We start from the raw sequence: 57,671 nt of genomic DNA, 5'->3' as shown, positions 1-57,671 counted from the left end.
ACGACCCCGTTAGCCGCACAACAACCACTGAATTTTACCGTCAAGGCCAATGAAATAAAGGCGAAGGTATCGCCTCATATGTGGGGCATCTTCTTTGAAGATATCAACCTCAGTGCAGATGGTGGTATTTACGCTGAATTGGTAAAGAATCGTTCTTTTGAATTTAGCTCCCCGCTGATGGGTTGGAGTATTCCGAAAGAAGTGGCCGGCAATGGGCAGGTACTGATCATCAATCGCCAGGCCGATCATCCGGCCAATCCGCGTTTCGCCAGGATAACGGTGCCGGATACACGCAGCTTTGCATTGGTCAATGAGGGCTTTCGGGGCATGGGCATTAAAGCAGGAGAGCAGTATAATTTCTCCCTGTATGCCCGGCAGCAGGGAAGCACTGCCGTGAAACTAACCGCCACATTGTTGGATGAAAACGGGAACGCTATTGGCAGCACCACGCTTACGCCGGAGGGAAATAACTGGCAGCAGTATAAAGGCAGTTTCACGGCCACTGCTACCGTTCCTAAAGCAAAGTTGCAGGTGCTATTCAGCGGCCCGGGCACCATGGATGCAGACATGATTTCCCTGTTTCCACAACACACCTGGAAAGAGCGCCCCAACGGCCTGCGCGCCGACCTGGTGCAACTGCTGGCGGATCTTCATCCGGGATTCCTCCGTTTTCCCGGTGGCTGCATTGTAGAAGGGAAGGAGCTGAGCAATCGTTACCAGTGGAAGAAAACGGTCGGTGATGTCAATGAACGGACCCTGATCATGAACCGCTGGAACAACGAGTTTGCCCATCGTGCTACACCGGATTACTTCCAGTCGTTCGGACTCGGCTTCTTTGAATACTTCCAGCTGGCAGAAGATATCGGCGCCACACCGCTACCGATTCTCAATTGCGGCATGGCTTGTCAGTATAATAGCGGCGAAGTGGTGGCCGTGAATGAACTGGACCCTTATATCCAGGATGCGTTGGACCTCATAGAATTTGCCAATGGAGATGTTCACACTACCTGGGGCGCCCTGCGCGCCAAAATGGGGCATCCGGCGCCTTTTAACCTGCAGATGCTGGGCGTAGGCAATGAACAATGGGGCCCGCAGTATGTAGAACGATACACCATTTTTGCCAAAGCTATCAAGGCGCGGTATCCGGCCATGCAGCTGGTCAACAGCCTGGGCCCCGGACCGGATGGAGATAAGTTCACTTTCCTTAACGACACGCTGCGGAAACTGCACGCGGATATCCTGGATGAACACTATTACAGTGCGCCGGATTGGTTCCTGCAAAATGCAGCCCGCTATGATACCTACGATCGCCACGGTCCTAAAATATTCGCCGGCGAATATGCCGCCCATGCCAAAGGGGTGGGGAGTGGCGATAATAAAAATACCTGGCAATGCGCCCTGGCGGAAGCGGCATTCATGACCGGGCTGGAACGCAATGCGGATGTAGTCGCCATGGCATCGTATGCGCCGCTGCTGGCGCATGTTGACGGTTGGCAATGGACGCCGGACCTGATCTGGTTCGACAATCTCCGTGCCTATGGCACCCCTAACTACTATGTACAAAAGCTATATGCCAATAACAAAGGCAGCGCCGTGGTACCCATCCTGAAAGATCATCGCATCATCAGCGGGCAGGACAGCGTATATGCGTCTGCGGTACTTGATCAGGCTACGGGCGAGCTGGTAATAAAACTGGTGAATGCTGCCGCTACTGCTGCGCCTGTCAGGTTAACCGTGGAGGGCGCGAAATTGGCGGCTACCGGCCGTTTAACCACGCTGCAACACAACAACCTGCAGGGCCTCAACTCATTGGAGGAGCCCACACATATTTCGCCGGTGGAACAAAGTATTAACATAAAAGGAACGACCATACCCACCCAAATGGCTCCCTTGTCTTTTTATGTGATCCGGGTAAAGACAAAGTAATCACCTGGCGAAAGCCATTTCGTATAGTGTAAACCGTTGACGCGCAGCGCGCTGTCAGCGGTTTTTTATTTTAACAGGAGATTAATTTTCAGTGACGGCATAGTACCTTTTCAGGGGAATGGGCGTATAGTAAAAAGAGGTTTTGGGCGAAGCGCTTTTTAGTTGTTCCCACGACACTAAAAAAGAAACAAAATTGTTTGACTTTCACCGGATAATCCCGATATTTAGAAACTCTTTTCACTTAACTATCAAAATACGTTATGGACATGAATTTAAAGGCTATGACTGCTCTATTGATTTCCGGTGGTACCCTGCTGGCTTCCTGTAATAACAATGCTGCTAAGAATGAAGAAGGTAAGGACTCCACAGCAGTGTCTACTACACCCGCAACTGGTGCCGTTAACTTCGGTCAGGCAGATGGCCAGGAAGTGTTGCAATATACCCTGAAAAATGCCAATGGCATGGAAGTGAAGATCCTGAATTATGGTGGTACCATTACAGATATCATCACCGCTGATAAACAAGGACAAAAAGGAAACGTGGTGTTATCCTACGACTCCCTGTCCGGCTACCAGCAAAAAGGACAACCTTACTTTGGTGCACTGATTGGTCGCTACGCCAACAGAATTGCCAATGCGAAATTTAAAGTGGATGGCAAAGAATATACCCTGGCGCCCAATAACAATGGAAATAGTCTCCATGGTGGTTTGAAGGGCTTTGATAAAGTAGTATGGGCTGCCACACCTGCCGGCGACAGCAGTCTGCAGCTGGTATATAACAGTAAAGATGGGGAAGAAGGATATCCCGGTAACTTACAGGCAACCATCGTGTATACGCTTACTCCAGACAATGCGCTGCAGATTACCTACAAAGCTACTACCGATAAGGCTACTCCGGTAAACCTCACCAATCACGCTTATTTTAATCTTTCTGCGGGTAAAGACAGCACCATCCTGGGGCATGAGTTATCGCTGAAAGCTAATCAGTATACGCCCGTAAGTGATAAGCTGATTCCTACCGGTAAACTGGAAGCCGTGAAAGGAACGCCAATGGATTTTACTTCACCCAAGAAAATTGGTGCAGATATCGACAAGGTAAAAGGTGGGTATGACCACAACTGGGTATTGGATAAGAAAGACGGCGCCCTGGAAACGGTGGCTACCCTGTATGATCCTACCAGCGGACGCTTTATGGAAGTGGCTACCACCCAACCCGGGATGCAGTTTTATACCGGTAACTTCCTGGATGGTAAGCTCACGAATACACGTAATGGTCAGAAATATGTGCAACATGCGGCGCTCTGCCTCGAAACACAGCATTTCCCTGATTCACCTAATCAGCCATCTTTCCCTAATGTAATCCTGAAACCAGGTGAAACGTTTGCGCAGACTACGGTGTATAAATTCTCCACTAAATAGCAGAAAGCAGAAAGCTTAAAGCAAAAAGCTATTAAGGCGATTGATCAAAGCGTATATAATATTCGCAATGATCAATCGCCTTAATAGCTTTTTGCTTTAAGCTTTCTGCTTTAAGCTTACTTAAAATTCGGATTCTGTATCAGTAAGCCCTGGCTTCTGTCTATTTCCTGCTGAGGCATTGGGAAGTAGTAGTTCTTCGGACGTGCAAACGTTCTTGGAGCACCACCATTGATAATTTGTGTATTATCATACGCCAGTTTAGGTTGTTTGTATATGGACACAATATCCACCAGTTTCGCTTTGTCCCAACGGATTAAGTCCTGATGGCGTTCGTTTTCACCACATAATTCTACCCGGCGCTCATGCATCAGCTCTTTCATACCACCGTTAGTAACTGGTTTTAAGGCAGCAGACGCACGTTTACGTACCGCATTGATTTCGGCATCACCGGCGCCCGCGCCATTCAGGCGGATCTTGGCTTCTGCCACCAGGAGGTAGATATCTGAAGCGCGCATTAATGGCGTTTTCAGCGAGTAATCCAATCCGCCGGAAGGTTTCCAGGCGCAGAATTTTTTATAGTGATAACCACTCCAGGAGGCATCTGCATTGTAGGTAGCAATACCGGTACCGATATTTACTTTATCGCCTGGTTGCATGATGCAGATGTTTTTGCGTGGATCACCTGCTTCAAATTCATCTACCAGTCCTTTGGTAGGGTAGAAGAAGCTCCATCCATTCCAGTTACGGGGGGCATGGTAAGTGATGAAGTCGGAGTAGCCGTTACCATCCACGGTTTGAACCGCCATTAACATTTCAGAGTTGTTGCCGGTAGCTACGCTGAAGTTATCTGCATAGTTAGGTGCCAACGCATAGTTTGAGTTGCTAACTACTTTGCTGCCCACTTGAATTGCTTTATCCAGCTTACCCCAGTCCATATACAGTTTGCACAACAGACCCCAGGCGGTACCTTTGCTTACACGGCCTTTGTCGGCGTCACCATAAGATTCAGGAAGTTGATCCGCCGCTGCCAGCAGATCTGTTTCAATCTGTGCACGCAGTTCGTCAGCACCTACTTTAGGTTTTTTGTAGTTGGATTTCAGTACATCATCTTCTGTTACCATAGGCGCATCTCCGTAGATGAGCAGCAAACGCCAGTAGGCAAAGGCACGGAAGAAATGTGCTTCACCAAGACAACGGGCCTGGATAGCCGGGTCCATGCCCGTGATTTTAGGAACATAGATCAGCACGTTGTTAGCGCGGTTAATGGTTTCATATTTCCATCTCCAGCCTACCCTTACGCTATAAGTAGTAGCATCGTAAGAGAAATCTTCAATAGCACCATCATAACCGTGGTCACCACCGCGTACCTGGTCGTCGGAGCAGTTATCGAATACAAACTCGTTAAAGCCGGTATAATCTTCTTCCAACAGTACATTATACATACCGGTAACGCCATCTAAGGCATCACTCTGGTTACGCCAGTAGTTACCGGTGGTGTAGTTACCTTTGGGCTGTACATCCAGCACACTCTTACAACTTGCCAGCAGCAAGGCACTCGCTAAAAATATATGTTTCATCCGTTGCATAGTCATTTGATTTAAAGTTCCCGTGAATTAAAAGTTAAGGGTAGCACCGAAAGTATAAGTCCGTGCCTGTGGATATGCGGCTACGTCTACACCACGTTGTCTGTTACCATCTTGTGTACCATTGTATCCCAGCTGCGGAGTCAGACCGGTATATGGCGTCAGGATAAACAGGTTCTGCGCGGCTACATATACATGGATATCAGAGATACCGCTGCGGCCCCATAATTTAGAAGGAATAGTATATCCCAGGGAAACGTTTTTCAGCGAGAAGTAACTACCATTTTCTACAAAGCGGTCAGATACGCGGGCGTTGCCGTTGTCGTCGTTTTTAGACATACGTGGTACGCTGTTGCTGGTACCTGCACCATGCCAGCGGTTTAACGCTTCTGCATACATGTTGTAGGAATAGGTAGGGTCCATGCCTTGCATTTTGTCGGCATTGTACAGTTTAACACCGCTTACACCGGCAAAGGAGAGGCTGAGGTCAAAGCCTTTGTAGCTGCCGCTGGCCTGGATACCGTATACCATTTTAGGATTCGGACTGCCCAGGTTTACACGGTCTTTGTCATCTACAATACCATCGCCATTGATGTCGAGGAAGCGAACATCGCCTGGTTTGATTTTATCCCTGTTAGGATCATGTGCTACGTTCGCATCGTTCTTGATGTCGTCGACAGTTTGATAGATACCGTTGGTTTTCCAGCCATAGTAAGATGCCAGCGGCTGACCTACATAAGTACGGGAAATTTCCACTCCTTGTCTGCCATACGGTGTAGAGCCGATGTAAGAAGATGGGTCGTATAATTTGGTGACTTCATTTTTGATGAAGGAAGCGTTGGCGCTCACATTGTAACGGAAACCGTGGTTGCCGCCCTGGTAGCCAACTTCTACTTCCCAGCCTTTATTGTTCAGCTGGCCGATGTTACGATCGGGGATAGTAGCGGTACCGTGGAGATCCATTTCCGGTGCAGGTACCAGCATGTCGCGGGTATTCTTGTTAAACCAGGTAATGGTGGTATTCAGTTTGTTGTCGAAGAAACCAGCCTCCACGCTGATATTGGTCATCGCCGCTTTTTCCCAGGTGATGTTAGGGTTAGCGAGACTGGCATTCCAGATACCGGTGTATGGCATATCGCCGAAGTTATAGCGTCTGTCTTTGAGAACAGGTGCGAGGTATTGGAAGTCGGTAACGTTCTGGTTACCCAGCTGTCCCCAGCCACCGGTGATTTTCAGGTTGCTGACAACTTTCACGTTTTCTTTAAAGAACGCTTCGTCTGAAACGCGCCATCCTGCAGAGAAGGCAGGGAAGTAACCCCAGCGCTGATCAGGTGCGAATTTAGAGGAGCCATCTGCACGGAAGGTAACGGTCAGCAGGTATTTTTCTTTATAGCCATAGAAGCCTCTTACAAAGCCGGAAGCAATGGCGTTGGCAGGTTTGAAGTTACCCTGTGCATCATGGATATCGTTACCATTGCTCAGTACACGTTGATCAGGCGACTCGTCGTTGAAACCCCAGCGGTCAGCACGGAAGAAAGAACCGTTGTAGGTTTGCTGAGAATAACCGCCGGTAACAGTCACGTGATGTACCTGGTTAAAGAACTTGTTATACGTCATGAAAATTTCGCTCAGCTGGTTGTTTTCCGTGGTGCTGCGGTTGAATAATTCCGCATGATCGCGGGCACGGGTTTGATCCAGTACTTTAGGAGCGAAGTTATATTCGTTGTAGATGTTACCATCGAAGCCGTAGTTGGCGCGGAGGGTAAGACCATCCGTAATTTCCAGTTCGCCGTATACGCTGGCCAGCATGCGGTAGGTTTTACCCCATTGGTCGGTAGTTTCAGCGGTATACACCGGGTTGTTGATATCGCCCAGCTCATTGCTGGCTTTGGAGCTACCCCAGCTGCCATCAGGATTGTGCACAGGAATAGCAGGGTTGAAGCGGAGTGCGCTGAAGATAAGACCTGTCTGGGAGGAGTAAGTATCCGGACCAGAGTTTTGTTTATACGTCAGCTGCATGTTTTCACCTACTTTGAAACGTTTGCCCAGCTTGTGTTCTGAGTTGATGCGAACGGAATAGCGTTTGAAGTAAGAGTTGACAATGAGACCGTTTTCATCATAGTAGCCTGCACTCAGCATGTAGTTGGAGCTGGCATTACCGCCGCGTAAGTTAACGTCTGCATTGGTGACGTTACCGGAGCGCAGCAGGGCGCGTTGCCAGTCGGTGCGTTGTGTGGCGTAGTAAGGATCTTTCCAGATGGGATCTACGGCGCCGCCGTCGTTGGTAGCACGTTCCTGTTTCAGCATGGCCAGGTCAGGAGCGGTGAGCAGTGGAATATAGCGGATGGTGTTGGAAATACCGCGGTATACGTTCACAGATGCTTTCAGTTTCTCACCGTAGCTACCTTTTTTAGTGGTGATGATGACCACACCATTGGCGGCACGGGTGCCATATATAGCCGAGGAGGACGCATCTTTCAGGATTTCCATGGAGGCAATGTCGTTAGGATTTACATCACTCAGGTTGACAGCAGGGATACCATCGATAATGATGAGTGGATCGGCGTTGTTGATGGTACCGGTACCGCGTATACGAATAGACGGGGTGCTGCCGGGTGCGCCATCAGAGCGAACGATGTCCACACCGGTTACGCGGCCCTGTATGGCAGAAGCGGCGTCTGGTACCGGCAGGTTTTTGATATCGGAACCTTTTACGGAGGCGATGGTACCGGTAACGTCGCGGCGGGTTTGTGTACCATAACCTACCACTACTACTTCTCCCAATCCTTTGGTGGTAGCGTTCAGTGATACGTTAATAACGTTCTTGTCGCCGACCGTGATTGTTTGCGGTTCATAGCCGATAAACGAGAACAAAACCGATTTAGCACCCGAAGGTAAAGAAAGGCTATAGTTCCCTTTTGTATCTGTACTGGTGCCATTGCTGGTGCCCGGCACTAATACATTTACACCAGGCAGACCTGCGCCGTCTGCCGCTCCGGTAACTTTTCCGGTAATGGTCTTCTGTGCTATTGCAGCGCTGGTGGCCGCCAATAGGAAGATCATTAGAAAGCATAATTTTCCAGTGAATGAATACCTCATAATTTGATGAATAAAGAAGTGAATTTTTGATAAACGTGATTCGTACAGATTACGGCCTGTCTGTTTTAACGGAATTACTGGTTTTGGTTGTGAATGAATAATTGTTGCTAAATCGTTTTTTCACTATTGCCTGTTGTAGGTTTGTTTTTTAGTTTTTCACTGGGCTGCAAAAATGATGATGAAAAAATGGTTGGCACTACACACACGACTACATACACGAGACTCGGCCAGAAAGGTAATGAATTTTACAAATGTAACAGTATAGTTTTTTAACTGGTACTGATAGTGGATTAAATATGTATTAACAGTTAAGAAAGGGTATGGCAGACACTTACAAGGAGATAAATAAAAAAAAGGACTGATATTTCAGTCCTTTAAAAACGTTTACAGCAAGGTGAGTAGCGGTTGTTTTTTCCCTCCGGGAGATAGAAAGCGCCTGTTTCCAAAGCCATCACTCACGCGGTGAAAGTGCCGGTACATGAAGCTAAACAGGCAATAACGTTACTAGGCAGATTTTATGGGCGCACCATCGCCCGTGTTATCTAGTTGCTCATATTCACGCAAATAACTACGGGGCGATTTGCCGGTAATACTCTTAAATACCCGGTTGAAATTGGCAATACTGTTAAACCCGCAATTATAAGCTACGGTAGCAATGCTATCGAATGAGCCACCCGCCAGCTTTTTGCAGGCCTCATTGATACGTACTTCATTTAAAAAGGATACAAACGTTAGCCGCGTATGTTTCTTGAAGTACCGGCAAAATGCCTGTGGCGTCATATGCGCCTCCCGGGCTATATCTTCCAGCTTTATCTCCGTATCATAATGCTGCATAATGTAGTTATAGATATACCCGATACGGATACCTTCCTGCTCATTTACCGCTGATAGGCGCGAACCGGTAATTAACGGCTCCAGGTTTTTAATGGTCAGGAAGAAATTCATTAGCTCCACAAAGGCCAGGAACTGCGCAATGCCCTGCGATTGGTGAATTTTCAGCATACGGCTGGAAATATCCAGTACATGGGCCTCCGGGATCTTGAACCCATTGCGCGATTGTTCCACAAACGTCCGGATCTTCTTAAACTCCGGCAAATCAAACAACGGCGCTAGTTTACCTTCAGGGTTAAAAAATACCGTCAGCGCCTGTACGTTCTTTTTGTTCTTACTGCCAAAGGGCAATTCCTCACTTTTTAGCACATGAGGTTGATTGCTCCCTATCCAGTAAATTTCATTCGACCAGAAAGCATGCATGTTGTTCTCCACAATCAGCGTACCATGGCCATGCTGAATCCAGGTGAGCTGAATTTCTTCATGACGATGGAGATGTGGATAGAAGGCCGGCAGCGAATCTTTTTGCGTGATAATGGTCTTGTCGTGCGCTACAGGAATAGTAAACTGTAATACTTTCATTTACTTGTATTATTCTTTTTTTAACACCTTAAACTACTTTACAGACAAATTTAGGTGAAGATATGAGAACAAGTTATTAAAAATCGTTCAAAAACTACGCGCAACCGGTAGTACTTTTAACAAATAAATTACAAGCGACTTTATAGGGATAAGTGGCCTGTTTTTCCATGTATATACTATCGATTCACATTATTTATGAAGTACCTGAAATGCCTTCTTTTCCTGGTATTGCCAGCCCTGATATCCACCGGATTAAAGGCACAGCAAAGCCAGCTAACGCCCTACCTGCCCGGACATGCGGAAATATTGCAGCGCTATCGTAACATGATGCGATTGGATACCGCCACCCGGAAGACAGTTTTCAGACATAATGTTGAAGCCAACTGGCTACCCGGTGGAACCGAGTTCTGGTATAAGGAAGCGGACAAAGACAGCAGTACCACTTATTACCTTGTGAACGCCCTTACCGGCAAAAAAGCCGTATTTACGGATACTGCAAAAATTGCAAAATTTAACGCTACACCTGCAGGTAACCAGCCGTTTCAACATCCGGAACCCCATCGCTGGGAAAGTTTCGCTACCGATAGTATTTCCCCCAACAAACAATGGGTAGCCACCAGCACTAACGGAAACGTCTATATTCGTTCCCTGCTGGATGGCACTGTCAGCCGCTTTACCCACGATGGCGATACCACAAAAGATTATTATGGCTCCCTGGCCTGGGCGCCCGATAGTAAGCACCTGGTCGGCTACCGCATTCATCCCGTGGAAGATTCCGCCGTGTATTACGTGCTCACCAGCCAGCCCGGCACCACCCGCGGCCAGCTGCGCTCTCAGCCCTATAAGCAACCCGGAGATCCTTTCACTACCTATGAAATGTATGTGTTTGATCCGGCAGCTAAAACCACCACCAAAGTAAATACCCCCCTCCTGGATTTCTTTGACGCGCCCGTATTACACTGGCGCGAACCAGATAACCGCCATTTTCTATACGAAAAAGCAGACCGCGGTCACCAGCGCTTCCGCATCATAGAAGTAGACGTAACTAACGGCAACACCCGTACGATACTGGAGGAAAACACCGCTACCTTTATTTATGAATCAAGAATATATACCCACTATCTGCCGGAAACAAACGAACTGCTGTGGACTTCCGAAAAAGACGGCTGGCAGCATCTTTATCTGGTAAACACCCTTACCGGTGAAGTAAAAAATGAAGTCACCAAAGGCGATTGGATCGTTCGCGAAATAGATAGCGTAGATGCTAAGAAAAGAGAAATATGGTTCCGTGGCAGTGGCAGAAACGCCGGTGAAGATCCCTACTTTATTCACTACTATCGTATAGGCTTCGACGGTAGTAAGCTACTGGATTTAACACCAGGTACCGGTAACCACGTCGCTTTCTTTTCTCCCGATAAAAAATTTTATATAGATAAATACTCACAGGTAAATGTACCGCCGGTAAATGAATTACGCCGTACCGCCGATGGTAAACTTATTACCGTATTAGAAAGAGCGGATGTTAGCGCCTGGCAGGCCCTGGGCGTACCTTTCCCTACACCATTTACCGCAAAAGGCCGCGATGGTAAAACAGATATCTGGGGTATCATGTGCCGCCCTTCCAACTTCGATTCCACCAAACGTTATCCCATCGTGGAAAACATTTATGCCGGTCCGCAGGATGCTTATGTTCCCAAAAGTTTCATGAGCTACTATTCCGATATGCAGGCACTGGCCGACCTGGGCTTTATTGTGGTGCAGATAGACGGTATGGGCACCGCCAACCGCTCCAAAGCTTTCCATGATGTATGCTGGAAAAACCTTGTGGACGCTGGTTTCCCGGATCGTATGTTGTGGATCAAAGCACTGGCCCGGCAGTATCCTTTCGCGGATACCAGCAGGGTAGGACTGTACGGCACTTCCGCCGGCGGACAAAATGCCCTCGGCGGTCTGCTCTTTCATCCGGAGTTTTACAAGGCTGCGGTGGCCTCCTGCGGCTGCCATGATAACCGGGTAGACAAGCAATGGTGGAATGAGCAATGGATGGGATACCCTATTGGCAAGCATTACGAAGAGCAGTCAAACGTAACCAATGCCGGTAAGCTGCAGGGAGATCTGCTCCTCATCGTGGGAGAAGCCGATACCAATGTGCCTCCGGAATCTACTTATCGTGTGGTGGATGCCCTCATTAAAAAAGGCAAAACCTTCGATTTCCTGCCCATACCCGGTATGGGACATAGCGATGGTGGCCCGTATGGACGACTGAAACGCCGCGACTTTTTTGTGCAGCACCTGCTACAGGTAACACCGCCAGACAGAAATATCAACGAAACTAAATAACCCTATACCTAAAATTTATACAGCAACGGCTGTTTTTTCACAAGCTATAACGGAGATACGCCCCGCGATTCCTCGCGGGGCTTTTTAGCTGCCTGAATATAAGTAGTATAATATCTACAGCTGTAAAAATAGGATTTAATCCTTTGTTATGGCTATTTGTAGACGACTGAAAATAATTGTTAAAAAGACAATTATAAAATTGTTATATTGGATTTTATAAATTCACACGTATGAAATCATTTTTGGGAAAGATGGCAATAACCGGTGTTAGTATATTATTCACCGGCAGCGCGGTACAAGCGCAACTGCAGCAGGACTATCCAATAAAACCCGTAGCGTTTACCCAGGTGAAAGTCAACGATCAGTTTTGGGCGCCCAAAATAACCACCAATGCCCGTGTAACGATACCGTATACACTGGAACAATGCAAACAAACAGGCAGAATAGATAACTTTTTACGCGCCGCAGGTAAACTCCCCGGTGATAAATTCACCGAATATACTTTTGATGATACCGACCTCTATAAGATTATAGAAGGCGCCTCCTATGGCTTGCAAACACAGCCCAATCCTGCATTGGAACAATACCTGGATACCCTCATCACCATCATTGGCAACGCCCAGGAGCCCGATGGATATCTCTATACTTTCCGCACCATGAAGCCTGCCAAACCGCATCACTGGATGGGGAGCAAGCGTTGGGAAAAAGAAGAGGAACTAAGTCACGAATTATATAATTCTGGTCACCTCTTTGAGGCCGCGGTAGCACATTATCAGGCTACGGGCAAGAAAACACTGCTCAACATCGCTACCAGAAACGCTGATCTGCTGGTAAGCGTATTCGGCTGGGGCAAAGAAGAAAAATATCCGGGTCATCAGATCGTGGAAACAGGCCTCACCCGCCTGTACCGCATAACCGGCAACAAAGCCTATCTCGATCTGGCTAAGTTCTTCCTGGATGTGCGCGGCCCGGGATCGAAATACAGCACGGTTTATAATCAGGCACACAAGAAAGTAACAGCACAGCATGAAGCGGTAGGACATGCGGTGCGCGCCACCTACATGTATACCGGCATGGCAGACGTAGCGGCATTGACAGGCGATCATCAATACCTGTCAGCCATTGATGATATCTGGGAAGATGTAGTCAACCGTAAATTGTACATCACCGGCGGTATTGGCGCCATGGGCGACGGAGAAGCTTTCGGCCCCGCGTATGATTTACCCAACGCCACCGCCTACGCGGAAACCTGCGCGGCTATCGCCAATGTATATTGGAACAACCGCATGTTCCTGCTGCACGGCGATGCTAAATACATTGATATACTGGAACGCACTCTGTACAACGGATTACTCTCAGGCGTTTCTTTAAGCGGCGACCGGTTCTTTTATCCCAATCCGCTGGCCGCCAACGGCCAATATCAGCGAAGCGCCTGGTTTGGCTGCGCATGCTGCATCTCCAACATGACCCGCTTCCTGCCATCCATGCCGGGATATGTATACGCACAGAAAGACAATGACCTATACGTTAACCTGTTCGTGGGCGATTCCGCCAGCATACAACTCTCCGCCGGCAAAGTGGATATCATACAGCAAACGCAATATCCCTGGAATGGTAAAGATGAGATCACCATTCATCCCGCCAAAACCACCGCATTCCGCCTGAAAATACGTATCCCCGGTTGGGCGGAGAACCGCCCCGTTCCCGGTAACCTGTATTTTGAAGACAACAGCACTGCCGTTAATATCCCAATTTTGGTAAATGGAAAGCCCGTTGCCTATACCATGGAGAAAGGATATGCCGTCATTAACCGCACCTGGAAAAAGAAGGATAGGGTAGTAGTGGACTTTCCCATGCCCGTAAAAAAAGTATTAGCCGCTGCCCCGGTAAAGGACGATCAATCCCGCTTTGCGCTGGAACGTGGTCCCATCATGTATTGCCTGGAAAGCCCGGACAACAAAACTGCCACTGTGCAAAATATTGTAGTAGATAAAAAAGCTGTGGTGAATGCCATCTTCCAGCCTCAACTACTCAATGGCGTAATGACCCTGCAAATGCAGGATAGCATGGCGCACCAAACGGTAACGGCTATACCATATTATGCCTGGGCAAATCGCGGCGCTTCCGCCATGACCGTTTGGATACCTTTTGAAACAGCAGCTGTACAGCCTGCACCCGCACCAGCCACCAATCGTTAAGCAGGTATCAGACAGGTAAGGCGCAAGGGAAATGAGCCTCCCTTGCGCCTTACTATTTGCGACAAACTTTACAAGTGAAGAATATAAAATGTCACTTTGTATTGCAAAGTGCTTTTTATTTTATAATTTTACCCCGTATTCAAAACCTATATATGGAAACTGGAATTTCCAGACGCCTGCCGGGCATTTTTGTGTTCGGCCTGGTATGCCTATGTCTGGCGCTAACAACACTAACAATCGCCGTTTACAGGAAAACTGATGCCGGTAATAATTTTAGTTTTTTGGTCAATCACTTCATATTATTGATTTATTTTTTTGGCATTTGGATGAATGGGGACCTGAAACCTAACCCGGATCGACGAAAGGTAGTCAGCCTATTTGTGGTACTCCTGTTGATAGATGCCTACACCGTTAACACAGAGATATCAGTATTTGATGCTACTACACCTTGGTTTGTAATTGTTTTGGGGATGATGTGCATCAATCTGCTGGCATTTTCCTGGTTTGAGGAATTTCCGGAATGGGCGAAGTGTTTGCAATGCGCCGTGCTGGGCTTTACTTTCCTGGCGCCGGTATACCTCGCTTGTTACCTGTTGAAAATGTATCTTATCAGCTTCATTGCACTGATTGCAATAGGCATTTCCCTGGTCACCTTTTCTCCCATATTTGTTATCTGGTTCCATACCAGAATGGTACGTATCCTGGTATGGCCAATTTATCGTTACCGCTTTATTTATTTGATCTCCATGGGACTGGCTGCCATGGTGATTGTTACCCATGCTTTTTTATATGGAACGAAGGTAAATGCGCTGGACCGTATTTATAGTGAAAACCCCTCCGGTACCACTGATCTACCCAGCTGGATAAGAGTAGCGCAGGAACCGCTGTTTGGACCAGTGACCGAGATGATCTTAAAAACCAACATCACTTACACAGCGCCGGATATGTCCCAGTTTGGGTTTTTCGATATGCCGAAACGGGAATACGACAGTGAAGTAAAACATGATCCGCTGTTCGTCCTGTCGGCCTTTATCTTTGGCCGTACTACAATTCCGGAAGAAGATCGGGTAAAGATTTTGAGTGTAGCATATGATAAACGCCACTTTGCAGAAGATCGGCTTTGGACCGGCAGGCATTTAGCCACTACCGCCGTAAAATCCCGCGTGGACCTCTGGCCCCGGTACCACCTGGCCTACACCGAGCATACAATTGTTGTTAACAATGACGGTAACGAAAGCTGGCGGCCCGGGAACGAGGAAGCCATCTATACATTCCACCTGCCGGAAGGAGGTGTAGTGACCTCCCTGTCTCTTTGGATCAATAACAAAGAAGAAAAAGGAATATTAACCACCAAACAAAAAGCAGATAGCGCCTATAAGGAAATTGTTGGCCACCAATACCGCGATCCTTCTGTGGTTCACTGGAAGGAAGGAAACCGGGTAGTGGTGCGCGTATTCCCGGTGCCACCGGACGGAAGCAGACAATTCAAAATCGGCATTACAGCACCGCTGAAAGCAGAGAGTGGACAGCTGGTGTACGAACCCTCCTGGTTTGAAGGTCCGCCTGCAGAACAGGCTACCTACGATGTAACCCTGAACATGCAACACTGGCCCACCGAAATGACTACACCTGCCGGATTCTTTCACAACAAAGACAACCAGCTATCGTACCTCGGCAACTACCACAACTGGGCCCTGAAAATCCCCAACGAAACCATAGATAACGCCGCCTTTAATTTTAACGGTCAACGATATACGCTGTTGCCGTATACACCGGCCTATGAATTCTTTACACCTGCCAATTATTATCTCGATATTAATCAAAGCTGGCAGTACAGCGACTATCAGCAAATAATAGCGCAACTGGAAAATAAACCGGTATGGATATTTCATCCTCAAAAAGGCATGGTAGCGGTAGACGCGCAAAATAAGAAAGCGCTTTTCGAAGAGCTGCAGGCATTGAACTTTTCTGTGTTTCCATTTCATCACATTCCACAACCCGCCACGGCAATAGTGATTACGGCTTCTGGCCAGACCTCGCCACAGCTGAGCGATTTAGGGGAAACTTATTTCCAGGACAGCCTGCGCAGTTGCTTTAATAAACAACGCATACGACTATACGATATTGGCGCCACTTTATCACCTTATCTCGCTACATTAAAAGAGTCGCGGTCACTGATCTACGAAAAGGGAACGATGAAGCAGTTGCTGTCTCAAATCAGTAAAAACAGTTTCCTGAAACCAGAAGAGGACAGCAGTCAGCTCATCATGGCGCAATCCGGCATCCGTATTGCTCACAGCACAGACAGTACCGCGGCGCAAGGGCCGGATCACCTGGCTCGGTTGTTTGCCTACAACTACATATTACAGGAATTGGGCCCCAGGGTAGCCACCGCTGATGGCAGCAGGGATAGCCTGCTGGTGAAGGTGGCCCAAGAAGCCTATGTGGTATCACCACTATCCAGTTTGATTGTGCTGGAAACACAGGCCGACTATGATCAGTTTGGTATTAAAGAAGATAACAATGCCCTGAAGAACGCCTCCATGAAAGGACATGGCGCCGTACCAGAACCGCATGAATGGGCCTTGTTTATAGTCGCCGTAGCCTTGCTCGCCTACGTGAGATTTGAGAAACTGCTGTTCCGCAAAAAAGAAAAAGTATGCTAACGTTATTGTATACACGGTGTACAAATAGAGGGGCAAAACTGCCGGCAACCTGGTTGCTGGCAGTTTATTGTTGTGTGGCCTTCTACGAATTACAACACTATTTCGCGTGGCGCAGCGCTTTTTTTGGATTGTCGCTGTTGGCCATGGGCATGGTGTTCCGGGTGAATGAGGCATTGAAAGGAAGTACCCGTTGTGGCTGGGCAGCGTTGCTATTTTTGTTGCTCTCGGTTATCATGCCGGTACTAACATTACGTTACCTGGTATTGATGTCCGCTACATTTTTTGTGGTGGAATATTTTTATGGTCGTTTGCAGTGGCTCACGTTTATCACGGCCCTGCTGATTACACCCGTCATCGACTACGTGGTGAATGTATTTAGTTTTCCGTTGCGCCTCTGGCTGACGGGCATTGCGGGCAATATCCTGGCAACGGTGAATCCGGCGGTGACTACCAGCGGCAATATGATTCAGCTGGGGCAGCAGGCATTTTCGGTAGATGTGGCCTGTATGGGGCTGCAAATGATGTTAACGTCGCTGCTTTGCGGGGTGATACTGATTGCCTTTTATCAGCGCCGCTATCAGAAAGTATTACCAATGATGTGGGGGATAGGGGTGCTGCTAACGATTGCAGGATTGAATATCGTCGCCAACCTGTTCCGCATTATTTTGCTGGTGCAATTTGCATTGCCACCGGGCACACTGGCGCATGATGGCATAGGTATTTTGTCGCTGCTCGTATATGTAGTATTGCCCATGATACCGGGCATCAAATGGTTGCTGCAACGTTATGGAAAAGCAACGATTGTTTCCCGGCCGCAGCTGCCACGCCGCTATGCACCAGCATTACAGGGCGTAGTACTGATAGGAATTATTGCTGCCCAGGTATGGGGGTGGCATCCCGCAGTTGCCGGCAATGGCATCGATTCGGCGGTGAAAACGCTGCCTGGCTATGTACGCACCAACGAAAGTGATCTCGTTATAAAGCAAACGACTGCCAATGCCTTGCTATATGTAAAACCTATCCGTGGTTTTTATTTTACGGACCATCAGCCGATGATTTGCTGGAAGGGGAGTGGCTTCGAATTCTCCAATGTCCGGGAACGTACCATTCAGGGTGTGCAAATGTATACCGCCACCCTGCAAAAAGATAATGATCGCCTGTATACTGCCTGGTGGTATGAAAGCAGTACCCATCGCAGTAGTAGCCAGCTGGAATGGCGATGGGACGCACTCCGCAGCGGAAGCCATTACTACCTGGTGAATGTTACAGTGGAAAACCCCGTTTTACTGGAACAAAAAATCAGTGAATTATTGGCAGCGCAGCTTATTCAGTAATTTCCGATTCTTCTTTATGCCGCGGCTGATAATACAGATAGAAATAAGCCAGTATTAAAATGCCCGTTACAAAAGGAATCAGCGCCAGGTGTTTATACGTGACTTCTCCGATGATTACCTGGGCATCAAAGTGGAAGAACTCACTGATCATCCAATAGGAGTTGGCGGATATCCAGACGGTAATGGCTACGTTGTGGCATAACTCCGACATAAACCGACGCGTACGCCATGCAATCACGATGGCTATAATGAGTGTAGGAAAAATCATGGCAATGCCCAATGGCTTCCAGATCATACACCAGCTGATATCTTTCAATAACCAGAAAACAATATGCAGGTTTTCCATTTTACGATAACTCAAAGGAATACTGTATACCGGTGATGTGGTGGCTTGTTTGCTCATGTGTGTAGTTCGGTTAATTTTATCTGGTTGAAATAGGGGATAAAGATATTCTTTATCTTCGTTTTGTACCAGCAAAACTCCGGCTATGAATGAATTTTACTGGAATTACCAGCAGACAAAGTTTCATGGTATCCACTGGGTTCCTCAACAGCACCGCCGTGTGATGATCATTGTGCACGGAATTGGGGAACACATCGGACGTTATGACCATGTGGCGGAATTTTTTATGAAAGAAGGCTTTGCGGTAATAGGAATTGATCATTACGGTCATGGCAAAAGTGATGGCCCCAAAGGTGGTTCCAAAGGCTTTGCATTTATGTTCGACTACCTGCAGGCGTTTTTGCAATATGTAAAAGATACCTGGCAACAACCGATTGTTATGTATGGTCATAGTATGGGAGGTGGCGTATTAACCGGCTTCTTACTGAAACGGCATCCGGATATTCAGGCCGCCGTAATTTCCGCGCCTGCCCTGATTATCGGCATGCGCCCCGGTGCATTCCTCAGAGGTATCCTAAAGGTAACCAGTACATTGGCGCCTAATCTTCGGATAAAGCAGGGACTGGATATCAACAAAATTTCACATGATAAGGCGGCTGTGGAAAAGTTCAGGGCAGATCCGCTGCGACACGAAAAACTGAGCTTACGTTTGGCGAATGATATGATTCAAAACGGCGCCTGGTGCCTGTTACATGCCGATGAACTGAAAGTGCCCACCTTATTAATTCATGGCAACGCCGATGAATTTACGGCTGTGGAAGGCTCCCGTTTGTTTGCCGGCAGAGCACCCGCCACATTGCTTACCTACCGCGAATGGGAGGGCATGTATCATGAAATGCATAATGAACCGGATAGCCGGGATGTTTTATTGTTTGTAGCAGGTTGGTTGAGTAATGTTAGAAATTAGTAATTTCGATGTTACAATTCTATTAATTATGAAAATCCAAAGTTCTATGAAGTGGCTCTTGCCTGCTATTGTCATGTTTTGTGCAACAAAAGCAAGTGCGCAGCAAATTGATCTCGGTGCCAGAGGCGGCATCAGTATTCCAAACCTCACCGCCGGCGGCAGTGAAGAAAATCCACTCAACAAAGGTTACAAATCACGTCAGGGACCAGATTTCGGTATCTTTGGTGAATACCATTTCAGCAAACTCTTTTCTGTGGAAGCAATGATCAACTATTCTTCCCAGGGAGGTAAAAAAGATGGCTTACAGGCGTTTCCTCTTACGCCTGACCAGGCAGCACAATTACAAGCAGCAGGGGTGCCTGCGGGAACAAAATACCTTTATGCTAATTTCGAAAGTCAGGCAAAGCTGAACTACCTGATGGTGCCTATCCTGGCTAAATTCGGCTGGAATCTGGGGCCTAAGTCGCCTTTACGCTTATACGTAGATGCAGGTCCGTTCTTCGGATTCCTGTTGAGCGGTAAACAAGTGGTGACCGGTGGTACTCAACCCCTTTACATGGATGATAAAGGCACGATAAAGTTGCCTGTTTCCCAGAATTTCGACAATACCGTTGATATCAAAGATCAGTTGAACACTTTCAACTTCGGTGTAAGCGGAAACGTAGGACTGGCATACCTCTTCGGACGTAACCAGGTATTTGTTGAAGGCGGTGGAAACTATGGCTTCCTCAATATCCAGAAAGGAAKCGCGAATGGTAAAAACAATACCGGTGCAGCTACTGCATCTATTGGATATGCTTATCGCATTAAAAAGTAAGCTGAAAGCATAAAGCAGAAAGCATAAAGCTATTGTAGCGAATGATCAAAGCGGATAGATATTCAATTCTATGCTTTGATCATTCGCTACAATAGCTTTATGCTTTCTGCTTTATGCTTTCTGCTTTATGCTCTACGGGTTTGTCGACCACAAGCCGGCTGACTTCACCAGCACTCTTCTGTTCAACTTCAGTTGCGCTACCACAAATTCTGCGAGATCTTCCGGTTGTAACACCTTATCCGGATTGCCATCCGTTAATTTCAGGTCCTTCGCCATATCAGTGGCAATGGTACTTGGTGTTAAGGCGCTTACCCGGATATTATGTTTTCTTACTTCCAGCATCAGCGATTCTGTTAAGCCCAGCAGTCCGAATTTGGAAGCGCTATAAGCGCTGGTTAACGGAGCGCCCCGTTGTCCGGCAGTAGAAGAAATATTGATGATATCACCGGTTTGTCTGGCGATCATATCCGGTAATATCGCACGTGTTACATAGTAAACACCCATCAGGTTTACCTGAATGATTTGTTCCCATTGGGCCGGCTCCAGGTCCATAAATCCGCCAAAAGCGGCGATACCTGCATTGTTGATCAGGATATCTATTGCTCCTATTTCTTTGGTGAGATGGGCAACCGCTGTATTCACCGCGTTCATGTCACTCACGTCTGCGGTGGCATATGCCACTTTTACGCCCATGCCTTTGAGCTCCCCGGCCACTTCTTCCAGTGAACCTGCACTACGTCCCATCAGGGCAATATCTACACCTTCCTGTGCCAGCGCCAATGCCAGCGCACGACCAATGCCTTTACCACCACCGGTGATCAGGGCCTTCTTTCCTTTTAAAGATTCCATAATGCCTTCGTTTCTTAATGACAAAAAATACCTGGCAAAGGTACAACCCTTTGTTACATTTACAGATTATCTTCGCATTATATCCACTATATAACAGTACCCGACAATGATCAAAATATCTAATGAAAAACTTACTGTGGTAATAAATCCACAGGGCGCAGAATTGCAAAGCGTCATCCGCAACGATAACGGACTCGAATATTTATGGAGCGGAGACCCCGCGGTGTGGGGCAAGAAAAGCCCCGTTCTCTTCCCGATAGTAGGCGGACTGAAAGACAATACCTACCATTACAATGGTCAGTCGTATACCCTCGGTCGCCATGGCTTTGCCAGAGAACAACTGTTCCGCACTCTGACGCAGGAAACGGACCACGTCAGTCTCCATCTCACAGATAATCCAACTACCCTCGCGGTATATCCTTTTCATTTCGATTTTATCGTCGAATACCTCCTGCAGGATGATCAACTACAGGTAACTTACCGGGTTGTCAACAAAGACGATAAAACATTGCTCTTCTCCGTAGGCGCTCACCCGGCTTTTAAAATACCTCTGGTGGCAGGTACCGCATACAACGACTACTACCTCTACTTCAATAAAGAAGAAACCGCTGGTAGATGGCCTTTGTCTCCTGGCGGACAAATAGAAATGGCGCCCGTGCCCATGCTGGAACATACCCATGAACTAGCCCTGCAAAAATCATTGTTTTACCAGGATGCACTGGTATTCAAAAATCTGGCCTCTACAGCTATCAGCATTAAAAGCAAAGCGACCCCGCATGGCCTTACCATGGAATTCGAAGGATTCCCGTATATGGGCATCTGGGCGGCAAAAGATGGCGATTTTGTATGTATTGAACCCTGGTGTGGGATTGCAGATAATGTAGCGGCTACAGGAGCGCTGGAAGAGAAGGAAGGGATTAATCAGCTGGCGCCCGGCAGCAGCTTTGAAAGAACCTGGACAGCGACGATATTTTAAGAAAATTACGAATTACGAATTACGGATTTGTGGGTAGATATCAGCGAATGTTGATCTTCGCGTTTATCATCTACCCACAAATCCGTAATTCGTAATTCGTAATTCGTAATTTTTTAGAAGTTATATCCGGCTTTCAGCCCAAAGAAGCCACGAGTGCCATCTTTGAACCATGCTTCATACTTGGCTTCTACATCCAGACCGAGTAAACGGATACCCAAACCTGGTGCTACCAGTCCGCCTACACCATTGTAGTTCTTTCCGGTATACTGTACAGTACCACCTTCTACTTTTACATACAACAGCGAAATCAGCTTATAACGCAAGCCTAAACGAATAGGTACGGTATTTAAATCTTTGTAGTCATAGCCTACACCGTTAGTCGTACCGCTTTTACCACCAAAATGGAAGTAGCTCACGGAACCTACAGCAGTTAAGCCTGCTACCAGTTTTACGTCAGCTCCCAAACCAATACCATAGCCAGTGTTATGGGTATTACTAAAGTCGCCTGTAGGGAAGCCCGCTTCTACAAAAGGACCGATACTGAAACGCTTCAATTGTGCCTGCGATGATTGCGTGCTGATACAGATCACCAATAGCATGGTTGCAAATGACAGGAAGATTTTTTTCATAAGAAACTAATTTTCAAAGGAATGGTTGACTACAAATTAGCTGTAAAAATAAGGAACTAATTTTAAATGAGTCATCGATTATATTTTTAGGGTTGTTGATTTTACTGATTATATTTAATTGTTATAGGAGTAAAGCACCGCTTTACCCGCCATAATCACTATTTATCACCAATCACCCGCTAAAAATTCAATCCGCGACATGAATTTGTTCAGGAAATTATTTGGGAAAACAACACCTGTACCAGCACCTGCTAAACCCGCAAGTGCACTGCGTTTCCACGAGGAACTACTCGCCACTGTTCCAAGATATCTTTGTAAGCCGGCAGTACCTGTTAACCTGAAATTGACTAATCCCGATACCGGTGAGCCGATGCTATTTTCAGATCTCTACCCACAAAAGGCCGCTACGTGGGAAAGTATCCAATCTGTTGCTGATCGCAGAAGCGTGATCTATTCGGCATTAGATGAGTTGATAGGCAGCAAGCTGGAACTATGGCAGCTCATAGAGCGCTTTACAGATGACCGGTACCCGGAGAAAGCCCTTAATATGGCGCAACAGGAGCATACACCGGAGGATCTGCAAACAGCCGACTACTGGGCTGCTGTAGCAAAAACTAACTTTGTACTTACCAATTATACCGAAGCTGCCGCCAATGCACTGAAGGCGCTGGAATTGACACCCGGCCACAAAAGGGCAGGAATCGTATTGGCAGATACTTACCATTTTACCGATCAACAGGAAAAAGCGCACGAAATTTATGATGAAATATTAGCCACCAAATTGCCAAAGGACACACCGATGGAGTTGTCGATTCATGAACTGCTGGGTTTTGATGGCGATATTCTGCCTTCACCTGTCTACGCTGCTGCATGGCTGAAAGCAGATGCAAATGTGACGGAAGAAACCTGGGACTGGGCAGGACAGGAGTTTTATTATAGCCCGCAATTCCGCTGTCAACACGCCTATTATCTCATAGAAAAGAAGGAACACCTGAAAGGATTTGTGAAGCTATATACACTGGCGAAAGATATGCCCTGGTGTAAGGAGGCTGTTGTTAACAGCTATAGCCTCATTGATCAGCTGGGAATGGGAGATAAATGTGTAGCAGAAAAGGCACTCCTGAAAAACATCATGGAAGAAAACGGGTACTAACAAACAGGGGAATGCAGCGAAGCATTTTCGCTACATTCCCCTGATGCCAATGGCTGAAAAGCAGCTACTACACTGTCATCTCCAAATGCTCCTTCACGGCCTTGGTAGTATGGTTACTTTTCGGATTCGCTTCTATCTTAGGCGGAATCAGCTTATACACTACCGGCGTTACGATGCGCGACAACAACGTAGAACTGATCAGTCCTCCAATCAATACAATCGCCAGCGGGGCAATTAACGGATTAGTAGAAATCGCCACCGGTATCAAACCTCCAATGGCAGTGAGGGAGGTGAGCACAATTGGCAGAAAACGTACTTCTCCGGCTTCACGGATCGCCTCTTCCAATGAATGTCCTTCCATCCGCAGCTGGTTCGTGAAATCAACCAGCAAAATGGTATTCTTTACTTCAATACCCGCCAGGGCAATCAGGCCGATGATCGCTACAAACGACAGCGAGTTACCGGTCAGCCACAGCGCGATGGCGGCTCCTACAATACCCAGCGGTATCACAGACAATACAATCAGCATGCTTTTGAAGGTTTTGAATTGCAGGATCAGCACGGCCACAAAGAGGAATACGGTGACAATAATGATACTCATGAATCCACCAAAGGAGTTTTTCCGGCTCTCTACCTCACCCCCCATTTCATACGAATAACCGGAAGGAAGGTGCTGTGCATCCATTTGTTTTATTACGTCTGCAATGACCTGGTCGGTCAGGAAACCCTTCCGGATAAAGGCGCTCACGGCTACTACCCGGTTCTTTTCCTGGTGACGGATCGTCAGGGGAGATGTTTCCAGCTGCAGCTGTGCTACCTGTGAAAGCGGAATCGCGGTCCCCTGGCTGTTATTGACATACAAATCTTTGAACACATCCATGGTAGGCTTACCTGTTTTTTGCTTCGTGAGCAGGATGTCGTAGTCATTGTCGTTCTGATCATTGTACTGGCCGAGGTTAATACCGGCAATGGCTAAACGAACCACGCGGTCGATGTTTGCGGTGGGAATACCCAGCTGTTGCGCCTTTTCACGATCTATCTTTACCCGGATATCCGACTTAAGGGTACTCACTGGGTTGTTGATGTAAATAGTGCCCGGTGTTTTTTCCAACAGCTTTTCAACGTTGGCTGCCATGGAACGTAGGGTATCCAGATTGTCGCCAAATAAACGCACTTCCACCGGCGCCACCATCGGCGGACCTTGTTCAAAGTTCTTCACTTCTACTTTCGCTCCCGGATAAGGGGTCCACTTTTTACGCAGGGCTTCAATCAGCTTATTTTTTTCAGCCGGATTGGCATGTTCATCAAGCTGTACAAAGATCTGCGCATAATCGCTTCTCTCGTTTTCCTGCGTTTCATTATAGTAAATGCGTGGGTTGCCTTTACCGATGTTGCTGGCGTACGATTTGATCGCCTTTTCCTGCTTCAGTTCCTTTTCTATCTGCTGTACTACTTCGTTGGTATAAGTCAGATTGGATTGTGGCGGCGTAAATATGTTGATTAAAAATTGTGGTTTTTCGGAAGATGGGAACAGGCTGAAGCCAATCACTTTAAACAATCCGATGGCCGCCCCAAAGATCACCAACGATACCACCATGGTAATCACCGGACGATGCAACGCTTTGTCCAATAGCTTCGCATAGCTGCCGTGGATCATTCTTTTCAGCAAGCGCATAAAGAAGTTGCCTTCCGGATTGCCGGTATGTTCTTTCAGCAAACGACTGGAAAGGAAAGGTATAATTGTCAGCGATACCGCCATAGATGCCAGTACACTGAATATCACCGCCAGTGGGAGACTGCGGATAAAATCACCACTGCCTTCCGGCATAAATACTAACGGCATGAAAGCAATGATGAGGGCAGCTGTGCAGCCTACTACAGCTAAGCCAATCTGCGAAGTGGCTTTCAGGGTAGCTTCCATGCGGCTGTGCCCTTCCAGCATCCAGCGCTCTATATTCTCCACTACTACAATACTATCATCCACCAGCAGCCCCAATGCCACTACCAGTCCTACGATACTCAGCTGGTTGAGGTTAAATCCAAACAGCTGGAGCAACACAATGCCAATAGACAATGACAACGGAATAGAGATCATCACAATCAGGGCCGGCCGCTGTCCTAAAGGCAGTAAGGTAAAGGCCACCAACAGGATAGCAATAATGAAATCCTTGCCCAGACCGCTTAAGCGATTGTTTACAGCAGTGGCCTGGTCAAAGTACTGCACCATGTCAATATTCGCTGGCAACGTTTTTTTGAATTGCTCAATAACAGGTTTGTATTGCTGCTGTGTTTTAGTAATATTTTCGCCGGACTTTTGTGCAGCAGAAACGACTACGCACCGGTGCCCATTTAATCGCACAAAATATTTTTCATCTTCAAAACCATAATAAACGCGGGCAATATCTTTCAGGAAAACATTTTTGCCGTTAGCGTTAGATACAATGGTGTTGCTGATTTCTTCTATGTTTTGATAGTTGCCACTGGTTTTGATATTGAAGCTTTTTTCACCGGCATCAATACTACCACCGGGTATATTGGCCATTTCACTTTGTACGGCGGCCATCACAGCGTTCACCGGAAGGTGCAGCTGCGCCATTTTGTCCAGCTGCAATTCCACGCGCACCTGTTGATCCGGTAAGCCATGCAGCTTTACATTTTTCAGGGAAGATACTTTCTCCAGTTCATCCTGCAGTTTATCGGCATAGTAGCGGAGCTTATCGCGGGAGGCATTCTCCGAGATCAATGCTACCTGAAGTACGTTTACATCGGAAGGTTCCTGTTTGTGTACTTCTATGCTGTAGATGTCGGCGGGCAGGTCTTTCCGCTTGTTATTCACTTCTCTTACCAGCTCCTGGTATTTCTGATCTACGTTGGAGCTGTACTTATATTCTACCCGCATCACAGCTACGCCATCGCTGATGGAAGTGCGTATGCGTTTGATATCATCCAGTGCATAGATCTCTTTTTCCAAAGGGTCTACCACCAGGTCTTCCATGTCTTTAGGGCTGGTACCGGGATATACCACTACGAGGGTATATTGCGGGGCTCTCATTTCCGGATCTTCCGAGCGGGGCATATTGAGGATGGTAGTGATGCCCAGCACAATGATCATAATAAATATCACCAGGGTGAACTGGTAGTTTTTGACGGCGTATCTGGATATTTTCATGATAGTAGTTGTTATTGGATGATACGGATGGGAGATTGATCCTTGAGGTAGGCGCTACCGGAAATAATGAGCGCTTTTGCCTGTTCCATGCCATTGCTGATGAGCACATTTTCTTTTTCCATGCCGGCAATGGTGACAGGTATTTTCTGGGCGGTTTTGTTGTCGTTGGTCACAAATACAAAACCGCTGCTACCGTTGCCATCCAGGAGGGCGGCATAAGGAATGCTCCAGGCGGTATTGTTGCCAGTAGCAGCGCCAGTGTTGATATGGCAACGGCCAAACATGCCGGCCGCGATGGCGGCGGGCTTGTTGCCGGAGAGTTGTACATCGATGAGGAAGGTGCCGCTTTGTGCATCCACTCCTTCTGACTTGCGTGTAACCGTTCCAGTGAGTGTATCACCAGGGATACCGGAAATTTCCAGGGTAGCTTTGTCGCCGTTTTTCACCTGTGCCCATTCTCTATCGCTAACGCCTACACGTAATAACCAATGTGCGCTGCTGGCGCCGTTGGTTTGTAGTACCGGGGTACCGGCATTGACCATTTGGCCGCTGCTGACCAGCTTATGCAGTACGTAGCCATCCTGGGTGGCGTGAATAGCGGAGTAGCTGCGGTTAAACTGCGAAGTACTCAGTTGTTGTTTGGCCTGATCCATCGCGGTCTTGCTGTTTTCCAGCTGTTCCTGTGTGGCCACACTGTCACTGTGCAGGCGTACAATGCGCTGGTAGTCCCGTTGTGCTTTTTCAAAAGCCAGCTGGTCTTTTTGTACCTGCGCATCTATTTCGGTGAGGTTCAGGGTAGCCAGCAGTTGACCTTTGCGTACCGGATCACCTTCTTTCACAAGGATACTGCTGATGATGCCATTGGTTTTGAAAGAAAGATATACTTCATCGTCGGTGGTAAACTGACCGGAAGCGTTGATGGTGGTAGCAGTACCTTGTTTGGCCAGTGGCATTATTTTTACCGGGATGGTATCTGAAACGGTGACAGTAGCCGTTGGCTTAGTGCCGCAGGAAAACAGGACCATGGAAATCGGGAGGAGAAGCAATGTATTTTTCATGTGAGTACAATTATTAGTTGTTGTGATTGTCGATATTGTAAGATGCCTGTGCACGTTCTACTCCGGCATACGCTGTTTGCACAGCGGCTTGCGATACGGTGGTTTGCAGTTGTGCCTGGGTGAGTTGATTTTGTGCGTCCAGCAATTCTATATACAGCAGTTGTCCTTCCTTATATACTTTCATCTGATCACGGTAATACCTTTCTGCAAAGGCCAGCTGGCTTTGGGCGGTTTTAAAATTCCGCAGGGCGGTTTGGTAGTTGTTGAGGGCCTGGTATAGCTGTAACTGTAGCTGATCGGTGGTTTGCGATGCCGCATTGGTAATGGAGGCTACATCGTTGGCAGCCTGTTTGATTTTGTATTTGTTTTTATGAGAAGCAAACAGGTTCCATTCCAGGTTTACCCCAAAAAGATAGTAGCGGGTGTTGGCATCGAAGTTGGCGACAGTTCCCTGTGAGCCCAGGTCAATGAAGGTGCTGAGTTTGGGCACCAGGTAGGAGCGTTGTAATTGTTCGTTTAGGCGGTACACGGTAGTGGCGCTTTTATATTGCGCCAGTTCTTCGCGTTCGTTGATATCCTTGCCAGGCAGTTGTTCTGGCGTAGTCAGCAGCGTACTGTCCAGCGTAATATTTTCTTCCAGGCCTCTGTTCAGCAGGAAATTAAAATACGCTTTGGCATTCTGCCGGTTGTTGACGGCTTTGTTGATATCAGCGGCTGTTTTTTCTTTCTCTGTTTGGGAGCGGTACAGGGCGGTGTTATTTCTCACGCCGTTGCGTACCATGCTTTCATTGATACGGATATTTTCATTGATCAGAGAAAGCGCGTTGTTGTAAATAGCTACGGCCTGTGCGGCTTGATAGTATTGATAGTACGCGGTTTTAATATCACGCACCAGTTCCCGTTTGTATACGTTCATGGCTGCTTGTTGCTGCGTGATTTGTTCTTTCTTAATTTTTTGGTTGTAATAAATTTCTGCATTGATCAGTGGTAAACTGGTTCTGATTTTAGCATCATAAAAATTGTCAGGGTTCAGCTGAACGCTTGCATTCTCCAGTGATTTGAAGTTATGGCTGTTTGTCAGCTGATTGAGACTGTTGTACACCGGGTTCATGATGTCGCCGAGTGGAATGTCGATGGTACGTCCTCCTTGTGATTTGGTGTAGCTGCCAAGTAAGGATACGTTGGGACCAAACAGGCTTTTGGCCTCCTGCAATGCCAGTAGCGATTTGGTCAGCTGAAAGCTTTGGTCTTTCAGCCCTTTATTGTTGCTGAAGGCGGATTGTATGTATTGATCCAGCACGGTGTTTTGTGCGAAGGAGCTGAAACCCGCTATGAGCAGGCTTGTTAACAATGCTCCTTTTGTGATTAATGTGTACATAGTGAACGGTGTTTATTTATACCGAAAAAAATAAAGCTGGTAAGGCTTTTATTATCATTGTTGATATACTGAACAGTGTTTAATGCTGCATGTAAAAAAAAGCCGACACGGCTTTTGGACTTATTTTCAACGACACACTACTTTCTCACGGATATATAAACCTTCACGAGAACGCCTGTTGACGGGCTTCTATCTGTTAAGACGATTAACTCCGGGATATATTTTATGTTTTCGAAAAAAAACTTAAAGTTTAATCATGCGCAGGTATTCCCGGATCGCTTCATCTACTACTTTCGGCATATCTTCCTCCGATACCCTCGATACTTTGGAGCATCTGCCCCGCAGGTGCAGACTGATCAGGCCATGGGCAAATCCCCATACAGAGAGCGTGGCAATAGTAGGATCTTTAAACTTCACCACCTTTTTGTCGACACACTCTTTCATCAGGTAAAACAAGGCATCATACGCCGGATCTCCGTTTTTCCATTTCTCTTCTTCTACCAGGGCATTCATAGGCGCCTTAATGATAAACATCAGGTCGTATAGTTCCGGATGCTCCCTGGAGAAATCTACATAAGCTTTGGCTAGTTGCTCCAATCTTTTAAAGGGGGCCTCTTCTGTAATTTTTGACTGAAACTCTCTCGACAGGGTCGCAAAAGCATCTGTCTGCACATCATACAGCAGTTGGTCTTTATCTTTATAATAAAGATAAATCGTGGCAGGACTGTACTCTATTTTATCTGCGATGTTGCGGATAGATACTTTTTCATATCCTTCTTCCACAATCATTTTAGCAGCTACGTCTACAATACGCCTGCGCATTTCTGCTTTTTCCCGCTCTTTTCTTTCTATAATGCCCACGTTGGATTGTTTACAGTGCAAATATACTGAACAGTGTTTATTTTCCAAATTTTATTTTGGATAATGCAACCGATGGTGTCAGCTCGTCATAAGTTACCTCTTTTTGGCGTAAATACCCCTGCTGCGACAGTATTCTCCGTATTAACTTTGTTTTATACAAATAAGAAACGAATATGAGCAGTATTAATAATACTATTGCAGGACTGGAACTGGCGCAGATAGGCTGGGTAGTCCCTGATATTCATTCAACGGTAAAGTTCCTCTCCAATGCCCTGGGTATTGGCTTCCCCGAACCGGAGCATGTCCGTGCAGAGGATCTTGATATGACCTATTATGGCAGGGTCGTGGCCAGCGATTGGCTAACCACTCAGGCTTATAACGGCGGGACTTTTATTGAACTCATTCAGCCGCTTTCCGGGCAAAGTATGTTTCATGACTATCTTGCCAGGTATCCGGCAGGAGGTACACAACATCTTGCCTTCCGTTTGCCCATCAGCGGTTTTGAGCAGGTGACCAGTGATTTGCGGGAGCAGGGGTATGCGGTGATCAGTGAGGTAGACCATCCCATCGCCCGAATGGCTTTCTTTGATACTTACCAACCACTAGGTGTTGTCACCGAAATTATGGGGATTACGCCGGAGGGATGGACAGCCATCAAACAAATGGAAAAGAACCAGTAATAAAATGTTTTATCCACAAAAAACGCATAATTATGACTGTAGAACAAATCGCCTCACGCCTGGCCAGCCTTTGCCGGGAGGAAAAATTTGATGTGGCACAAAAAGAGCTGTACGCAGATGATGCAGTAAGCATAGAACCTTATGCCACACCTGAATTTGAAAAGGAAACCAAAGGCCGGCAGGCTTTGGTGGAGAAAGACAAAAAGTTCCGTTCTATGGTAGAAACCAGTTATGGTACTACTGCATCAGCCCCCCTGATTGCAGGCAATGTCATCGCTTTTGTATTGACGATGGACGTAAAAATGAAAGGGAAAGAACGTATGGCCTTCAGTGAGCTTTGCGTATATCATGTAAAAGATGGTAAAATTATTTCAGAGCAGTTCTTTATGTAATCAAATACAAAGAAGCCGGAGCTGAATGTTTTTGCATGATAGCAACAGGGTGTGTTACTCCACACTCACCTCATCGCAACACAGCGCCGGCTTTTTTCCTTCCACCAATCTCCAGTCAGGCAATGCCACAGGGCATTTCGCAGTTACCCGCAGGTACCTTGCTGATGTAGCCGGTAAAGTAAAAGAATAATGCAGGATATGTACCCCGAAATCTTCTCCGGGAACAGGAATATCCTTTACACCTGCTTCTGTGAAATGAATACCATCGGTAGAAGTAGCAATCAGCAGCTGTGTAGGATTAAAGATATAATGCCGGGCGTCCTGTAAAAAATTCATCTGCACCGTGTGGATAGTTTTATTACTACCCATGTCAATCGTAGCAATCATATCTTTTCCGTAGGTGAACAACCAGTTATAGCTGAAGTCGTTGCCCCCGAATAAGCCATCAGTTAGTGTGGCTTCTTTTTTGGGCGTATACTCCGGCGTATAGGCGTTCACGAGCGTTACCGGTGCATGCAGCGCAAGACTGTTGATCCACTTGCGGGAGAATAGGGCCTGCCATTCCTGTGCATAGGCATCGGGTGATAAACCACCTTCCGACAACTCCGTTACACCGGCAGCTTTACACTGCTCCACGAAATGCGTTACCCGCGCCGGCCATTTCGGTAGCACGCTGCCATCTGCCTGTAGATAGCCGTACTTTTCATTGCCGTAAAAACGCGACTGCTGCAATACCACGTATTCCAGAAATAACCGGCTCTGATATACATGCTGCAGGTAAGGCGTGTGGTCGCCTGCTGCCGCTTCGGCTTTATCCAGCAGGGTAGAGTATTGATCGATCAGCGTAGGAGACAGGTAATCCCGGGTATTGAAGATGGGATTGCCATAAATATCCAGGGTGCTATGCGTGCTTTTAACGGCGTTACTCAGTGCATCGATATATTGCCCCATAAAAGGAGCGGCAGGGCCGTAATAGCCCTTTAAAAACGCTTCTTTTACGGTTTTAAGATCTGCATTCGGCTGCCATAACAGTGCCGCCTGCACGTAGCTGTTATATTCGGCCATATCGCCATAGGTTTCCCCGCTGCCCTGCGAAAAAACACCTTTTACCTGGTGCGCTGCAAAATATTGCAAATTGGGTTGCAGGTTGTTGTAATCGGGAAACGGCGCCAGGTAGTTGGTAAACTGTGTGGTATAATCCCAGATAAACAGATTGCCGGTAGTAGCACCCCAGCCTTCCAGGTTTTTCCGGAAACCGGCCGCGGAAGGGGTTTGCGACAATGGGTCCTGCCGGAACGCATCAATGGTACTCAGCATAATATATACGTTGCCCGCTGGCTTTGTTTTCAGCGGCGCTTTGGCCGTGTAGCCATAGGCCAGTGTAGTAAAACGCTGCGCCGGAAACTGACCCGCTACCCGGTTTACAAAACGAATCAACGACCCCTGTGGGCCACCTTCTTCTGCATCTGCTTTTTTGCACAGGTCGCAGGTACAGGCGCCACCACCATCTTCCGGGGCAATAGACCAGTACATGGCATCCGGATTATTCGCAATTGCTTTTTTAAACCAGGCTACCGTTAAGGCATATACGTTTTCATTGCTCAGGCAAAGTTGCTGTGCCTGTCTCTTTCCATTTACCAACGAATAATATTCCGGATGATCTTTAAAATAAGTAGCCGGCGGTACCATCTTGAAAAACGAATGTCCCCAGAGGCCCCACAGGTCCTCGAAGCGCTGTAATCCATGCCACGAGAGGTATTCCGCGTCTGTAGAAGCGGGGTAGTAGCTTTCCCGGTATTGAAATGCCGGCTCCTGTAAGTCGGCCAGTGCGCCGGTAATTCGTATATCCTTCGACGTAGGCACTACTGCCGGTCCTTTGGTATCCTTACGGCAACCCATATACGTTTCTAACGTATGGTATACGCCATATACTACGCCCTGGCCGCTGCCACCGCGGATATACAGCTGTTTATCTTTACTTCCGGTAAAATAACCTTCGCCTTTTATTTTTTCCGGCCCAGCGGTATGCGCAGTATTGCCAATAAAAACGGCTGGCTGGTCTTTATATTGACGTTCGGGTATCACCGTTAGTTTTACCCCCGAAATACGTTGTACGTAATCCTGGAAAATGCCAGCGGCTTTGGTTTCCGCTTTGGTGGCCGATTCCGGTACCACAATCACATAAGCGCTCTGGCCCTGCTTTACCAGGTATAAGTCGTCTGCTTTACCCGGTGCACAGGCACTGTGCAACAACGTCGTCATGGTCAACAATAGGTAACTCATAGTCCTGTACATTGTAAGTCAGTTAAAATTTCCGCTGAAGCGATACATAAATATCATATTGGTTCTGGAACCCGGTGTCCGTGATTTTCTGGTTAATCCAGGTGCCATATAATCCCAGCGAAGTGCGGTAATGTAATACTTTCTGATAGCCGGCGCCAATGCTATGGGTCAGCAATCCGGAAAGGTTAGGAAAGTTAACCAGCCGGCTCCGGTCGTCGGGAGAAGTACCCAGGCCTGCTACCACCTGCAGATAATCCTGCCGCCTGTTCATATAGTAACGGGTGGTCAGGTTAAACGCGGTATAATTTTTTGACGATTCACTGATCACAAAACCACGGAGGTTGACCCAGAAATCGCCGAACGGTTTCGCCACAGATACTACGCCGGAAATACTGCTCACACTATCGAGGTTCAGGTAACGTCCACCCAGCTCCACTTCGAAATCTTTTCCGAATGTTTTGAAAATAGAGTAAGCGGCGCGCAGTTGTGGGAACACCGTTTTATTGGAATACGCCACCATCCCGTAAGAATATAATTTAGGATTGTGGGTATAATACATTTCGGCCAGTCCCTGTAAGCCGTTGCCGGTTTGCCGGCCGGCATAGTTGAGCTGAAACGCATAAGATCCCCGTTTGATAAACCGCCGGTATTCTATGGTGGCAATATTATACTTGTTGTCGGAGTAGTCGTAGCTGGAATTGAGATAATACAATCCAAACTGGTTCTTCAATGTTTTGCTTTGCAGGTAATCGCGGTAGTCTGTGTTCACGGCGGTAGGCTGCAGCTTCACCAGCGAATCTGCTGCCAGCGCAGCGGCGGCAAAATCTTTCTTATTCTCCAGCGTCACTACACGCTTCATTAAAAACGCATCATTATTGGGATAGTATTTCAGCCCTTGCGCGGTATAGGCCAGCGCGCTGTCATAACGTTGCTGTCCGTTGAGGGCGTTGATGCTATACAGCAATACCATGGAGTCCTTCGGATTCAATGCCAGCACCTGGTTAAACATGGCCAGCGCGCTATCTGGTTGTTGACGCCGCTGATACTCCGTTCCCGCGTAAGTGAGACTATTGATATATGCACTTTTGTACTTGAGTGTATAGGGATACCGGGTCATCAGATCAGACGTGATGGCTGCTGCGGCGGCATAATCATGATTGTCCTGTAGTACGGAGGCTTTCTTTAGCAGAAAGTCGCGGTTGCCGGGATAGTATCCCAACGCTTTATCTGCATAGTACAGGGCGCTGTCTGGCTTGCCGGTGGCGCTTTGCAGGTTGATCATATAATCCAGCGCATCCTGGTTCGAGGGGGCTACTGCCAATACCTGTTCAAACTGTTGTTTCGCGAGGTCATATTCCTCGGCCTTCATCAACACCCTGCCGGCTGTCAGGCGCATTTCCGCGAGGTTGTTGTTCATGCGTTCATCTGATGGGAAGCGCTGCGCCAGCTGTGAGGCAATGGCGGCGGCTTCTTCATATCTGCCCGCGTCTGAAAGCACACTGGATTTTTTTAGTAAGAAGTAAGTGTTGTCCGGGTAATAGTTGAGTGCCTGATCCAGCGCTTTTAAGGCGGCTGGTGTATTTTTTTGAGAGATGTAGGTATTGACTAAAAGATTGAGTACGGTCGTATCGTTAGGGCTCGCAGTCAATGCGCTTTCGAAAGATGCTAACGCGAGGTCATATTGCTGCTGTGCGAGGTAATCGCGGCCGCTGGCGGTTTGCAATGTCACCAATCGTTCTTTCAGTTCCGGGTTAGGCGAGCGTTGATACAGCGTGCTGGCCAATGCCGCTGCGGCGCTGTATTTATGATCTCCTTCCAGTACATCCATCTTCAATGCCAGCAGGCGGGCATCTGTAGGATTGTTCTTCAGCCCTTTGTTGATCCATGCCAGCGCTTCTTTGTAGGCGCCCCGCGCCATGCTGTAGCCAATGAGCTTGTCGAGCGCTTCGCGGTTACCGGGATTTTTCTCCGCAACGCCTTCGTACAGCGTATAGGGGTCAGTGTTAGCATACCAGGCAGCGGCTTCCATCTTGAGCGGTGTTTCCAGCGTGCGGGCTTTGGCATCATTGGGATACCGCCGTTGTATTTCTTTCAGGGTACTCATGGCATCCACGTAGGCGTGCATGTCTTGCTGAATACCCAGTTTACGCATCAGTAAATCATAAGAGCCAGGAGAGGTGCTTAAGCCTTCATTCACCTGGTCCAGGGCCGACTGGTAACTGCCTCCTTTGAGGGCCACGGCCAGAACGGCCTCCCGGGCCTGCTGGTTGCGTGGATCTACCAATAATACCCTATCGTAGCTCTGCCTCGCCATACCGGCATTATTCAGTTGCTGATAGTAGCGGCCGGTCAGCAGATAGTGTTCTATATAGGAATTGCGTACGGTCGTGTCTTCCGGGTATTTGCTCATCAGGGTTTCCGCCAGCTCATTGCCACGATATACTTTGTGTTGCAGATCCAGGATGCCCAGTTTCTTGCGCATAAATTCGAGGCTGCCGGGGAAATAAGCTAGTGCTTCATCTGCATAACATTCCGCTTCGGTATATCTGCCGGTGGTCAGTTCTACGTTGATAGCATAATAATAGGCATCCCGGTAGCGGGGATTTTTAGTCAGTACTTCTTTCACATATTTGCGGGAAAGGCCGTACTGCTTGGTGAGCAGATATAACCTCGCCAGCAATAACTCCTGATCAATAAAATCCGGTTGTTGCTGCAAAGCCTGCTGCGATAATGCGATGGCCTTATCATAATGTTGTTGCTTCGTTTCTGCTACTGCCTGATTATACAGGGCTTCTGCATTACTTTTCTGTTTAAAAACCTGCGCCTGCGTTTGTAACGCCAAACACACTACTATACTCGTGAACAGATGTTTTAATACAGCCATTGCTTTTCCTGTTTATAAGTTTACTTTCGTTTGCCAAATCCTTGTCGCTGCATATTTCCCCAGGCAGATTTCTTGCCAATAAGAAAATACCAATATCCGCGCAATGCAAAAAATACGATCAATGGGTGATAGATCAACGGCTCAAAAAAGGCCATGAGCGCCAATCCTATCACTTCCCGCCAGGTTTTGTAATAACCGTACGTGATCTGGTCCCAGCAAATGGCCAGGGTGGTAATCATCACGGAATACAGGTACACAAACAATAACAAAATGAGTGCATACTGCCAGTTAACCTGACCGGTAACGCCGAGATAGATATAATAAAGGATACCGAGGAATTCAATGATGGGCGCCAGGAATTCGAAGAACAGGTTGTAAGGTAATACCACCAGTCCCAGCTTCTTATACCGGGGATTAAAAAATAGTTTCCGGTGTATGGTGATGATCTCTGCCAGTCCGCGCCCCCAGCGGGTACGCTGCCGGCTGAATACTTTCATATTAGGCGGGCCTTCCGTCCAGCATTGTGTGGTAGGAATATAACGGATGGCATATTTCATTTTGTTGTCCAGCATATAAGCGCACATGCGGGTAACGATGTCCATATCTTCTGCAAAGGAAGCATGGTCGTATCCGCCGGCTTTGATGGCCACTTCTTTATCAAATAGTCCCAGTCCGCCGGATACATTAGGTACACTGTTTAGCCCGCTCCATCCCATTTTGCCCAATACGTACGCCCGTATATATTCCATTTCCTGGAAGCGGGGGAGTAGTTTTTCGGGGGGGCGTACCCGTAGGATAACACCCTCGTCCACATCCAGTGAGTTGGCCAGGCGGAGCGTAGCGCCGGTAGCGATTACCTGGCGGCTATCTTCCACAACATGTATATATCCGCATTGGGGGCATGGCTCGCCTACTTCCCTGGTTTTCTTATGCTCTTCATCCATGAAGGGCTTCACCATACGCAGAAGGGTATCTTTCTCTATAATACAATCCACATCTGTACAAAGGAAATAATCAAAGGCGGCCGCATTGATACCAGCGTTGGATGCATCTGCCTTACTTTTCCCATTTATTTTATCAATCACCAATAGCTTGTCATAGGCGGTATTGGTGGACTTAAATAGCTGCCTTACCGGTTTCGTTACAATTCGCTCGTTATAGGCAAAGTCTACCGGCACCAACTCAAATTCGTGAATGAGTTTATCCAGGGTATCGTCTGTGCTGCCATCGTTCACGATGATGACCTCAAAGCGTGTATAGTTCAACGTTAGGAGGGAGCGAACGTTCATAATAATGGTGACGCCTTCGTTGAAAGCGGGCGCAATCACGGAAATGCCCGGTGTAAGCGGGGAATCCAGCAGGTGGTCGTAGTTGGTAAAGCTGCTTTTTTTGCGAAAGCGTATAATACCACGGTACGACATATACGCCAGCAAGGCATACATGAGCAGTAATGTACAACCATATATAAATACGCCTTGTTCAAAAATAGTTCTCAGCATACGTTGCTCTTTTCTTTATTTCTTCTTTCCAAAACCTTGCCGTTGCATATTGCCCCAGGTACTTCTTTTGCCCGTCAGGAAATTATAATAACCCCGGAGGGAATTGATCACAATAAGCGGATGATACAATAAAAACTCCAGGAACGGCATCAGGCAAAGCGATGCCACTTCCCGCCACGACTTATAATAGCGGAAGGAAAGCTGGTCCCATAAAATGGAGATGGTGGTAATCATGATGGCATAGGTATATACAAACAGCAACAGCAACAGCGCATATGGCCAGTTGATCAGATGTAGTGCTGCCAGTATGATATATACGATAATGCCGCTGAATTCCACCAGTGGCGCCAGTAGTTCAAAAAAGAAGTTGAACGGAAATACAATAAGCCCCATCTTGCCATAGCGGGGATTGAGGAACATACTGAAGTGAGCGGCCATGAGCTGCGCCAGTCCGCGCGACCAGCGCACGCGCTGCCGGCTGAATATTTTAATGCTGGCCGGTGCTTCTGTCCAGCAAAGTGTTTTAGGAATATAGCGTACAGCGTAGTTAATGTTATTATCGTGCGCATACCGGCTCATCCTGGTGAGCAGCTCCATATCTTCCCCGAAGGAACTGTGATCGTATCCACCGCAACGGGTGGCTACCTCCCGGTCGAACAGCCCCAGCCCACCGGATACGTTAGGGACACAGTTGATATAACTCCATCCCATTTTTCCCAGCACAAAAGAGCGGATATATTCCACTTCCTGGAAACGGGGCAGCAATTGCTTCGGTGCGCGCATGCGGACCATCACGCCCTCATCAAATTCAGAGGAGTTGGCAATACGCAGCGTAGCGCCTACGGCGATGACGCGCTTTTTCTCTTCCTGCATCACCGGCCGGATCAGTTCCAGCAAGGTATCTTTATGAAGAATACAATCCACATCAGTACACACGAAATAGTCGAATGCCGCGATGTTGATGCCGGAATTTACGGCATCTGCCTTACTTTTCCCATTTACTTTATCTATTACCACCAGGGAAGAGTAGGCCGGATCAGTAGATTTATAAATATTCCGGACCGGTTTGGTCTGAATCCTTACATTATACGCAAAATCTACCGGTACAATTTTAAATTCCTTAATCAGTTGCTCCATGGTATCGTCTGCACTCCCATCATTAATGATGATGATTTCATAACGCGGGTAATTCAGGGTAAGCAGGGAGCGTACGTTGGACACGATGGTCAGGCCTTCATTATAGGCAGGAGCCAGAATGGTGATACCTGGCGCCATAGGAGAGCTGGATAATAGGTCCAGCTGATGTTCATTGTCCCGTTTTACGTATTTTCTGATGGCCAGCATGGATAAGATGGCCAGCAGGGCATAGGTAAATAATAACACCAATCCGTATACGAAAAGTGTGTTTTCATAAATCTTGCCTGCCGTTTCTAAAAATCCATTCATCAGTATTTGATTAGTGGGTTCATACAATGTTTGAGAATCAGCAGGCGTGCCGGATCGGACGTATCCAGCAGTTCCTGGAGTATTTTGTTGGCAATCGATTCATTTTTCACAATGGATTTAGCAGCACTCTTACGCAGATCGAAGTTGGTAGAATGCAGGAATTCCTGTTTGAGAAAATCGATATGCTGCGCGCCGCCAATACGACCAATAGCCTTCAGGATCTCGAGCTGGCATTGGAGTGGCTGGCTGCTGTACATGCTTACCAGCTTGTCTTCAATGTCCGGTACCCGAAGCTTGCCGAGGCAGTTGATCGCCTCTGCGCGGAGGTAGTGGTCTTTCGTCTCCAGCAATTGTTTCACTGCAGGTACTGCCGGGAGCTGGTTATAGTGAACAATCAGTTTTAAGCAGAAAGATACCACGCTTCGGTTGGTAGAGTAGGTGATCCAACGTGCAAAGTTAGGAATGGCAATATCTTCCGTAGTGGTAATAATCCGGAACAATTCTACCTGATCCCACATCAGCAGGGGATCTGTTACTACGTCAAAAAATTTGAAAGGCTCATTTTTACTGAGTTTGATATAGGCATGCCTGGCGGCGGCCCTTAACTCACGGTTATGGCTATTTGTTAATGGTAGTATGGTTACGTCGGCAATGGGAATGTCCATCTCGATGAACTCTGTCAGCGCCCGGACTTTCCGCTCCCATTTGGACGATTTCATTTGCTTTACGTTGTCTTTGTCCAGGTCCAGTTGCAGGTAAAGTGTCCGCAACAAACGCCCGGGGTTGCCCCTGACATTACGGCGAAAGTGAATGATCCGGTCAGTAGTTGCCTGCCGGGCCCATTTTTTATGCAATGGGAGCTGGTAAAATCGCTCCAGGTTCAGTTGCACGTTATCCGGCTGGCTGTGTGCCAACGGATCAGGATTGGCCAGTACTTCTTCCACAATCAGGTTGTCTAAAGGCGGCAGTAATTTGGACAATCGCTTAGCACGCTGGTAGCCCCTGAAACGGTTTCTCAGGATAGAAAAATAAGCCAGGAGGGTAATAAGCGTTGCGAGGACGATAAATATCATCGCCAGCTGTATGGCCAATGGCGCTCCCTGGAATAGGTTCCAGGCTGGTTCCAGAAAATCAGGTATTTGTATATACAATATGCAGTTATTTATTCATTAATAATCTTTTCACCCGGATTATTAATTCGGCAGGAATAATAGGTTTTTTCAGAAAATCATCCGCGCCCAGCTTAAAGGCTTCCATAATCATGTCTTCATTTCCCGCATTGGAAACAATGATCACAGGAATGCTTTTTTCTCTTTCATGACTTTTAACTTTACTGAGAATTTCAAAACCGTTAGCATAAGGCATCATGATGTCCGTGATAATCAGATCATAGTCATAATCCGTAGCTTCCAGCTTTTCAAATGCTTCTTTACCATTGGAAACATGATCCAGCTGATAATCAGGAAGAGGAAGAATTCTGGCAACTACTTTCGGCATGATTTCGTCATCTTCAATTAGCAGTATTTTAGTCATAGTAGCTGAATTTAATCCCGTAAACAATACAAGTACGACATTGTTTAACAGATACGGATATATTATAAAAATTGTTTTTGATACAGTCCATGAAAATCAGGAAAATGGTTTCTTCGTTGTTATGATCACGCAACACCTGCAGTTCGCTTAAATATATACTGGAAAGCGTATGGTTAGGTTTTTCAGAGCCGGCACAAATTTTTAATTTAATAGGAATATGAATATTTTAACGGTCCGCAAAGGTATTGAATATGAAGGCATTTCGGTACTTTTATATCTAAGATACCATTTTTGTAAAATACAACAATTACCTTTTTGCCGCATTCAACAATGAAAATTTCACTGATAAACAGGCTGTACCTTGGATTTGCAACAGTAGTATTGTTGGTATTACTGGGAGGTTTCCTAACCTGGCGAACGTTTGATACCCAAACAGAAGAAGCGGGATGGGTGCAACATACCTATCGCGTATTGAACAATTCAGAAAGGGTACAGCGGCTGATATTTGATATGGAAGCCGCCAGACGTGGCTTCCGTAGCACGTTTGAGCGGAAATACCTGCAACCCTACGAACTGGCTTTACCTAAAGTAGCGCCGGCCTTAAATGATCTTCACGGCATGGTAGATGACAACCCTGTACAGGTGAAAAATGTAGATTCGCTGGAAGATGAAATCAATCATTTACTCAGTTTCTGGAATGGTTTGGATCACCTGGCAGATCAGCAACGGGTTACAGATAACGGTGCTATTACAGAGAAAGAAACGCTGCTGGTCGATAAAGTAAGGGCCAGGATTGGCGCTGTAAATGGAGAAGAACGCCGCCTGCTTGCCCTTCGGGAAGGCATGAAGAGCGAGTCTTTTACCAGGGCAGTGAAAATGCTGCTACTAAATAATGCATTTATTTTGCTGGTAGGATTCATCCTGATGCGCATTACCTACGTGGAATTCAGACGACGACTAAAAGCCCAGGAAGCGCTGAATAATAAGCTCGCAGAAGTAGTAGATCTCAATGAAGCGGCCAACGGGAAAAACTGGTTGCTCACCGGTGTAAATAGTATGAACGACAGTCTCCAGGGCGTGGATCAGCGCGATGAACTGGTGCGTAATTGTCTCCATACACTCACGTCTTTTGTCGGATTTGCCGCTGGCGCCTTCTACTGCTACGATGAAACCGATAGAGATCTTCGTTTGACCGCTGCCGTTAGTATGCCGGCTTCCCTCCCCAACAGGGTGGCCGTCAACGATGGCTTTATTGGCGCCGCCGCCGGCAGCAAAGAAATCCGGATCATCAGTGACCTGCCCGCTACTTACTGGCAACTCGGCTCCGCCAGCGGCCACGCCGTACCTGGCGCTGTTGTGATGATTCCCCTCCGCGTTAAAGATGAACTGCTCGGCGTAATAGAGCTGGCTTCCTTTTCTGCCATCAACCCCCAGCAGCTCCGCCTGCTGGAACTGCTGGAAAAAGATATATCCGTTGCCGTTAATGCTGCCAATTCCCGCGCAAAAGTATTAAGCTTACTACAACAGGTACAGGAACAACGGGAAATCCTGATCAGCCAACAGGAAGAACTGCGGCAATCCAACGAAGAGCTAAGCCGCCAGTCGGAAGTATTACAGGCCTCCGAAGAAGAACTACGCGTACAGGAAGAGGAAATGAGGCAGGTAAATGTGGAGATGGTAGAGAAAAATAAAGCCCTGGAAGCCGCCCGTGGCGCCCTGGCACTTAAAGCCACCGAACTGGAATCCAGCAGCCGCTACAAATCAGAATTCCTGGCTAATATGTCGCATGAACTACGCACGCCACTCAACAGCGTCTTGATTCTTGCCAAAATGCTACAGGAAAATAAAAGTAAAAATCTCACCGGAAAACAAATAGAATACGCCGGTATCATTTATAAATCAGGCTCAGACCTCCTGCACCTGATCAATGATGTACTCGATCTCTCTAAAATTGAAGCCGGTAAAGTGGAAATGAATTTTGAGAAAGTAACTGTGGCCGGCATCATGGAAGATTTGTCTGATCTTTTCGATATCGTGGCGAATGAAAAGAAAATCCAGTTTGTAAAGAACATCGCGCCGGATATTCCTGCTACCATTGTTACGGATAAACTCCGGCTGCAACAGGTTGTCCGCAACCTGCTCTCCAATGCCTTTAAATTTACGCCAAATGGTGGTGTGATCAGTATTTCCTGGTATATGAACAATGCCAATACCCTGGGTATCAGCGTTACCGATACCGGTCCGGGTATCCCGGAAGATAAACAGGACCTGATATTCCAGGCTTTCCACCAGGGCGACGGCTCCACCAACCGCAAATTTGGCGGTACCGGTCTGGGATTGAGTATCAGCCGGGAACTCATGCTGCTCCTGCATGGGGAAATTCGCTTGGATAGTAGCACAGCTAACGGGAGCACTTTCTCGGTAGTGATCCCAACAAATGGTCAACCTATGGAACCAGCGGAAAGCCAGGAGACGGCACCGGTGATGGCTCCGGTGATCATTACACCCGCTCCCGCCCGTGTGGAAGTAGACGATGACCGGCACAACCTCAGCAAACAGGACAAGCTGATATTGATTATTGAAGATGATATCTATTTTGCCGACATCCTCCGCGACTTCGCCCGCAACAAAGGCTTTAAAACCATTGTAGCACACAACGGACAGGATGGATTGGCCTACGCCCGCAAATACCTGCCAGCAGCCATTATCCTGGATATGAACCTGCCGGTTATCGATGGCGGCAGCATCCTGAAAATCCTGAAAAGCAGCGAAGAACTCAGCAAAATACTGGTGCACGTTGTCACYGGCGCCGATATACAAGCTATCGCTGGAGATAACATACATGGCTATACGAGAAAGCCACTGGAACTGAGTGATCTGGAAGCTGTATTCGTCAACATCAGCTCACAGATACAGGCCCGCTTAAAGAAAGTATTGCTGGTATCTGCCGGCCCCCTCGGCGCCGACACACAGCTGAAAACCAAAAGCGATGAAAGAAACCTGGAAACCCAGTATGACGTGGCCGACAATACCCAGCCGGCATCATCACTCCTGGCAGCTAAAAAATATGATGCCGTCATCGTGGAAATAGGAACCGACTTAAACGCCGGTATCGCGCAACTGGAAGCGCTGTCCGCTATTCCAGCTGCCGGTGATACACCACTGATCGTATACCTCGACCAGGATATTACCAGCCAGGAAGAACAACAGCTGAAAAAATATGCCTCCGCTATTGTCCGCAACTCCTCCCATTCTACGGATCGCCTGATGGATGAACTGGAACTATTCCTCTATAAATTGCAGAAGAAAACAACCATGGAAATCTTGCCTGAGGCATTGCTGGAAGGCGGCCTCTCAGGCAAAAAAGTGTTGCTCGCGGATGATGACATGCGCAATGTTTTTTCTATCAGCGTCCTCATGGAAGAGCAGGGAATAGCCGTCCTCACCGCCGCCGATGGCCGCGAAGCATTGCAGATGTTGGATAGTAATCCTCACGTGGACCTGGTACTCATGGATATCATGATGCCGGAAATGGATGGTTTCGAAGCGATGAAACATATCCGCGCAGACGCCCGCTTTCAACAGCTGCCGGTGATTGCACTCACGGCCAAAGCCATGGCCGGTGATCGCCAGAAATGCATGGAGGCAGGCGCGTCAGACTATATAGCGAAACCAATAGACAACATTAAGCTACTATCTTTGTTAAGGGTATGGTTATCATAAAGGCCTATGGTAGAGGACATCAGTAACAACGACTTTACAGAGCTGGTCAAAATTATTCAACAGCGATATGGGTACGATTTCACCGACTATGCGCCCGCTTCACTGAAGCGGCGATTTATCCGCTTTACCGGGTACGCTAAAATCAATCACCTCTTTGAATTAAAACATCGCCTGCTAAACGAAAACGACTTTTTCCAGGAAATGGTCCAGTATATTACTGTGAATGTGACAGAAATGTTCCGTGACCCATCTTTCTATAAAACCCTTCGTGAACAGGTATTACCACGGCTGGCATCTTACCCTATTATAAAAATATGGCATGCTGGCTGCGCTACGGGAGAAGAAGTATATTCTATGGCCATCTTGCTGGAAGAAGCCGGTTTACTCGACCGTTGTCGTATATACGCTACCGATATGAACGCCGCTAACCTGCGGAAAGCAGAAGCCGGCGTCATTGCGTTGAAAAGTATGAAAGAATATACCTATAATTATATGCAATCGGGCGGTATCCACGATTTTTCCAATTATTATACAGTCAGGTATGATAATGCCATTATACAGCCAGCCCTGCGGCGGAACATTATTTTCTTTCAGCACAACCTGGTCACAGATCAGGTATTCAATGAATTTCAGCTGATTTGCTGCCGTAATGTTTTTATATATTTTAACAGAACACTGCAGGATCGGGTGGTTAAATTGTTCTATGATAGCTTAACTTCGTTAGGATATCTGGCACTGGGTATAAAGGAATCGCTCCTGTATAATGAGCAACGACATAAATTTGAAGCCGTCAGTATGTCCAATAAAATTTTCAGACGTAAAGTATAGTTATTGACACGTCCCCATAAATACCGTCTTGTGATAATCGGAGGTTCCGCAGGTAGTATGCCCGTGCTGGTAGAGCTGATGAACCAGTTGCCATCTCCCTTTAATATCCCCATCGTGATTGTGATTCATCGCCCGAAAAATGTAGAGAGTGAGTTGGATAAACTGTTATCGGTACACCAGGAAATTGTAGAACCAGAAGATAAAGCACCGCTGCTACCGGGGAATATTTACCTCGCTCCTCAGAATTATCACCTGCTGATAGAAGAAGACAGCACCTTTTCCCTGGATTATTCCGAGCCATTAAATTACAGCCGTCCGGCTATCGATATGAGCTTTAGTACGGCTGCCACTGCCTTCGGTACAGACGTATTGGGTGTTCTGCTCAGTGGCGCCAACAACGACGGTGCAGCAGGACTTTGTCAGATTGTTAGCACAGGTGGTACAGGAATTGTGCAGGACCCGGCCACAGCCCTGTTCGCCGTCATGCCACAGGCGGCCCTGGATGGGTGCATGGGCGTACAGGCCATGACCATAGAACAGATAATAGCATATTTGAAAAATATAAGCATAGCAAATAAACGTTGACAAATGAAGCAGCAAAAACCAAAAACATTCACCATCCTGCTTGTAGATGATAAACCGGAAAACCTGGTATCCCTGGAACATATGCTGGAAGAGGATAACCGCGAAATATTACAGGCAACCTCCGGGAATGAAGCACTAAAAACCGTTTTACGTCATAACGATATCGGGCTGATTCTGCTCGATGTACAAATGCCCGATATGGACGGCTACGAAGTAGCCCGGCTGTTACAAGCCAATCCCAAAACCAGGGATATCTCTATTATTTTCGTTACTGCTATTAACAAAGAAGAACAATATGTGATGCGGGGCTTTGAAGAAGGCGCCGTAGATTACCTCTCAAAACCACTGGACATCAACGTTACGCGTGCCAAGGTCAGCGTATTTGAAAAACTGTACTTCTATCAGCAGGAGCTGAAGGAAGCCATGGTGGAGAAAGAGAAAGTCAACAAACAGCTGGAGCGCTTTATGTATGTGGTAGCCCACGACCTGAAATCCCCATTGTCAGGGGCTATCGGCTTGTTGGCATTGATCAACGAAGATGAGCGTATTCAAAATGCGCCGGACCTGAAAGAATACATGTCGATTGTGTTAGGCGCTACCAACCACCTCACGGAAATGATTACCTCTATGCTGGACTATACCCGTCAGAGCGAAATGGAGCAAACCATTGAGGAGATAGATGTGCATAGCCTGATCACCGAGTTGTCCAGGTTATTATTTCCTCCGGCCCATATTCACATCACTACAGAAGGTACGTTGCCGGTACTGAATACCAATAAACTGAAGCTACAGCAGGTATTTCAGAACCTGATTTCCAATGCCATTAAATATAATGATAAGAAGGATGGCCGTATCGTAATTGGCGGCACCGATAAAGGCGAGTTTTATGAATTTTATGTGAAAGACAATGGACCCGGTGTGGCTAAACGGGATACCGACCGGATTTTCCGGTTATTCGAAAGAGTGGATAACGACAGTAAAGAAGAGGGGAGTGGTATCGGTTTAAATATCTTTAAATTGCTGGTAGAGGAGCAGGGTGGCAAGGTGTGGGTAGAATCACAGCCTGGTGAAGGAAGTACTTTTTATTTCCTGTGGCGGCAGCGGTATTAAGGCTGCTCAAATATCCAGAGACGGCCACTGATTTGCTGGGTGGTAACGGGTAAGCAGGATACCTTCAATGTTTTATGTTCCAGTTTCCATAGCCAGTTGGAAATGGAGTTTTCGGGAGAAGAAAATAACAGTATCGCTTCTTTGTAGATCTCGTCTATGTTCAGGGCGTTATTACGCAATTGCATCATGGCATCGGAAAGAATAGCCGGTAACTGTTCTCCCGGCCCCGAAAGCCCGAGTAGAGTGGCGCCTTCCTGGTTCACCCATCCGGAAAAGCCATCGTTGTTGATAAACACCAATGCGTAAGGAATGGTGTGCAGGATGGCGGCAAAACGAATGGCGGTCCGTTGAAAATATAATTGTTGCTGGGATTGCAGCAACACTTCCTTGAGCCGTAATCGAATCGTTTCTATACATTCCAGAAAATCGCCTTCAAATTGCTGGGGTGAGCTCCAGCCCAACACCAGCAGGCTGTTGTTGGGCATGGTATTCAGGGGAATAATAATGGCAGATGAAAAGGCCTGTAATAGTTCCTGTAATACGTTTTCTTTTGGCGGCGGAATATCGCGCCAGTAAATGGTTTTAAACCCCTGTGTATATAATAGTTTTTTAATAGGCTCTGGATTCAGTACCAGGTCGTTCAGGTGAACGGGGGAAGCACACTTCACTTTCGCAGTTTCTTCATCTTCAAATTCCAGTTGCAGAGCGATATCCGCGGCGGTCAGGTTCTTTACAAGAGAAATGCTGAAGGCCAGGAAGGAGGAGATATGTTTGTCCTTGTCCCAACGACTGGTTTGATTGATAAAATTTAAGGCTTTGCGCTCCCAGGTACTCACGGTATGAAGTTGAAGAATGAAAGAAATTACAGAAAAGATTGCATGGCGGCAATAACTTCCTCCGGTGCGGTATGTTGGGGGAAATGCCCATGAGTTTTCACCGGCGTTCGCTTCGCGTTCGGGATGTTTGCTTCCATGTATTCACTTACAACACCTGGTACGGCAGGGTCATTGGCCGTTTGTATGATGAGGGTGGGAACCGTTATTTTCGGAAGGGCTTCCCGGTGATCCAGGTAAAAGATGGCTCTGGCCACTTGTATGGCAATATCCGGGCGTATTTCAGAAAGCGCGGCAGCGAAAGCTTCTGCCAGTTCGGGCTTGTCTTCATGACGCGTCACCAATTTGGCAAAACCGCTGGCCCACGCGTGGTAGTTGCCTTCCATGGCTTCAAATAAGCTGATCAGCGCGGCGTTGTCGAACCCGCCAATATAACCATCTTTAGCATCATTGAGATAACGGGGGCTTGATCCTAACAGGATAAGGCGTTCTATCATACCTGGATAAAGCAGGCTGGCCAGCACGCCAACCATCCCGCTCACAGAGTGTCCTATAAACGTGACGTTTTTGGCTTCCAATGCCTGAATAATGTCTGCCACATCGGTGGCATAGCCACTGATCGTTTCATAACGTTTAGGGCTGTACGCTTTCAGCTCGGCTTTGCCGCCGCCAACATTGTCAAATAATATGATCTTGTAATCGTGTTCGAATGCCGGGATAATCTTTGAAAAAGTATGTTGATCTAATCCAAAACCATGGGCAAACATAAGGGTTTGAGGAGCATCCTGGTTACCAACAACGTGGATGTTATTTCTCTTAATAATGTCCATAAACAACGAATATTTGAAATGATGCATTATAGCCGCTAAACAGGGTAATTTTGAGTGGGCGGACTAAACCGGAGTATTCAGGAGGTTTAGTCCGCCCTTGCAGGTTTTACACAGTTCAGAAAGTCACATCTTCAAATATAAGTAATTCCAATGAACCAACTACTTACTCACTTCCAGTACCTTAAAGGTACCAGGTGCTATCTCCGCTTTGGCAGTGCCTTTGGCCGGCAGGAAGTCAGATACGGGTAAGTATACATGATGAGTTTGAGGGTCTACCACCAGTGTTCTGGCGCCTTTACGGGTAGGAACCGGTTTTTGGGAGACATATTTATCCGCGCTTACTGCTTCTATTACAGATAAGTTGCCTTCGCCATTGGACGCAAAGATGGTATGGGTGCCGGCATCGAATGCAACACCATCGCAGCCATCACCAATAGGGAGGGAGGTGACTACTTTGCCATTGTCGGCGTTCAGTACTACCAGCAGCTTATTATCGCAACCGGAAAACAACCGGTGCGTGGCTACGTCTATCGCCAAACCGGTAGGCGCTTCTCCTTTGCCCAGCGACCAGTGTGGGCCGGCGGTAAAGGTGCGGGCATCTACTTTCACTACTTCACTTTTATCTTCCAGGTTTACATAGAGGTTGCCTTTTCCATCCGTAACCGCTGTTTCGGGACTGCCGCCCAATGCTACAGTGGCGACTACTTTGTCGTTGGCGGGATCTATCACCGTAAGACTGGCACTTTTGCCGTTACAAACAATGATTTTTTGAGAGAAAGGATCAAACAGGATGGCATCGGGTTTTTCACCTGTTTTTACTTCTCCCAGTACTTTATTGGTTTGTATGTCGAATACAGTAGCGGTATTCAGTTTACCATTGGTGGTATATCCCTTTTTGAACTTTTCCGCAAACGCCACCCCGTGTACGCCGGTGGTGCCATCGATGGTGCCTGCCGCCTGGCCGGTTTTTTTATCCAGGATGTTGACCACGGTACCATGCGCGGCATATAAATTCCCGGTTACAGGGTTCAGGGCAATGTAGTCCCATTTACCATCTCCCGGTACGGAAAAAGTTTGGGTCACATGATAGGTGCCGGATTGCGCCATACTGGCGCTGGCAGAAAACAAAAATAGAGCGGTGATGACTTGTTTCATGGCATGAATAGTTATCCAGCAAAACTCGTAGTTGATTCTGGAGACAACCTGTAGTGTTTTTGCTAACACTAAATACCCCTTGCTTTTTTGCAACGCTTTTACATATATTTACGTTTAAACGTTTTGGTGATTGATGCACTTGCCGGATACCGCGCTGCTGGAACGTATGCAGTTACTGGATGATAAAACTGCCTTCGATGAATTGTATCACCGTTACTGGGAGAAATTATACATCGCGGCTTATKCCAGATTGCAAAATGAAGCAGACGCAAAGGATTGTTTACAGGAAGTGTTTGTAGCCCTTTGGCATAAGAGGAAGGAAATTGTCATCCGCCAACAGCTGGATGCATACCTTTTTGTTGCGCTCAAATATCGTGTGCTCAATCATCTCCGCCATCGCCAGCATTACGAAAAGCACCTGGATATATTTGCTGATTTTCCTGTACCTGTTTTGCCTTCGGCAGATGACCACCTTTTTTTAACCGAAATTCAGCGCATTATCACGGATACCATCGCCGATATGCCCGACAAAATGAAGGAAGTTTATCTCCTTAGCCGCCGGGATGGCCTCTCCGTACAGGAAACCGCCACGAAGTTGGGTATCTCCGGACAAACTGTAAAAAATCAGCTTACTTCCGCACTGAAAAGACTGAAAGACAAGCTACAGCGCTACAAATAAAATTTTTTTTCTCCTCACCTGGTACTACCGTTTTACACAGGTGTCTTTAATACTACAAATGGTTAACAGCGTGGATGCTCAAGATAAAATAGCAAAGATCCTCCAGCGGCTTGAAACCGGAACCTGTACTCCACAAGAACTGCAATGGCTGCAGGACTGGTATGATCACCAGCCCGAACAACCTATGCATACATTCCGGGATGAAGCCCATCGGCAGCAGCTGCAAGCTGATCTGCTTCTGCAGATCCATGCACAGCTGGAGCCGGCAGAAGCACCCGTGGTGAAGATGCGGCAACGTTGGTGGATAGCGGCAGCAGTGGTAGCAGGAATAGCACTCACCGGTGGCTGGTGGTTCGTCAATAACTGGCAACCACGTCATCGTATGATCATTGTGCAGGTAGCTACCGGACAACAACAGGAACTGGTATTGCCCGATAGTTCCCGGGTATGGCTCAATGCCGGCGCCAGAATGGAATACCCGCAGGAGTTTGGCGCCGTACGTACCGTGAAGCTGGATKGAGAAGGATTCTTTGACATACAACCAGATGCAAAACATCCGTTTGAAGTACATACCGGCGAACTCAATGTTCAGGTACTCGGTACCTCTTTCGATGTGAAAGCATACGGTACCCTCGATGAAACACAGGTGACCGTGAAAACCGGTATGGTAAAGGTACTGCACGCACAAAAGGGGCTGGATGTACTCAGCGCCAATGACCAGCTCACCTTTAGCCGGTCGGCCCAGCAGTACATGAAATCAAAAGTCAACAACCAACAAATAAATGAATGGGCCAACGGCATGATTAGCTTGTCACAGGCCGGTTTCGCTGAACTGGCCCTCATTTTGGAAAATCAGTATGGCGTACATATCCGGTTTAATCCGGCAGAGATGAAGCAAGATGAATATACTTTACGATGCAGTAAACAATTAACGATTACTGAAGTCCTGGATCTGATCAGCACTATTCACCCTTTACAATATGATATAAAGGAAAAAGAGATTACAATACACCGTAAAAGCTTCTAGCTCTTGGCAATTAGCTTTTAGCTAATGCAGCGGATATAATCAAATATTGTTCTTCGCTGCATTTCCTAAAAGCCAATAGCTAAAGGCTAACAGCTAAAAAAATCCGCATACAAGGAGGATGCAACCAAAATAAATCGGGATGTCAAACGATATCATCCCATGCGATAGCTATGTCCCTTAGGGAAAGAAAAAACCGCGGCTGTTGGCGCAGCTACGGTTTTTAGAAAGTTATACAACAGTCAGGCAGTGATTTGCAGACACGCTTGATGACTGTTATATGCATTTAGTTAACACTAAAATCAACCAAATATATGCAAAAATCGCTTACGCTAACTTTTATACCAGGTCTTATGAGATGGAGCGTAATGGTCACTGTTTTTATACTGGGAGGTTTGACCCTCCTGTATGCCAGTAAAGGATATAGCCAACTATTACAGCAAGTAAGGGTCACAGAGAAATTCGAGAACGAATCCCTTGCATCATGTGTGAAAAAATTGGAATCCGGTTATCATCTTTCCTTTGGATATGATAACCAGGAATTGCTACGTTACCAGGTAAAGAAATTGAAATTTGTAAATGAGCCACTGGGTAGAGTCTTAGATGCCTTGCTGGCCAATACGCCATTGAAGTATGTAGAAAAAAATGGGGTACTACTGATTACCAAACAGGCCTCCGCATCCACACCCGCCACCATGTTGACAATGCCGCAAACGGGTCCGGGAAAAATAAAGGGAGTGGTGAAAGAAGCCCTGCAAGGCCCGCCTGTACCGGGTGTTACGGTGAAAGTAGTGGGCACAAAGTACTACGCGGTTACGAATGCAGAAGGCGCCTTCGAAATCAGCMTGCCTGCCGGTACTTATACCGTGAACTTCACTTCCATTGGTTATAGCGCAGTCACCCTGCCGGGCGTGAAAGTATTGTCCGGCGCCGTCACCAGCCGGGACGTGGCATTATATATAGAAGCACTCCGTTTAACCGAGGCGGTAGCCATCGGCTACGGCGTACAGGAAAGACGCAGTCTGCTGGGTGCCGTAGCTACCTACAAGGCCAGCGAGGAACCCGGACAATCGCCACTCACCATCGATCAGGCCATGCTAGGAAAACTGCCCGGCGTATTCATCGCGCCCTCCAGCGGTGTGCCGGGAGCCGCTTCTAATATTACGATACGAGGTATCAGTACACTTAACAGCAGTGGTAATTCCCCGCTGATTGTTGTAGATGGGGTACCCATTTATGGGATTGATCCTACCCTCAACACCGTGGATTATAATAAAGAAAGTTCACCTGGATTTTCTTATGGTGGCAACCAGGTGGTTAATGAATACCGACAGCCTACCACCTTCGAAAAAAATCCACTCGCCACCCTCAACCCGGATGATATTGAATCTATAGAAGTATTGAAAGATGCTTATTCCACTGCTATCTACGGCTCCCGTGGCTCTGCTGGCGTGATCCTCATCACCACCAAAAAAGGAGCAAAAGGAAAAATGCGTGTAGACGTACAGGTGAGTTCTTCTCTCAGCAAACCGCGGCAATTACCGTCTATCATGAACGGCAAGCAATATGGTGATTTTTATACAGAACTATTCCGGCAAAAGGATTCTATCGGCAAAGCTACCTCCGGCAACTGGTACACACCGTTGAATTATAAATTCCCTACTAACGTCAATACTAACTGGCTCAATGAGGTAGTCCGTAATGCCTATGGTAATAATGCTGTCGTGTCTATGAGTGGGGGAACAGACAAAACCAATTATTATGTTAGCCTTGGCTACACGAAAGACCAATCATATATTATCAATAATGATCTAACCCGCTACCAGGGCCGTGTAAACTTTGATAATCAGATGAGTAAATCACTGAAAGTGGGTGTCAGCATGACATTGAACCAAACGGTGAATAACGCTTTAAGTGCACAAAGTATCTATCGCAGTGCTATTCAGAAGGCGCCTAATATCAGTGTGTTTGATAGTACCGGCAGTAAATACAACTGGTTGTATGGGAATAATCCCACTGGTCCCGAAGATGTATCAAACCCGGTAGGAGAGGCGAGAACAGGTAAAAACTATAACACCGATAACCTGGTGCTGGGGAATGTTTTTGCAGATCTCAAATTACTCCCCTGGTTAACCGCACATTCCGACGTAGGAATCGATTGGATCAGTTCCCGCGCTTATAACCGCATCATTGACCGCCCTCAAACCATAGGTGGCTCCGCTACCGAAACACAACAACAACTCCGTAAATGGGTCATTAATAACCGGCTGGATATTAATAAAGTGCTGGGAGATGGTCATGCCGTGAGCGCTATGCTGGGACAAAGTTTTGAGAAGTCGGTAGAAAATGTCAATAGCGTAAGCGGAAAAGGATTTATGAACGATGATATGCTCAGCATTCTTACTGCTACCGATAAAAGAGTACAGAACTCCCTGCAGCAGCAATGGGCACAGGTCTCTTTCATGAGCCGGCTGAACTATGAATACAAACATAAATACCTGGCAGGCATTACCTACCGCCTCGATGGATCTTCCCGTTTTTCTGCGAATCATCGGTATGTAGGCTTCCCTTCCTTTGCATTGGGATGGGCGCCCAGCGAGGAAAATTTTCTCAAAGGATCTAAAACAATTGAACAACTTAAATTACGTGCCAGCGTAGGGTTTACGGGTAACGACGGTGGTAACGGCTACTATGGTAACCAGGGACAATACGTGATCAATGTATATGGCGCTACTTACGGTAACCTACCTACGATCGATAATAAACAACCCGCTAACCCCAATCTGCAATGGGAACGTACTACCACCTGGAACGTCGGTGCGGACTATAGCCTCTKGCAGGGAAAGGTAAGTGGTGCGATCGACTATTATCGTCGTCAAACATCTAATGCCATTTTACAGTCTGCCCTGCCTTTCTTTATGGGTTTCGATTTGCAGCAACAGAATCGTGCAGATCTTACCAATAAAGGGATTGAGTTTAGCATCAATAGCCAGAATATCAAGACAAAAGATTTTAGCTGGAATACTACTTTCAATATCTCAGGTAACCGTAATACCGTTACCCGCTTACATCAGATCGATGAAGAACAGTTGGCCGCAGAAAATGAAGTCACCGGTGGCCGCTTCTGGCGCGTCGGTCATTCTGCTACCGCGTTCTACTTATACGAATGGGCAGGCGTAAATAGCAGCAACGGACAGCCACAATGGTCGGATGGCAGCGGAAAGATATCCGAGGTGCCCATACAGAAACAATATCCGAATGCTCCTTATGTAAACCGCAAGTATATGGGAGATGCGATGCCCGTAGTTTTCGGTGGACTTGGAAATAGTTTTAGCTGGAAAGGATGGGAACTGAACTGCTTCTTTTCTTTCTCTGCCGGTAATAAAATGTATAATGGTGCAAAAGCTGCTATGTATAGCTATTTGGGCAGTTCCCCAGTAGCCAATAACTTATATAATCTGTCGGGTGACTTAGTGAATTACTGGAAAACTCCCGGACAAAAAACAGATATCCCGGCGTTGATCAATACATCTAATTATTCACTGGTGGGCTTTGGCACCTCGTACGACTATACGCTGGACCGGAAAAATTCCCGCTTCCTGGAAGACGCATCATTTCTAAAGCTGCGTAGCCTGGTACTCGGATACAATTTTAACCGTCAACAACTGAAGACCGCCCGGATATTTACCGCATTGAAAGTATATGCAGAAGTAAATAACCTCTTTATTCTCACGAAATATTCCGGGCTGGATCCGGAGGTGAGCGCATATGGCTCTTCCGCCTTAAATATGGGATTTGACGAACTCACAATGCCTTCTCCACGCACATGGAGGCTTGGTATAAAGGCTTCTTTCTAACATTATAAACTGAGCTGGATATGAAAAAATATACGTACCATATAAGCCTGTTTACGTTGCTGCTGCTGATAAGCGCCTGCAGCAAACAACTGGATCTGAAGCCGGAAGGCACTATGGTGGAATCGGAATTGCTGAAGAATGAGCAAACAGCTGAAGGCTATCTCGGAAGTACTTATCTAAGCCTGATGGACGCTGTGTCAGGCGATAATTATCAGTTAGGAGATGTAACTGCCGGTATTGCCAGTACTTTTGATCAAAATGTGGTCAAAGGCACCATGGACCCACGCGACGACCGATATACGCCCATGTGGTCAAACCCTTATGCCACCATCAATCAGTGTAATGTGATCATATCGCAACTGCCTAAATATGCGCAGTTCGATAAAAATAAACAAGCCATCTTCATCGGAGAGGCCAGGTTTATACGCGCTTACTGTTACATGGCATTGTTGCGCCTCTACGGGGATGGTGCCTTGCAAGGGAAGCCCGGTAATATGGGCGTACCACTGCGACTGGATCCCTTTGATGGCTATGACGGTTCACAAAATGTACCACGTGCTACCAACGAAGAGGTGTACACGCAAATATTGAAAGACCTGGATGCTGCAATCCCAGACCTGCCGGTAACCCGTGGCGATGCACTCAGTCAGGGTAGCAGGGCTACCAGGGGCGCCGCCAATGCCCTGGCAGCAAGGGTTTGTTTGTATAGCCATGCTTATGATAAAGCAGTGGTATACGCACAGGCAGCCCTGACCGGAAATATATATCACCTGCAGCCCACTTTCTGGGACCTGTGGCCGGATAATTATAAAACCAGCCAGGGTAGCTATCCGTTGAGTAGTGAAATATTATTCRCTCTCCCCGAAAGTTTCAATAAAACATCCAAGTATAATGATAACAACGGCATCTACTATGTATACGGATTCAATAACCCATTGCCTGATTTCCTGAATACTTATGCAGCCGGTGACGAGCGCCGCGATAGCCTGATGTTGTATCATGACCCAATAATGCGCAAATTTACCGATCAGAATATCCGGGACAATGTACCTATGATTCGCCTGCCGGAAGTTATGCTCACACTGGCAGAAGCACTTACGCAAACCAAAGGAGTAAACACCACTTCTATTGATTTCCTTAATCAGATATACGCCCGCGCCTATACGAAAAAGGGGCCACCGAAAGTATATACCGCTGCCGACTTTGCCACGCCGGCAGCGCTGATTACCAGAATATTGCAGGAACGTAAATGGGAACTGGCTTTTGAAGGATTTGCCCGCTACGATGCCATTCGCACTAATATGGCACCTAATCCGCAATTGCCTGCCAATCGCTATGCGTGGCCCATACCGCAACACGAAATTGATATTACCAAAGGCCTCATTAAACAAAATGATGGCTATTAATCATCATACAGCAAACATAAATAAATGACAAAACGCAAACTCACCGGCGTTATCGCCGCCACACTTATCAGCGTGGCCGGCTACGCCCAAGCCCAGCAACAAATTACATTACAGGGCACCATCGCCGGAGACCTGAAAGGACATAACAAAATGTATATCTACTCGCGTACGTATAACGACTCTGCGATGATAGAAAATGGACACTATACATTTAAAATTCCTTTTAAAGAGCCCGTGTTCCTGATGTTACTCCCGGAATATATCCTGGCAGAGCAGCAAATGTATCGGCCCTTCGGCATCCTGATGGACCAACCGGTTACCTATACCGTGACCACAGACATGGCTAAAGGCGGCCTGGACGCCTCTACAATAAAGGGTTCCGAGGCAGTGGAACTGTTGCAGGCATACGATAAGGAAAAATCGGCCGCCTGGGAAAAAATCAGCGAAGAGATGAAGAAGGAATACGGACAACCCTGGATGCAGGAAGATGATCCCCGCTACGGGGCGTTTGCTGCAAAACAAAAAGCCTTGCAGCAAAAGTATACCAACCCTTTATTGGAAAAACTTGTAAAACAACATCCCAACTCATTTGCTTCCGTATTCAGCCTGTCGGATGCCCGGGAGAACATGACGCCGGAGCAACAGGAACGACTATACGCTACCTTATCTCCCAAAATGCAACAAACAAAAGAAGCAAAGGAGTTTAAAGAGTTTTCCGAAGGAATTAAAAATTCCGCAGTAGGGAAA

Annotated in this window: 40 protein-coding genes (2 of these 40 running past the window's edge); 21 read left to right on the top strand and 19 right to left on the bottom strand. The window is 47.1% G+C overall.

Going from position 1 to position 57,671, the window contains the following annotated elements; all coding sequences use genetic code 11:
* Positions 1-1,926: the 3' portion of an alpha-L-arabinofuranosidase C-terminal domain-containing protein gene (locus AC1DFM_RS09360; RefSeq protein ID WP_477076449.1), read on the top strand. 51 nt of this gene lie to the left of the window's left edge; the window shows 1,926 of its 1,977 coding nt (coding positions 52-1,977); the start codon falls outside the window, past its left edge; it ends in the stop codon at positions 1,924-1,926.
* A 281-nt stretch (positions 1,927-2,207) separates the two neighbouring features.
* Positions 2,208-3,344, top strand: a complete 1,137-nt coding sequence (locus tag AC1DFM_RS09355; RefSeq protein WP_477076448.1) for an aldose epimerase family protein — start codon at positions 2,208-2,210, stop codon at positions 3,342-3,344.
* A 116-nt stretch (positions 3,345-3,460) separates the two neighbouring features.
* Here AC1DFM_RS09355 and AC1DFM_RS09350 read toward each other — a convergent pair whose 3' ends face one another.
* From AC1DFM_RS09350 to AC1DFM_RS09340, 3 genes are all read right to left on the bottom strand, one after another.
* The gene (locus AC1DFM_RS09350) at positions 3,461-4,921 is read right to left on the bottom strand and encodes a RagB/SusD family nutrient uptake outer membrane protein (protein ID WP_477076447.1); all 1,461 of its coding nucleotides are present in this window, start codon (positions 4,919-4,921) and stop codon (positions 3,461-3,463) included.
* A gap of 36 nt (positions 4,922-4,957) precedes the next feature.
* A complete protein-coding gene (locus AC1DFM_RS09345; RefSeq protein ID WP_477076446.1) occupies positions 4,958-7,990 on the bottom strand; it encodes a SusC/RagA family TonB-linked outer membrane protein in 3,033 nt (1,010 codons plus the stop codon).
* A gap of 540 nt (positions 7,991-8,530) precedes the next feature.
* Entirely contained in the window at positions 8,531-9,439 is a 909-nt protein-coding gene (locus AC1DFM_RS09340) for an AraC family transcriptional regulator (RefSeq protein WP_477076445.1), read from the bottom strand.
* A 195-nt stretch (positions 9,440-9,634) separates the two neighbouring features.
* Here AC1DFM_RS09340 and AC1DFM_RS09335 point away from each other — a divergent pair, with 195 nt between their 5' ends.
* From AC1DFM_RS09335 to xrtN, 4 genes are all read left to right on the top strand, one after another.
* Positions 9,635-11,779: a S9 family peptidase gene (locus AC1DFM_RS09335; protein ID WP_477076444.1), complete on the top strand. Its 2,145-nt coding sequence runs from the start codon at positions 9,635-9,637 to the stop codon at positions 11,777-11,779.
* A gap of 230 nt (positions 11,780-12,009) precedes the next feature.
* The gene (locus tag AC1DFM_RS09330; RefSeq protein ID WP_477076443.1) at positions 12,010-13,977 is read left to right on the top strand and encodes a glycoside hydrolase family 127 protein; all 1,968 of its coding nucleotides are present in this window, start codon (positions 12,010-12,012) and stop codon (positions 13,975-13,977) included.
* Between the two features lie 152 nt (positions 13,978-14,129).
* On the top strand, positions 14,130-16,643 hold the full coding sequence (locus tag AC1DFM_RS09325) for an XrtN system VIT domain-containing protein (RefSeq protein ID WP_477076442.1): 2,514 nt from the start codon (positions 14,130-14,132) through the stop codon (positions 16,641-16,643).
* The gene (gene xrtN / locus AC1DFM_RS09320; RefSeq protein ID WP_477076441.1) at positions 16,637-17,977 is read left to right on the top strand and encodes an exosortase N; all 1,341 of its coding nucleotides are present in this window, start codon (positions 16,637-16,639) and stop codon (positions 17,975-17,977) included. The genes AC1DFM_RS09325 and xrtN overlap by 7 nt, the downstream gene beginning before the upstream one ends.
* Here the strand turns inward: xrtN and AC1DFM_RS09315 are convergent.
* Positions 17,967-18,380 carry a hypothetical protein gene (locus tag AC1DFM_RS09315; RefSeq protein ID WP_477076440.1) on the bottom strand — a complete coding sequence of 138 codons (414 nt, stop codon included), beginning with the start codon at positions 18,378-18,380 and terminating at the stop codon, positions 17,967-17,969. The two genes, xrtN and AC1DFM_RS09315, sit on opposite strands and share 11 nt — an antisense overlap.
* Before the next feature lie 85 nt (positions 18,381-18,465).
* On the opposite strand from AC1DFM_RS09315, the gene AC1DFM_RS09310 reads away from it, so the two are divergent.
* Together AC1DFM_RS09310 and AC1DFM_RS09305 are read left to right on the top strand one after the other, a co-directional pair.
* Positions 18,466-19,287 (top strand): lysophospholipase, encoded by an 822-nt coding sequence (locus tag AC1DFM_RS09310; RefSeq protein ID WP_477076439.1) that lies wholly within the window; start codon positions 18,466-18,468, stop codon positions 19,285-19,287.
* A gap of 46 nt (positions 19,288-19,333) precedes the next feature.
* Entirely contained in the window at positions 19,334-20,104 is a 771-nt protein-coding gene (locus tag AC1DFM_RS09305; protein ID WP_477076438.1) for a porin family protein, read from the top strand.
* 132 nt (positions 20,105-20,236) lie between these two features.
* On the opposite strand, the gene AC1DFM_RS09300 is transcribed toward AC1DFM_RS09305, so the two are convergent.
* Complete coding sequence (locus AC1DFM_RS09300; RefSeq protein ID WP_477076437.1) at positions 20,237-20,953, bottom strand: 3-ketoacyl-ACP reductase; 717 nt, start codon at positions 20,951-20,953, stop codon at positions 20,237-20,239.
* Between the two features lie 106 nt (positions 20,954-21,059).
* Between AC1DFM_RS09300 and AC1DFM_RS09295 the strand changes: the two genes are divergently transcribed.
* Positions 21,060-21,929 carry an aldose 1-epimerase family protein gene (locus AC1DFM_RS09295; RefSeq protein WP_477076436.1) on the top strand — a complete coding sequence of 290 codons (870 nt, stop codon included), beginning with the start codon at positions 21,060-21,062 and terminating at the stop codon, positions 21,927-21,929.
* Positions 21,930-22,042: 113 nt separating this feature from the next.
* On the opposite strand, the gene AC1DFM_RS09290 is transcribed toward AC1DFM_RS09295, so the two are convergent.
* On the bottom strand, positions 22,043-22,558 hold the full coding sequence (locus AC1DFM_RS09290) for a hypothetical protein (RefSeq protein WP_291927939.1): 516 nt from the start codon (positions 22,556-22,558) through the stop codon (positions 22,043-22,045).
* 199 nt (positions 22,559-22,757) lie between these two features.
* On the opposite strand from AC1DFM_RS09290, the gene AC1DFM_RS09285 reads away from it, so the two are divergent.
* A complete protein-coding gene (locus tag AC1DFM_RS09285) occupies positions 22,758-23,711 on the top strand; it encodes a tetratricopeptide repeat protein (RefSeq protein ID WP_477076435.1) in 954 nt (317 codons plus the stop codon).
* A 67-nt stretch (positions 23,712-23,778) separates the two neighbouring features.
* Here AC1DFM_RS09285 and AC1DFM_RS09280 read toward each other — a convergent pair whose 3' ends face one another.
* The 4 genes from AC1DFM_RS09280 to AC1DFM_RS09265 all read right to left on the bottom strand — a co-directional run bounded on the left by AC1DFM_RS09280 (position 23,779) and on the right by AC1DFM_RS09265 (position 30,198).
* Positions 23,779-26,880 (bottom strand): efflux RND transporter permease subunit, encoded by a 3,102-nt coding sequence (locus tag AC1DFM_RS09280; RefSeq protein WP_477076434.1) that lies wholly within the window; start codon positions 26,878-26,880, stop codon positions 23,779-23,781.
* 11 nt (positions 26,881-26,891) lie between these two features.
* Positions 26,892-27,938, bottom strand: a complete 1,047-nt coding sequence (locus AC1DFM_RS09275) for an efflux RND transporter periplasmic adaptor subunit (protein WP_477076433.1) — start codon at positions 27,936-27,938, stop codon at positions 26,892-26,894.
* Between the two features lie 13 nt (positions 27,939-27,951).
* Positions 27,952-29,316, bottom strand: a complete 1,365-nt coding sequence (locus AC1DFM_RS09270) for a TolC family protein (protein ID WP_477076432.1) — start codon at positions 29,314-29,316, stop codon at positions 27,952-27,954.
* Between the two features lie 243 nt (positions 29,317-29,559).
* Positions 29,560-30,198 carry a TetR/AcrR family transcriptional regulator gene (locus AC1DFM_RS09265; RefSeq protein WP_477076431.1) on the bottom strand — a complete coding sequence of 213 codons (639 nt, stop codon included), beginning with the start codon at positions 30,196-30,198 and terminating at the stop codon, positions 29,560-29,562.
* Positions 30,199-30,350: 152 nt separating this feature from the next.
* On the opposite strand from AC1DFM_RS09265, the gene AC1DFM_RS09260 reads away from it, so the two are divergent.
* Together AC1DFM_RS09260 and AC1DFM_RS09255 are read left to right on the top strand one after the other, a co-directional pair.
* On the top strand, positions 30,351-30,857 hold the full coding sequence (locus tag AC1DFM_RS09260; RefSeq protein WP_477076430.1) for a VOC family protein: 507 nt from the start codon (positions 30,351-30,353) through the stop codon (positions 30,855-30,857).
* A gap of 32 nt (positions 30,858-30,889) precedes the next feature.
* Positions 30,890-31,249, top strand: a complete 360-nt coding sequence (locus AC1DFM_RS09255; RefSeq protein WP_477076429.1) for a SnoaL-like domain-containing protein — start codon at positions 30,890-30,892, stop codon at positions 31,247-31,249.
* Between the two features lie 54 nt (positions 31,250-31,303).
* Here the strand turns inward: AC1DFM_RS09255 and AC1DFM_RS09250 are convergent, their stop codons facing one another.
* The 6 genes from AC1DFM_RS09250 to AC1DFM_RS09225 are packed head-to-tail and all read right to left on the bottom strand — an operon-like array spanning position 31,304 to position 40,894.
* Positions 31,304-33,532, bottom strand: a complete 2,229-nt coding sequence (locus AC1DFM_RS09250) for a DUF4838 domain-containing protein (RefSeq protein WP_477076428.1) — start codon at positions 33,530-33,532, stop codon at positions 31,304-31,306.
* Positions 33,533-33,554: 22 nt separating this feature from the next.
* The gene (locus tag AC1DFM_RS09245; protein ID WP_477076427.1) at positions 33,555-36,416 is read right to left on the bottom strand and encodes a tetratricopeptide repeat protein; all 2,862 of its coding nucleotides are present in this window, start codon (positions 36,414-36,416) and stop codon (positions 33,555-33,557) included.
* A gap of 20 nt (positions 36,417-36,436) precedes the next feature.
* Entirely contained in the window at positions 36,437-37,915 is a 1,479-nt protein-coding gene (locus AC1DFM_RS09240; RefSeq protein ID WP_477076426.1) for a glycosyltransferase family 2 protein, read from the bottom strand.
* 15 nt (positions 37,916-37,930) lie between these two features.
* The gene (locus AC1DFM_RS09235; RefSeq protein WP_477076425.1) at positions 37,931-39,361 is read right to left on the bottom strand and encodes a glycosyltransferase family 2 protein; all 1,431 of its coding nucleotides are present in this window, start codon (positions 39,359-39,361) and stop codon (positions 37,931-37,933) included.
* Positions 39,361-40,512 (bottom strand): HEAT repeat domain-containing protein, encoded by a 1,152-nt coding sequence (locus AC1DFM_RS09230; protein ID WP_477076424.1) that lies wholly within the window; start codon positions 40,510-40,512, stop codon positions 39,361-39,363. Before AC1DFM_RS09230 ends, AC1DFM_RS09235 begins: the two co-directional genes overlap by 1 nt.
* 7 nt (positions 40,513-40,519) lie before the next feature.
* Positions 40,520-40,894: a response regulator gene (locus AC1DFM_RS09225; RefSeq protein ID WP_477076423.1), complete on the bottom strand. Its 375-nt coding sequence runs from the start codon at positions 40,892-40,894 to the stop codon at positions 40,520-40,522.
* Positions 40,895-41,224: 330 nt separating this feature from the next.
* Here AC1DFM_RS09225 and AC1DFM_RS09220 point away from each other — a divergent pair, with 330 nt between their 5' ends.
* Genes AC1DFM_RS09220 through AC1DFM_RS09205 form a run of 4 tightly spaced genes read left to right on the top strand, consistent with a single transcriptional unit; the run spans position 41,225 to position 47,140 of the window.
* Positions 41,225-44,617, top strand: coding sequence for a response regulator (locus tag AC1DFM_RS09220; RefSeq protein ID WP_477076422.1), 3,393 nt, complete (start codon positions 41,225-41,227; stop codon positions 44,615-44,617).
* Positions 44,618-44,623: 6 nt separating this feature from the next.
* Complete coding sequence (locus AC1DFM_RS09215; RefSeq protein ID WP_477076421.1) at positions 44,624-45,445, top strand: CheR family methyltransferase; 822 nt, start codon at positions 44,624-44,626, stop codon at positions 45,443-45,445.
* Positions 45,446-45,475: 30 nt separating this feature from the next.
* On the top strand, positions 45,476-46,030 hold the full coding sequence (locus AC1DFM_RS09210) for a chemotaxis protein CheB (protein ID WP_477076420.1): 555 nt from the start codon (positions 45,476-45,478) through the stop codon (positions 46,028-46,030).
* 3 nt (positions 46,031-46,033) lie between these two features.
* A complete protein-coding gene (locus AC1DFM_RS09205) occupies positions 46,034-47,140 on the top strand; it encodes a sensor histidine kinase (protein WP_477076419.1) in 1,107 nt (368 codons plus the stop codon).
* Here the strand turns inward: AC1DFM_RS09205 and AC1DFM_RS09200 are convergent.
* The 3 genes from AC1DFM_RS09200 to AC1DFM_RS09190 form a co-directional block, all read right to left on the bottom strand.
* Positions 47,137-47,976, bottom strand: coding sequence for a hypothetical protein (locus tag AC1DFM_RS09200; protein WP_477076418.1), 840 nt, complete (start codon positions 47,974-47,976; stop codon positions 47,137-47,139). The two genes, AC1DFM_RS09205 and AC1DFM_RS09200, sit on opposite strands and share 4 nt — an antisense overlap.
* 26 nt (positions 47,977-48,002) lie before the next feature.
* Entirely contained in the window at positions 48,003-48,803 is an 801-nt protein-coding gene (locus tag AC1DFM_RS09195) for an alpha/beta fold hydrolase (protein ID WP_477076417.1), read from the bottom strand.
* A gap of 159 nt (positions 48,804-48,962) precedes the next feature.
* Positions 48,963-49,958: a YncE family protein gene (locus AC1DFM_RS09190; protein WP_477076416.1), complete on the bottom strand. Its 996-nt coding sequence runs from the start codon at positions 49,956-49,958 to the stop codon at positions 48,963-48,965.
* A gap of 133 nt (positions 49,959-50,091) precedes the next feature.
* Between AC1DFM_RS09190 and AC1DFM_RS09185 the strand changes: the two genes are divergently transcribed.
* The 5 genes from AC1DFM_RS09185 to AC1DFM_RS09165 form a co-directional block, all read left to right on the top strand.
* Entirely contained in the window at positions 50,092-50,637 is a 546-nt protein-coding gene (locus AC1DFM_RS09185; RefSeq protein ID WP_477076415.1) for an RNA polymerase sigma factor, read from the top strand.
* A 70-nt stretch (positions 50,638-50,707) separates the two neighbouring features.
* A complete protein-coding gene (locus AC1DFM_RS09180; protein ID WP_477076414.1) occupies positions 50,708-51,664 on the top strand; it encodes a FecR family protein in 957 nt (318 codons plus the stop codon).
* A gap of 350 nt (positions 51,665-52,014) precedes the next feature.
* A complete protein-coding gene (locus AC1DFM_RS09175) occupies positions 52,015-55,518 on the top strand; it encodes a SusC/RagA family TonB-linked outer membrane protein (RefSeq protein ID WP_477076413.1) in 3,504 nt (1,167 codons plus the stop codon).
* Between the two features lie 20 nt (positions 55,519-55,538).
* Positions 55,539-56,924, top strand: a complete 1,386-nt coding sequence (locus tag AC1DFM_RS09170) for a RagB/SusD family nutrient uptake outer membrane protein (RefSeq protein ID WP_477076412.1) — start codon at positions 55,539-55,541, stop codon at positions 56,922-56,924.
* Between the two features lie 24 nt (positions 56,925-56,948).
* A protein-coding gene (locus tag AC1DFM_RS09165) for a redoxin domain-containing protein (protein WP_477076411.1) crosses the window boundary here: on the top strand, positions 56,949-57,671 show its 5' portion. Its footprint extends 486 nt past the window's final position; only the first 723 of its 1,209 coding nucleotides appear in the window; it begins with the start codon at positions 56,949-56,951; the stop codon falls past the right edge of the window.

This window comes from Chitinophaga sp. 05T412, from assembly GCF_056396465.1.
This window is presented reverse-complemented; position numbering and strand designations above follow the sequence as displayed.

Excerpts from the sequence above, each read along its gene's own strand:
- AC1DFM_RS09355 (WP_477076448.1), top strand. The coding sequence starts at position 2,208 with ATGACTGCTCTATTGATTTCCGGTGGTACCCTGCTGGCTTCCTGTAAT.
- AC1DFM_RS09350 (WP_477076447.1), bottom strand. The coding sequence starts at position 4,921 with ATGAAACATATATTTTTAGCGAGTGCCTTGCTGCTGGCAAGTTGTAAG.
- AC1DFM_RS09345 (WP_477076446.1), bottom strand. The coding sequence starts at position 7,990 with ATGATCTTCCTATTGGCGGCCACCAGCGCTGCAATAGCACAGAAGACC.
- AC1DFM_RS09340 (WP_477076445.1), bottom strand. The coding sequence starts at position 9,439 with ATGAAAGTATTACAGTTTACTATTCCTGTAGCGCACGACAAGACCATT.
- AC1DFM_RS09335 (WP_477076444.1), top strand. The coding sequence starts at position 9,635 with ATGAAGTACCTGAAATGCCTTCTTTTCCTGGTATTGCCAGCCCTGATA.
- AC1DFM_RS09330 (WP_477076443.1), top strand. The coding sequence starts at position 12,010 with ATGAAATCATTTTTGGGAAAGATGGCAATAACCGGTGTTAGTATATTA.
- AC1DFM_RS09325 (WP_477076442.1), top strand. The coding sequence starts at position 14,130 with ATGGAAACTGGAATTTCCAGACGCCTGCCGGGCATTTTTGTGTTCGGC.
- xrtN (WP_477076441.1), top strand. The coding sequence starts at position 16,637 with ATGCTAACGTTATTGTATACACGGTGTACAAATAGAGGGGCAAAACTG.
- AC1DFM_RS09315 (WP_477076440.1), bottom strand. The coding sequence starts at position 18,380 with ATGAGCAAACAAGCCACCACATCACCGGTATACAGTATTCCTTTGAGT.
- AC1DFM_RS09310 (WP_477076439.1), top strand. The coding sequence starts at position 18,466 with ATGAATGAATTTTACTGGAATTACCAGCAGACAAAGTTTCATGGTATC.
- AC1DFM_RS09300 (WP_477076437.1), bottom strand. The coding sequence starts at position 20,953 with ATGGAATCTTTAAAAGGAAAGAAGGCCCTGATCACCGGTGGTGGTAAA.
- AC1DFM_RS09295 (WP_477076436.1), top strand. The coding sequence starts at position 21,060 with ATGATCAAAATATCTAATGAAAAACTTACTGTGGTAATAAATCCACAG.
- AC1DFM_RS09290 (WP_291927939.1), bottom strand. The coding sequence starts at position 22,558 with ATGAAAAAAATCTTCCTGTCATTTGCAACCATGCTATTGGTGATCTGT.
- AC1DFM_RS09285 (WP_477076435.1), top strand. The coding sequence starts at position 22,758 with ATGAATTTGTTCAGGAAATTATTTGGGAAAACAACACCTGTACCAGCA.
- AC1DFM_RS09280 (WP_477076434.1), bottom strand. The coding sequence starts at position 26,880 with ATGAAAATATCCAGATACGCCGTCAAAAACTACCAGTTCACCCTGGTG.
- AC1DFM_RS09275 (WP_477076433.1), bottom strand. The coding sequence starts at position 27,938 with ATGAAAAATACATTGCTTCTCCTCCCGATTTCCATGGTCCTGTTTTCC.
- AC1DFM_RS09270 (WP_477076432.1), bottom strand. The coding sequence starts at position 29,316 with ATGTACACATTAATCACAAAAGGAGCATTGTTAACAAGCCTGCTCATA.
- AC1DFM_RS09260 (WP_477076430.1), top strand. The coding sequence starts at position 30,351 with ATGAGCAGTATTAATAATACTATTGCAGGACTGGAACTGGCGCAGATA.
- AC1DFM_RS09255 (WP_477076429.1), top strand. The coding sequence starts at position 30,890 with ATGACTGTAGAACAAATCGCCTCACGCCTGGCCAGCCTTTGCCGGGAG.
- AC1DFM_RS09250 (WP_477076428.1), bottom strand. The coding sequence starts at position 33,532 with ATGAGTTACCTATTGTTGACCATGACGACGTTGTTGCACAGTGCCTGT.
- AC1DFM_RS09245 (WP_477076427.1), bottom strand. The coding sequence starts at position 36,416 with ATGGCTGTATTAAAACATCTGTTCACGAGTATAGTAGTGTGTTTGGCG.
- AC1DFM_RS09240 (WP_477076426.1), bottom strand. The coding sequence starts at position 37,915 with ATGCTGAGAACTATTTTTGAACAAGGCGTATTTATATATGGTTGTACA.
- AC1DFM_RS09235 (WP_477076425.1), bottom strand. The coding sequence starts at position 39,361 with ATGAATGGATTTTTAGAAACGGCAGGCAAGATTTATGAAAACACACTT.
- AC1DFM_RS09225 (WP_477076423.1), bottom strand. The coding sequence starts at position 40,894 with ATGACTAAAATACTGCTAATTGAAGATGACGAAATCATGCCGAAAGTA.
- AC1DFM_RS09215 (WP_477076421.1), top strand. The coding sequence starts at position 44,624 with ATGGTAGAGGACATCAGTAACAACGACTTTACAGAGCTGGTCAAAATT.
- AC1DFM_RS09205 (WP_477076419.1), top strand. The coding sequence starts at position 46,034 with ATGAAGCAGCAAAAACCAAAAACATTCACCATCCTGCTTGTAGATGAT.
- AC1DFM_RS09195 (WP_477076417.1), bottom strand. The coding sequence starts at position 48,803 with ATGGACATTATTAAGAGAAATAACATCCACGTTGTTGGTAACCAGGAT.
- AC1DFM_RS09190 (WP_477076416.1), bottom strand. The coding sequence starts at position 49,958 with ATGAAACAAGTCATCACCGCTCTATTTTTGTTTTCTGCCAGCGCCAGT.